Source organism: Cryobacterium glucosi (assembly GCF_004402235.1).
Taxonomy (GTDB): Bacteria; Actinomycetota; Actinomycetes; order Actinomycetales; family Microbacteriaceae; genus Cryobacterium; species Cryobacterium glucosi.
This window is the reverse complement of record NZ_SOFS01000005.1, coordinates 56,273-113,146: the sequence shown is the minus strand read 5'-3', so window position 1 is coordinate 113,146 and position 56,874 is coordinate 56,273. Positions and strand designations below refer to the sequence as shown.

Sequence of the window (56,874 nt, the reverse complement as noted above, 5' to 3'; positions counted from 1 at the left end):
CCGAACGCCGAGCGCGATCGCCAGTCGCAGGGCCTCCTGGGTGTTCCCGTTCACCTGGAACGCATGGTCGGCCACCGCGCGCAGGTCTTTGTCGCCCGCGTCCAGCGTCGACCTGGCCAGCCGAACCGGCTCGCTCGTGTTCGCAGCGTTCGACTCGCTCACCACGTGACACCGAACCCGGCCGAGGCCATACTTGTCCCCCATCTCACAACGTTCATCGTGCGGAACGGCTGGTCAGCTCCCCAGTCGCTCACTCGTATCGGCAGCACCATATCAGGAACCGAGGATACGTGATGGCTGGACACCTGATCAGGATGAGTGCACGTTGTGCGGGTGCAGGCGACCACGCACGAACGGCCCGTGCCGGAGCACGGGCCGTTCATCACAACAGTGGCTTACTTGGTGAGCGAGTCCACGTAGCCCTGATTGTCCGCGATCCACTTCGCAACGATGGGGCCGTAGTCCTGGCCGTCGTAGTCGACGAACATCGCGGTCTCGAGCGAGTACAGCTGATCGAGGTCCATCTTGTACCCGGACAGCCACTTGGTGGCCTGCGGGAAGTCAGTGCCGAAGTCCTTCTTGCCGTAGGCGTGGATGGTCTCCGTGGCCCCCAGGGTGCCTTCGGGGTCTTCGAGGTTCTTCAGGTCGAAGGAGCCATACGCCCAGTGCGGCTCCCAGAGGGTCACGGCGATGTTCTCGCCGGTCTTCGCGGCCGCCGTGAGCTCGGTGAGCATCGCGGCGGTCGACGAGGTCTGGTAGTCCATGTTCTCGAGTCCGTAGGTCGGAATCGTCTTGTTCGTGACGGCCTCGGTCAGGCCGGCCCCCGGTTCGATTCCCACGATCTTGTTGCCGAACAGGTCGGCGTTGGCGGCCAGTTCCGCGATCGAGTTGATCGGTGCATCCGCGTTCACGGCGATGGTGTTCTTCGCCTCGGTGTTCCAGGCCGCGAGTTCGGTGATCTTGTCACCGTATTGCTTGAGGTACGTGGCGTGGGTGTTCGGAAGCCAGACGTCGAGGTTCACGTCGTAGTCGCCGGTGGACAGACCCGCGTAGACCGCGGCGACGTCGGCGTACTCGAGTTCGACGTTGTAGCCCTGCTTGTCCAGAATGGCCTTCCAGAGCTCGGACGCCGCGACACCCTCGTCCCAACCGTTGAACACGGCGATCGTGAGGTCTTTGTTGTCGGAGTTGCCGTTGCCGACGGTCTGCGCGGGTGTTGCTGCACAGCCCGTGAAAGCGAGAAGCCCGACGGCTCCGAGGGCGATGATGCTGAGGGAACGGTTCTTCATGTGTCTTCCTGTCTTGTCACCTGCTGTGGGTGACCGGGGTTGACGGATGCGCCGGGCGGCCGAGGCGGCCGGGTGCGACACGGAGACAGGTGTCTCCGTGAGTATTGGGGGTGCCGGTCAGGACGAACTCGACCGGCTGGAATCGCGGAGTGCCGTGTGAGATACCCCCGCCAGGTGCAGGTCAGACTCCGGCGGGCTGCGGCGTCTTCACGTCTGCGACGGGCGCGCTGATCGGGCTCTCGGCCGCCACTGCGGCGGCCTGCCGACGGTGCTTGCGCCCGGCAAGGAGACGACCGATCGGTGTGATTCCCGTGCCGAGCGATGCGGTCATCCGGTCGAGGAAGATCGCCAGGATCACGACCGCCAGTCCGGCTTCGAATCCCAGCGACACGTCGATGCGGCTGAGACTCGCCAGGACCTGCTGGCCGAGACCGCCGGCGCCGACCATTCCCGCGATGACGACCATCGACAGGGAAAGCATGATGACCTGATTGATTCCGGCCATGACGGTCGGCATCGCCAACGGGAGCTGGATCTGGCGCAGGATTCTCGCCGGGGACGCACCGAATGCCTCGCCCGCCTCGACGACCTCGTGATCAACGCTGCGGATGCCGAGCTCGGTCAGGCGGACGCCCGGTGCCATCGCGAAAATGATCGTCGCCACGATACCGGGCACGACTCCCACCCGGAAGAGGATCAGCGCGGGAATCAGGTAGACGAACGCGGGCATGGTCTGCATGAAGTCGAGAATCGGCCGGATGATCTTGGAGGCCAGGGCGGACTTGGCGGCCAGGATCCCCAGGGGGATGCTCACCAGGATGGCGAGGACGCTCGCCACGAGGACCAGGGCGAGCGAGTCCATCGCGTTCTGCCACTGGTCGACACCCACGATGACGATGAGGCCGATGACGGCGCCCACGGCGAATTTCCAGCCACGGACCATCAGGCCCAGTGCAGCGGCCACGAGGATGATCACCCAGAACGGCGGTGAGGCAAGGACGAGGTCGACGAACTCGTAGGCGCCGTCGAAAATGGTGCGCACGAAATCGAAGAGAAAGCTGAAATTGTCGGTGACGAAGGCGATGAAGTCGTCGGCCCAGCTGCCGAGCGGGATGCGGAAGTCGTTCACAGCTGTGCTCCTTCCAGCGCGGTCTCGCGCAGGGTTTCGGTGATCACGCGGAGCGAGATGGTCGATGGCGGTTCGGTGACCGGCACCTCCCCCGTCGCGGTGGTGACGTTACCGAGAGCGGCAAGCAGGGTGACTCGCGGGATGACACCGAGCAGACGGTTTCGCGCATCGACGACGGCGATCGGCAAGTCGCTCTCCACCGCCAGCTCGACGAGGTCGACCAGGGCGGTATCCGCTGAAACGGCCGTTGCTTCCTTGATGATGGGGCGAAGGTCCGGGTGGCTGGCCTTGACCTGCTTGAGCACATCGCGGTCACGTACGACCCCGACGAAGCCGAGGTCACGCCCGACCACGAACGTGGCGGAGGTCTGCAGGTCGCGCATCGTACGCAGGGCGGCACGCGGGCCGGACGTCACGGTGACCATGGATCGCACCGGCTCCATCACGCTCCCGGCCGTGAGCACCCGGGCCCGGTCGACGTCCTGAACGAACTGGGCGACGTAGTCGTTGGCCGGGTCGGTGAGGATGTCTTCCGGGGTGCCGATCTGCACGATGCGACCGTCGCGCATGACCGCGATCCGGTCCCCCAGGAACATCGCCTCGTTGAGGTCGTGGGTGATGAAGATGATGGTCTTGCCGAGTTCGGCCTGCAGCTCGATGAGCTGTTCCTGCATCTCGCGGCGGATCAGCGGGTCGAGTGCCGAGAACGCCTCGTCCATCAGGAGAACGTCGGTATCGGCGGCGAGCGCCCGACCGAGGCCGACCCTCTGCTGCATCCCGCCGGACAACTCGGACGGCATGCTGTCGGCCCAGCCGTCCAGGCCCACCAGGCGGATGATGGTGCGGGCCTTCGCGAGGCGCTCCGCGCGAGGCATGCCCTGGACCTCGAGGCCGTACGCTACATTGTCGATCACGCTGCGGTGGGGTAGCAGGGCGAAGTGCTGGAAGACCATGGACACGCTCCGGCGACGCACATCGCGCAGCTTGGCGGCCGGGAGTCCAGTAATCCGGGTGTCACCGACGGTCACTGTCCCGGAGGTCGCCTCGAGCAGGCCGTTGAGCATGCGAATCAGGGTGGACTTGCCCGAACCGGACAGTCCCATCACCACGAAGATCTCGCCGCGCCGGACCTCGAAGGAGGCATCGATCACGGCGGCTGTTCCGAGGTGCGCGAGGTCTTCACGGCTCGCGCCGCCTTCGAGTTTCTTGACGATGTCATGCGGTCGGCGGCCGAATGCCTTATACAGGTGGTCCGCCTTGACGGCGATTTCGGGAGCTGGGGATGTCGAGGCTGTGTGCTCCGCCGAGGCGGCGAATTCCTGTGCGTGTTCGGCAACGATCTGGGTCACGGATTCTCCGGAGCGCGACGACGAAACCGGCTTCGCAGCCGGCACGTCGGGGGCTAGCTGTATCGGGCGGGTAGGCCGAGACCGGCCCTGACGCCGCTGAGCGGCGTGAGCTGGAGCGACCATGGGGCCACATCCGTCTGGCCTCACCATACGACCGCGGCTCTTCCAGTCTTGCTGGGGGCTGCGCGCTCGCGTCCTGATGAGGTTCGTAAGAACATTCACAGCCTAACACCATGAAGGTCTCAGGCCCGTGCCGAGGATCTGCGTGGACGCTGGCGACGCCACTTAATCAAGAAAGCCCGGTTCCCTTGATTTCGAGGGAACCGGGTAATTGTGGCCTCAACGGGATTCGAACCCGCATGACGATCTTGCCGTCGGCATCTCACGGCGGCGATCAGGAACTGTGCTGGACGGCGCGACCGGACGGGAAGCGGTCGCGATGCTGGCCCAGGCTCAGGACGAAAAGCTCTTCCGAAAAGCGGGCCCTCGGAGGGTAATTGCCCTCTCGCCTCAGCAGATGGCGACGAGGACCGTGTCGAGGGCGACTCCACCCGTTTCAGCCGGGGACTCGGGGTCGGTGGCCAGGTCGCGGCTGACGGTCTCGCAGCGCAGGATCCGCTTTGGTCCGACGATCGAAGATAGGAGCTCGGGCGTATAGAGAATGTCGGGATTGCCAGGGCCAGGGCCGCCTGCGTCGATGTTGCCTCGGTCGTGACCAAGGACAAGGAGGTGCCCGCCCGGAGCGAGCCAGCCAATCGCCCTGGCCAATACGATTCGAAACAGTTCCTCCGGCAGGTGCAGGTACATCACTGTTACCAGGTCAAAGCGTTCTTCGGTTTGCCAGGTCGTGGCATCTGCGACCAGCCAGTCCACATCGACGCCGGCCGCCCGCGCGTGCTCCCGGGCCTGGCCAATTGCCTCGGCGGAGAAGTCGAGCCCGGTAACGTTCCAGCCGCGGCTGGCCAGCCAGATCGCGTTACGCCCGTCACCTGAGGCCATGTCGAGGGCGAGCCCCGGGGTCCAGGGCGAAACAATGTCCTGCACGAGCTTTGCTGGTACGGCCGACCAGAGCCTGGCGTGGTCGCCGTCCCGTGCCTGCCGGTAACGACTATCCCACTCGTTCGCGTCCACTGTGAGGTCCCTTCGATCAATCCGGCATCCGGCGTGGCGATTGTCGCACGGTTCGCTGTCGGGAACCGAGCGAGCGTCAAGGGTTGGAGAAGCATCCACTAGTGCGGCCAGCCCGGAAACGGGATCCTCGTCCGAGCGGCCTGCTCGAAAGCCCTACCGGTCGTGAACGCTTGCGAAGAGGCCGCCTATTGGACGACGACCAGTTATGGGATGGGGCGAACGCTGGTGCGGCGATTCTCAACGGCACCTACCGCTTATGCGCTCGCGACACAGATAGAGTTGGCGCCCCTGAGCACCTAGGAGCCGATAGAACGGGCACCGCAGGCGTTCACGTGAGGATTGCGCTCGGGTCGGCTCAGACTACCTGGGTCAGTGCGCGGGTAGCCGTGTCGAGCGTGCGCGCGATGGCGTGAATGGCCTCTGGAACGACGCGGTAGTGCACACTCATCCCGTGTCGTTCCTTGGTGAGGATGCCGCTGGTTTCGAGTTTCTTGAGGTGGTGACTGACCGTTGGCTCAGAAAGCTTGACAACGGGGGCCAGGTCGCACGTACACGCTTCCTGGTCCGGCTGGGCCAGAAGGTAGGCCAGGAGCTGCAGGCGGGTGGGATCAGCCAGAGCCTTGAGGCGGACCGCGAGTGCCATCGCATCGTCCAAGGCCAGCGTGGCGCTAGAGCCCAGGGGATCGCAACAGATCGGCGAGGCGTCCTCCAGGAGGGGAAGGGTCTTGGGCATGGGTCCATCATCCCACCTTCTTGACATATATCAAAGAGGTGGCACACTAATGATTAGACGCACGTCGAATACGTATGCGTTCCTAGTCAAGGAGTCCTCGTGAACATCGCCGAACGGATACCGACCACGACCCGCGGCCGGGTCGGCGTCCTGATTGCGGGGATCGGCGTGTGGGCGCTGGCCTACTGGGCCAACGAGTGGCTCTGGAACGTCATCCTCTACGATGCGTTCGGCCTCGACCCGAAAAACCAGATCACCGAGACCATCCACTTCTTCCTCTACGACTCGCTGAAGATCCTGCTCCTGCTGGTCATCATCATCTTCGCCTCCACCGTGCTCCGCTCCTTCATGAGCGTGGAGCGCACGCGGGCCTTCCTCGGCGGCAAACGCGAGGGCGTCGGGAACCTCCTCGCGGCGGCCCTGGGCGTCATCACCCCGTTCTGCTCCTGCAGCGCCGTACCCGCCTTCATAGGCTTCGTCGCCGCGGGCGTGCCGATCGGCGTCACGATGAGCTTCCTGATCGCGAGCCCCCTCGTCAACGAGATCGCCATCGGCCTGCTCTTGACCCTTTTCGGGTGGCAGATCACCGCCCTCTACGTAGTCTCCGGTCTGACCATCGCAGTCGTGTCCGGTTACATCCTGGGTCGCCTGCACGTCGAACGCTGGGTCGAACCCTTCGTCTTCGAAGTAAAGCTCGGCGGCCAGACCATTGACCCCTCCCTCGGCCTGACCTTTGGGCAGCGGATGCAGATGGGTGTCGAAGAGGTCAGGAGCCTGATCGCGAAGATCTGGGTCTACCTCCTCGTCGGCATCGGTCTCGGCGCCCTGATCCACGGCTGGGCGCCGACCGACTTCTTCGCCACCTACGCCGGCCCTGGCAACCCCTTCGGCGTGCTGATCGCCGTTCTCATCGGCATCCCGCTCTACTCCAACGCCGCCGGGGTAATGCCCTTGGTCGCAGCCCTCTACGAGAAGGGCCTGCCGATGGGCACCCTGCTCGCGTTCATGATGGCCGTCGTCGCACTGTCCCTGCCAGAGATGATCCTGCTCCGCCGGGTGCTCAAGCCCCAGCTCCTCGCGATCTTCATCACGACCACCGGCCTCGGTATCGTCGCCGTCGGCTACCTCTTCAACGCCATCCTGGCTTGATCACCGCGCCCGAAAGGAATCCCCTCATGAACATCAAGATCCTCGGCCCCGGCTGCCGCAATTGCGTCAACCTCACCAAGGCTGCCACCACCGCCGTCGCCGAACTCGGCCTCGAGGCCAGCATCGAAAAAGTCGAGGACTACACCGCGATCCTCGGATATGGCGTGATGAGCACCCCTGCCCTCGTCATCAACGAGAAAGTCGTCGTCTCCGGCCGTGTACCGACCCTCGCCGAAGTGCGTACACTCCTGACTGCCGCGAGCCACTGACCGGACTCCATCGGCACATGATCCGCGCTAGTCGATGCCGAGGAACCGTCTCCGCCCGAGGAGGTATTCCACGACGACACCACCCGCAACCGCAAGCGTCATGGGGATCAGCAGTGCCGGTCCCTGCCCGGTGAATTCGAGCACCAGGACCAGAGCTGTCAGGGGTGCGCGCATGGCAGCGGCGAGGAATGCGGCCGCGCCGACCAGGGCGAAGGCCGCCACCGGAGTACCGGGCCACAACGTGCCCCAGAGCCCTCCGGTCACGATGCCGAACGCGGCACCGATCGCGAGCGAGGGCGTCAGAGTTCCTCCGGCGGCACCGCTGCCGATCGTGGCGATCGTGGCTCCTACCTTGGCAACGAGGAGCACCGCCACCAGCCCGATCGGCACGACGGCGTCGAACGCGGTCTGGCCGAGTGAACGTCCGTTGCCGAGAATTTCTGGAAGCAGGAGCGACAGTAGTCCAATGGCCGAGAACACCAGCGGCATGACGACCAGAATCAGCCAGCCCTGCGGACGCCGTTTCTCGGCCCCGGCGGCCAGTCGCACGAAACCGACCGCAGCGAACCCGATCACGGGTCCGGCAAGAAGAGACCAGACCAGGAGCGATGGGGTCTGAGTGAACTGCGGCACGGAATACAGCGGGGTCGTGGGCACAACGATTTGCGCGACCAGTGTCGCGATCGCGGACGTGGCGAGGGCCGGCAGGACCGTGGCCAGAGTCAGCTCGGCGAGCAGGATCTCGACGGTGAAGAGCGCACCCCCGAGCGGCACGTTATAGACCGCGGCGAGCCCTGCCCCGGCGCCGCACGCGACCAGAACACGACGTTCGCGGGCAGTGACGCCTGCCTTCTCGCTGAGCCAGCCCGCCGCCAGTGCGCCCAGCTCGCGGGGGGCCATCTCGCGGCCGATCGACGCGCCCAACCCGACGATCACGATCTGCAAGGCCGAGTTCACCAGGGTCGCGAGCACGGGCATCCGCTCGCCGGCAACGCTTCGGTCCACCGGGACGATGGGTCGCCCCCAGCGACGCACGGCCCACCAGCCGACGGCACCGATCACGCCCGCAACGCACAAGGCGATCACGCGTGTCTGCGGTGCGGACCTGGCCAGCCCGTCGAGATAGGTGCCTTCGGAGTAGCCGTAGGCGAGGTGTTGAATCGCTCGAAGGAGGACGCTCACCGCGAGCCCGCCCAAACCTGCCCCGACACCGACGAGCGCCGTGACCACGACGATTCGGGCGACCCACGACGGAGTAACCGAATTCGGGACGGGCCTCACGTTTCGATCGTAGCGTTCGGGGATCGCTCCATTGGGTGCACCGCTCCCTCACGGGTCGCCCCTCTATGAGAACCTTCCCAGCATCCGCCTATGCGGCCGCACTGGTGCGGGGCACCCAGCGGACCCGAATAAGCTTTGGGCGGTTCGAGACATCGGACCCCTCCGGAACCTCTGGGAGACCTTCGTCCGCCAGCTGCGCCGAGACCGACGATCGAAAGGTGAACACGGTGCTTCACACCAGCATTCCGAGCCCATCCATCAGTTATTTCGATCTGGGACCCCTGCGTGTTCACTTCTATGCGCTCTGCATCCTGACCGGCATCGTCATCGCCGTCTGGTTGTCCTCGGCGCGGTTGACGGCTCGTGGCGGCAAGCCGGGCATGGTGATGGACATCGCCATGTGGACGGTCCCGATCGGAATCGTCGGCGGTCGCCTGTACCACGTCGTCACTCATCCGACCGATTATTTCTTCCCCGGCGCGGATCTCTGGAAAGTGCTGTTCGTCTGGGAAGGCGGACTCGCGATCTTCGGTTCGATCCTCTTCGGCAGCATCGGAGCCTATATCGGCTGCCGTCGGGCCGGCATCAGATTCTTCTCGTTCGCTGACGCCCTCGCCCCCGGCCTGCTCCTCGCGCAGGCGTTCGGCCGCTTCGGGAACTACTTCAACCACGAGCTCTATGGTGGCCCGACGACCCTCCCCTGGGGACTCGAGATCGAGTCGACGAACGCGGCCTTCCCCACGGGGCTGCCGGCCGGGACGCTCTTCCAGCCGCTCTTCCTCTACGAAATGATCTGGAACGCGATCGGTGTCGTGCTGATCATCTTCGTGCTCGAGCGCCGGTTCAACCTCCGCTGGGGCAAGACCCTCGGCTTCTACCTGCTCTGGTACGGCGCCGGACGGGCGTTCCTCGAGTCGCTCCGCCTGGACCCGACCGAGTATTTCCTCTTCGACCTCAAGATCAACGTGGACATCGCGCTCCTCGCCGCCATCGCCGGGATCGTCCTCATCATCGTCCAAACCCGGCGCCACCCCGGACCGGAACTGTCGATCTACCGGAATCCGGAGGAGCCCCCGGCCGACGGCCTGACCGCGACGGATGCCCCGTCCGGCTCACACGCGGATGTAAGCCCAGCCCTCGAACTGCCGAGCGGTCAGATGGGCGACAGCCGCAGGGACGACTGACACACTCGGAAGCAAATCAGCGGCGTCCAGCCCGACGGACCGCATGCTGTTCTGGCAGGACAGCACCCGCACGGGCGTTGCAGCGAGCTCGGTCAGGGCGTTTTCCAGGTCCGATCGCGCGCGCAGGAACAACACGACCGACCCCTGGACCACGATCTCGATCGTGAGCGTCGGGAGTTGGGCGCTGGCATTGAGCGCGGATCGGATGCCGGCCTGGATCAGTGTCGCATCGGCGCCGCTGACGTGCAGGAGGAGCCCGGCACCGGTCACTGCTTGACCGCGCCCGCCACCGTCAGGCTCCGTGTCGTAGGCTGTCCCGACCTCCGTCACGGACGGCCGCCGACTCTCGGGAACAACGGGCGGCACGTCGTGCATACTTCGCCGTCTTCGGTGCCGTCGATGCCGCCTGACGTACCTGACCGACGCTGGCTACGCGTTGCCTTGTATTCGCTATTCAGCCGTGCCAGCAATGCCCACACCAACAACGCGATCGCCGCGACGCCGACGACAGGACGAATGCCCGGCTCGAGCAGAGGCACTGCAGTGCGCAGATCGGTCGACAGATAGAGCGAGATCAGGCCGAGCGCCGGCCAGCGAAGATCACACAGGGTGGCATCCGCACCGATCGGTGCATCGACGTAGCTGGCCACGACCAGACCGATCAGGCAAGCACCCCCTACCGTGACCGCATCCGCCCACCAGGGACCGGGGAACACCAGGGACCCGCCAACGATCGCGACGGTTCCGGATGCGAGCGTCAGTCCGGTCAGGGCCATCGCGGCGACGGTAACGATGATCAGCCGACGACGTGTAGGCCAGGACCGCAGTTCACGAATCATGCCCGGAATTCTCATCTGGTCAATGCCTCCCGGCTCGGTACAACGATGGGACTCGGCGCAGCAGACGCCAAAGTGCATGAGCTCTCCCGAGTGAGGCGGGCATGCAACGCCCAGCCCAGCAGAAGGATGGATGCCCCGGCCAGGTACGGCTGCACCGGCTCGAAGAACTGCAGCGCTCCGCTTGCACCGAGGGCGAGGAGAACGATCTTGTTGCATACGGGGCAACCGACCGCGAAGAAGGTGATCATCCATCCGGCCATACCGAGTCGTCCCTCTGCGCGACGGGGCGCTGCACCCTCCGGGTACGCGACGTATGTGGCGGACACGAGCCCGGCGAGTATCGCGCTCGCGGCGAGCACCGGCCAGGACCAGGACGTCGGGGCGACTGCGCGTGCGAAGAACGGCGTGTCGATCAAGTCGGTCGGAATCGCGATGACCAGGTAGGTGCCGACCGCAGCAGCGAGCGCGATCCACCAGCGGCGGGCCGGCCATCGCGGGAGGGATGCGCCCGCATTCAGGATGGAATCCACCAGCCGTCTCGCCATCCCTCGCGCTGAGTCGACGCCGACAGTTCGTCCGTTCTGCATAGCTGGCCTCATCACACATAGGAAGGGATATCCGCGAAAGCGTATATACCCATAGGGGTATTTTTATACGGTACGGGGTATTCTTTTGAGGGTCAACCTCACCCGAGCACATGGACACCTCGCGCCAGCACAGGAGCACCGAATGGCATCATCCCCAGAATCTGCGCCAAACCTGCAGATCCCTTCAGCGTCTCGCCGCGACGAACCGGTCGCCGCCTCCCCCGCACCGACCACATCCGACGACCTACGCAAGACCGTCAACAGGCTCAAACGCGCCCAAGGGCAGTTGGCCGCCGTCATTGCCGCTGTTGAGTCAGGCGCGGATTGCCGAACGGTTGTCACGCAGCTCGCAGCGGTATCCAGCGCGATCGACCGTGCTGGGTTCACGATCATCTCAACGGCGATGAAAGAATGCCTCAGCGAAACAAACGCCGACTCGGCAAGGACGCCGCTCCGGGTGGAAGAACTCGAGAAGCTCTTCCTGGCGTTGTCCTAGGCACGTGCGGCTGACGTACGTTCAGCCGATCAGTGCCGTGATCGCTACATAGGCCGCGACACCGAGAACCAGGACAGCGAACCCCCGCTTGAGGACAGTGTCGGACAGGCCTCGTCCGAGCCGGCCCGCTACCAGGGATGAGCCCATGGCAGACGCGGCGAACGCGCCAGTGACCGCCCAGTCGATCTGGACCTCGTCGAGGTGCGCTGCAAATCCGGCGACGGAATTAATGACGATGATGACCAGCGAGGTGCCCACCGTCACGCCCATCGGCAGGCCGAGGACCAGCGTGAGTGCCGGCACGATGAGGAAACCCCCGCCGACGCCGAGCAGTCCGGTGAGAAATCCGACCACGGCACCGGCGGCAAGAGCCCTGGGCAGGCAACTGCGCCAGTTGACACGTCCACCGGGAAGAGCACAGGGGCCACCGGCCGACCGGGTTGGGAGGAACATTCTCACACCGGCGACCACCATGATCACCGAGAAGGCGCCGAGAAGCACACGCTGGTCGAGCATCCGGTTGACCGTCGTGCCCAGGTAGGCGGTGGCCACTCCGGCCACGCCGATGATGAAGGCGAGGCGCCAATGCACGCCGCGGCGAAGCCGTGGGAGCACGGCAACGGCGGAGGCTGCTCCGACTACGATCAGGGAGCTCGGAATGGCCTCGGCGAGGGGCAGGCCTACACCGTAGACAAGGGCGGGGACCGCGAGTATCGACCCGCCCCCGCCGACCAGGCCTAGCAGCGCCCCGACGATCACGCCCAGGACGAGGGCAGTGACGATCACGGGAGCTGGGGCATAACCAGTGGGATGTGCTGTGCGCCGGAGATCATCCCGTCAACCAGTTCATCGCTTTCTCGAACGTCGATGATCCGGACCTCGCCATGTCGGGTGAATACCTGCTGGGGAGCGAGTTCCATTGAGGGCGCCTTTCTAGTGAGGTGTCGGTGCGGTATCTCGACCACAAAACCGCGGAGAGCAGGACGAGCGTGAAGCCGCCGACCAGGATTGGGCCCACGGCGTCGGGGCCGATGGTCGCAATGAGGTCAAGAGTTCCCCAGCCGATGCCGAGATCGGTGAAGAGGGATAACAGGCCCATTCCCCCAACGAAGAATGCGACGAATACGGATACCCCGGTCACGATGAGGTTGTAATACACCTTCCGAAGCGGGTCCGTGGACGCCCACTGGTAGACACGATTCATCAGGATTCCGTCGGCGCTGTCGAACAACGCCATTCCGGCCATGAAAATGACGGGGAGAGCCAATGCCGCGTACCACGGCAGGTCGGTCTGAGCACCCCGGCGACGACGAGCAGGCTGATTGGCGCAGCCGTATCCAACCCCAACCCGAAAAGCACTCCGATTGGGAACATCTTCCAGGGAGTATCGACGAGCCTGGAAGGCTTCGCCTCTCGGCCGAGTGTCCTGCCGTTCGGAGCACGGTCACGGTGCTAGACCGCCTTCTCAGCCATCGGCATACCGGCCGATTCGACATCGGCGAAGGAGGCGTCCACGTGCACGACGTCCCGGCCCGCACGCTGAAGCAGACTCGCGGCAACGCCGGCACGGTAACCCGACCCGCAGTGCACCCAGATGGTGCCCGCTGGGATCTCGTCCATCCGGGAAAGGATCTCGTGCAGTGGCACGTTGACCGCGCCGATCAGGTGCCCGTCGGCGAACTCGTCGGTGCGTCGCGCGTCCAGAAGCACGTCGCCTGCGGCGTGGTCGCGCGCGAGTTCCGCCCAGCCGACGCGGGGGTAAGAAGCAACCGGGGCATCCGGGGCGAGCGCGCGCGGCTCGGTGCCGATGGCTGCATCCGGGGAATCGATGCCGATCCGCGACAGGTCACGGATTGCGTCTTCGACGTCGGCGTGTGTGCCGACGAGAGTGAGTTTCTCGTCCCAGGGCAGAACCCAACCGAGATAGGTCGTGAAGTTGGAACCATTGCCATACTCGAAGCTCACGGCCCCCTGCAGGTGGCCACTGGAGAACGCGACGCGATTACGCAGGTCGACGACCCATTCACCGTCGGCGAGCCTGCGGGTGAGCTCTGCGGCATCCAGAGACTCGGGCACCTCGAGGTCAGCCGGACCGGGACCCTGCATATTGGCCGGTGCCATGTGCGCGTAATACGACGGGTACGCGGTGAGGTTGGCGATCAACGTAGCGACGAAGTGCTCCTCATCGGCGTCGGTCAGGGCGTGGTTGGTCGTGATCTGCTCGCCGATGGTGGATGAGCCGGCTCCGGTGGCGGGGCCGCTGGAGCAGAACGAGCCGAACCCGTGTGTCGGGAAGAGCGCCGCGTCGTGCTGGGCTTCGTGCACGAGCTTGCGCACGGACGCGTACTGGTCATGGGTGAGTCCGACGGTGTCGATGGCGGCAACCAGGTCGGTACGTCCGACGGAACCGTACAACAGGCTTCCACCGGAGAAGACGGCTTCAGTAGTGCCATCGCTGACGATGTAGGAAACGTGGGTGTGCGTATGTCCCGGGGTGGCGACGACGGTGACCCTGAAGGCGCCGATCTGGACAATCTGGCCGTCCGTGACCGGTTCTCGTTCAAACGAAACGGGGTCGGCCGCGTTGACCAGGTACTCGGCGCCGTGCGCCTGGGCAAGATCGTACCCACCGGTCACGTAGTCATTGTGCAGATGGGTCTCGGCAACGTGGGTGATCGTGACCCCCGCTTCGAGGGCAGCGGCCTCCACTCGGTCGGTGTCGCGTTGCGGGTCGATGACAAGCGCCACGACGCCGTCATGCACCAGGTAGCTGCGATCCCCCAGTTGCGGGGTTTCGATGACGATGACGTCCATGGTCCGTGGTCCTCCAAGTCTCGATGCGGGTCGGTTCTATCGCATCACAATACCCCCGGGGGTATTTTTTCGCAAGAGAGGGAACGTCCGGGCGCAGACATGTCGAGCGCACGGCTCTCTTGCGGGAAATACCCTAGGGGGTATATTGTCGGACCATGGCTACCACTGACATCACCGAAATGACTTTCGACGAGACCATCACCGACAACAGCATCGTGCTGGTGGACTTCTGGGCCGGCTGGTGCGGCCCGTGCCGCATGTTCGCGCCAACCTTCGCGGCCGCGTCGGAGAAGCACCCCGAGATCATCTTCGCGAAGGTCGACACGGAGGCAGAACAGGGCCTGGCTGCCGCGGCCGGCATCCGCTCCATTCCCACCCTGATGGCATTCCGGGACAAGATCCTCGTGTTCTCCCAGCCCGGAGCGCTCAACGCCTCATCCCTCGGCGAGGTGATCGCCGGAGTGCAGGCTTTGGACATGGATGCCGTGCGCGCGAGCATCTCCGCGCGGCGAACGACGGCCTGACCTGCCAACGGCGCATGGTTCGACCTCGCCGGCCCTAGCCCGTGGCGGGCAGCCGGATAGTGATCCTGGTTCCCTCACCCGGTGCGGACGTCGCCTGGATGGTCCCGCCGTGGCTGCTGACGATTTCGCGCGCGACAGCGAGCCCGATGCCCGAACCGGCGACCTGTTCCGCCGCACGGCCCCGCCACAAGCGGTCGAAGATGTGTGGGAGTTCTTCCGGCGGGATGCCCGGCCCGGTATCGGCGACCGAGAGCACCGCCTGACCGTGGTCGACGGAGATCGTGACGGTCACGCTGTCACCCGGCCGGCAATATCGGGCTGCATTGGCGAGGAGATTGCCGATGGCCTGGTGCAGGCGGTCGGCATCCGCCCGCACGAATGCGGGTCCCCCGGGCTCGAGTGTCAGGGTGAGCTCGGCAGCGCGCAGTTGGGGTTCCCGGAGGGCGCATTCGTTCCGGGCGACCTGCGCCAGGTCGACGGATGCGAGGTGCAGGGAGAGTCCAGCGGTTTCCACCGCCGACAATTCGGCCAGATCGGCCACCACCCGGCCCAGGCGCAGCGACTGGTCGTGCAGGCCGGCGAGGCCCTCCGGCGTGGGCTGCACGAGTCCGTCGCGCAACTCCTCCAGTCCGGCCTGCAACGCCGCCAGCGGGGTTCTCAGTTCGTGGGCCACATCGGCCGTGAGGTTGCGCCGGTCGCGATCGGACCGAACCACGGCATCCGCCATGCCGTTGAAGGCGACGGCCAGCTCGCCGAGCTCCCCCGGGCCGGGACCCGTGGCACGGGAGTTCCGATCGCCGGCCGTGAACGACCGGGCGGCCCCCGTGATCGCCTGGATGGGCCTAACGAGGAGCCGCGTGACCAGGAAGCTCGCGCCGAGTGCCATGACAAGTGCCACGATGGCGGCCACGGCGATCCAGGGCCAGGCCACGTCGACCACCTGCGTCGCAACCATGGCGCCGAAGTTCATTCGAACGGTGCCGACCTGGCTACCCTCGCTCACGATCTGCGCCGACACCACCGTCTGGCCCATCCCGGAGCCCTGCCCCATTCCCTGGCCCATACCCTGGCCCATTCCCTGATTGTTGGCATTTCCGCCGTTGTCAGCACTGGATTGAAGGGTGGTACCGTTCACGTCGAGAATGGCGAGTCGGGCCGATGCCGCCTCGCCGATCGCGAAGGCGCGGCCCAGATCGGCCTGTTCCCAACCACCACCAGAACGGTAGGCGTCGGCAGCCGCCGCCGCGGCTGCCGCAACAACCCGTTCACGGTCGGCCTGCTGCGAAACCTGCACTCCGCGATCCACACCCACCAGGGCCGCGCCGGTGAGCACGGCCACCGACGAGACCGCGACCAGGATAAACGCGAGCAGGTACCGACGTCCGAGTGGGCCGAGCCCTAGACCACGGGTCGTCATGACGCATCGTCCCGCCGGAGAGCAAGCCGGTAACCGACGCCGAGAACCGTCTCCAAAACTTCCGCTCCCGAGGCCCCGAGCTTGCGCCGGAGGTTCTTGATGTGGGAGTCGATGGTGCGCTCGTAGCCGGCATACTCGTAGCCGCGCACCCGGTTGACCAGCTCGTAACGCGAGTAAGCCCGCCCGGGCGCGGCCGCGACCGCTGCCAGGAGCCCCCATTCGGTAGGGGTCAGATCGAGGAGGGCTCCGTCCAGCCACGCTTTGTGCGAGGCCTCATCGATGCGGAGCCGCCCGTTGCCGTAGGCGACAGGGCCGGCCTCCCCGGGCAGTCCGCTGTATCGGTGGAGCACGGCCTGCACCCGAAGCACCACCTCGGCGGGACTGAACGGCTTGGTCACGTAGTCATCGGCGCCCAGCTCGAGGCCGTGAATCCGGTCGTCCGTGCTACTGCGGGCCGTCAGCACGATCACGGGAAGGTTCTGCATTCCGTGGGCCTCGCGGAGGATCTCGGTGCCATCGATGTCGGGAAGGCCGAGGTCGAGGAGTACGAGGTCTGCCGAGTCGAGCAGACGCAGCGCCTCCGCTCCCGACGCGGTCGTCAGCACCGAGAATCCAGCCCGTTCCAGATACCGACGGAGCACGTCCCGGATGTCACGTTCGTCCTCGACGACCAGCACTGTTGGCATGACTTCAACCTATCCGCCGCCCCCGTTCGCGGTGCCGGCGCCTTCAGTTCTCCACGCGATCTCCACACACCCGGCAGACCCCCTGCACCGCGGGGAGGGAGTTTGTAGGTAGCAACAACCCACAATCTGAAGGAGCACATCATGCGCAAGGGAATCATCATCACCACGGCGATCGCCAGCGGAGTCGTCATCACCGCCCTCATCGCCACACCGAGCATCGCCGCCATGAACCGCGGCGGGGATCCGCAGGGTACCGGACCAACAGCATCCAGCAGCCAGCCATACGCCCAGACTGAGCACATGAACCGCATGGGCGACGGCATGGGCTCCGCCTCCGAGATGGGCGCAGGCATGGGCGCAGGAAACCGTGCCGGCATGCAGGGCGACGCCAGCAAGGGTGTGGGCATGGCCGCCGGCCTCGCCGACGTGGCAAGCGGCACGATGACCGATGAGCAGAAGGCCAGCCTCACTGCGATGGCGGCCGAGGAGAAGGTCGCCCATGACCTGTATGTCGCCTTCGCCGAGAAGTACGACGCGGCGGTCTTCAGCCGGATCGCCCGGTCTGAGACGATGCACCTGGATGCCGTTCGCACTCTTCTGGAGCGCTACAGCATCACCGACCCGACCATCGGCCTCGAGGTCGGTATGTTCCCGACCGACGCCAGCCAGAAGCTCTACGACACCCTGCTTGCCCAGGGCTCGGCGAGCCTGGACGCGGCCAGGGAAACGGCCCGCACGGTCGAGACGACCGACATCGCCGACCTGACGGCGGCTTCGGCCGGAGTCACCGCTCCCGACGTTCTGGCCGTTTACGAGCACCTGCTCACCGCCTCGCAGCACCACCTGTCCGCCTTCGGTGGCTGACACGAACAGACGGTGGAGGGACGTCCACAGACCGTGGGCACCCCTCTTCCCTTCCTGCGATGAACCGACAGCGCGAAAGCAATACCCCATCAGGTATAAGCGATACCCCCTTAGGTATAGGAGTATGGTTCAGAACAACAGCATCGAGGCTGGGATTGAGAGGTCTGACATGGCACGAGTCGTCATTCTGGGAGCCGGGGTTTCCGGCCACACCGCTGCGCTGTTCCTCAAGCGGAGACTGGGCAGGAAGCACGAGGTGGTCGTGGTGTCACCGAACTCGAACTGGAACTGGATCCCCTCGAACATCTGGGTCGGCGTCGGCAAGATGCGCCCCGACAAGGTGGTGTTCCCGCTCGCGCCGATCTACCGGCGGAAGAGAATCGTCTTCCGCCAGGCCCGGGCCGTCGCACTGCGACCGGACGGGGATGCCGACAGTCCCCGCGGAGCCGTGGATGTGGTGTACACGGACCCGAAGCGGGCCGGCCAGACCGAACGCATCCGTTACGACTACCTCATCAATGCGACGGGCCCCCGCCTGAACTTCGAGGCGACCCCGGGCCTCGGCCCGGACGCCGGTCACACCGTGTCGGTCTGCACGCCCAGCCACGCCGTCGAGGCGGCCAAACGCCTGGCTGCGGTCATCGAAACGTTGAAGACCGGTCGCCGGCAAGTCCTGGTGATCGGAGTGGGCCACGGGACCTGCACCTGCGAGGGCGCGGCGTTCGAGTATGCCTTCAATGTCGAACATGAGCTCCGCGCGGCAGGGGTCCGGGAACGCGCAGAGGTCATCTACCTGACCAACGAGCATGAGCTGGGCGATTTCGGCGTCGGCGGAATGACCTTCAGCCAGGGCGACCGCAGGATCACGAGCGAGGCCTGGATGGAGTCGCTCTTCCGCGAACGGGCGATGAAGGCGATCACCCAGGCCGCGGTCACCGAGATCGAACCCGGCCTCATCCACTACCGGCAGATCGACGGTACGGAGAACACCCAGCCGTTCGATTTCGCCATGCTTCTCCCACCGTTCCGTGGCGTGGGCCTTGAGGCCTTCGACAGGGATGGATCCGACATCACGGGTTCGATCTTCGCTCCCAGCGGGTTCATGCGGGTAGACGCGAACTACGAAGCCAAACCATTCGACCAGTGGACGGCGCAAGACTGGCCCAAGACATACCAGAACCCGCTGCACCGCAACGTGTTCGGCATCGGGATCGCGTTTGCCCCGCCGCACGCGATTTCCCGCCCCTATGCGACCCCCGACGGCGTACTGGTCGCACCCGCCCCGCCACGAACAGGCATGCCCTCAGGCTCCATGGGCAAGGCCGTGGCAATGACCATTTCCGACATGGTCCTGAACGGCTCCCCCGAGCCGACCCACACGGCGTCGATGGGCGATATGGCGGCCGCCTGCATCGCCTCGACGGGAACGGGAATGCTCACCGGCACCGCGGCGGCCATGTCGATGTCGCCCATCGTGCCGGACTACTCCCGGCACCCGAACACGGCCGGCCGAGATCCAAAGGAGACAACCGGAGACATCGGGCTCGCCGCCCACTGGGTAAAACGGATGCTGCACACCCTGTTCATCTACAAGGCCAAGGCCTACCCGCTTTGGTACCTCATCCCCGAATAACCTGCTTGACCGACCAAGGGAGATCAGCGTGGACGACGCACAGGCACGAATCGATGCAGCGCCGCTGCCCGGGACGGGCGAATTGCGACGACGAAGCAACCCCGTCCTGCAGTTCATCCGCTTCCTCGGCCTGAACTGGACGATGTACCGACTCGCCAAACATCACGACTGACTGTCACCAGATGCGCGGGTCGCGTCGGCGGGGCAACCGCGCCTTCCGTGCGGTAGCCAGGGATACTCGGCGAGCAGGCGCTCTACCGCGTCGACCCCGCCGGCAAGGTAGTCCGCCCACGCCCAACCGGTGCGACCCGGCGCACCGGACTGGGTGGCCCATCGATCGCGGATGTCGCGAAGCGCCTCGTGGGTATCCTCGTCGGGAGAATCCGAAAGGAGACGGATTGCCCGACGCACCTCGGCAAGGGCCGCAGCCATTCCTTCGAAATACTTCAGGCTCTGCAAGCGGTCAGCGCCGCGCGAAAGAGTGCAGAGCGACTGGCCACCGGAGACGGCAACCAGTCGCTGATGTGTCTCGCTCTGAAGCCTGAGTGCGGAGGCGATGAGTGCCTCCCTGCTCGTCAACACTCGTTCGAAACCCCTCGCGAAGACGGGACAGTGCTGGTTAGTTGCAGGTGCAGCGTTGGGCGGGCGGAACATCGGCCATCACGCTGGCCACATGCTCGCCGCATCCAGCCCAGGTGATCTTGTTGCAACGGTCGCAGCGGACGGGACTACACATGGGTTTCTCCTTCATTGATGAAACGGAAGTACCAGGATACCCCGGGGGGTATCAGATTGCATCAATGATCTGTCAGATGACGAACGGTCCCTAAGATTCCTGATCCTTGTCTAGCGCTTTCCATCGCCGCCGTCGGCACCGGACGATGGAATGCCAAGCACTTTCAGCTGTTCTCGATATTGATCGGCGCTCAGATCGCCGGCTGCGAAGCGCTCGTCCAGAATCTGGCGAGCCTTGCTCGGCTGCACGGCCCCTTCATCGCGCGACGTTGCCGCCCGCTGATCGTGGTGCTGTACCGAACCGCCAAAGGATCGGACCGCCCAAATGGCCAACAGCACGATGCCGACGACGACCAACAACCCGAAGGGCCATCCCCACGCCATGTAAGACCCGTTTCCCCACATCATATTTTTCTCCCTTGCTCTGTTCTGTTTCGATAGCTCAAGAATTCGCGTGTTCGTCGAGTCAGGACACGATCAGCTCCTGGTGCATCCCCGCGGCATAGTGGCCTGGCAGGTTGCAGACGATCTCGTATCGTCCCGGCGCCAGGTTGAGCGTCACCCAGCCGGCGCTCCCGGGAGCGATTCCGGAGCCTTCACCGGCGTTGCACGTTGCGGAGGCCTCGCCGAGACTCGCGGTCTCGTCGACTTTGTTTTCGCTGGAGGTCGGCCTGCTGCCCGCGACCTGCGAATCCGTCAGCGGAAGGATGACCAGTTCGTGGCGGATGCTGCCCTCATTAGTGGCCAGGAAGGAAACGACTCCTGAGCCGACACGGGATCGATCGATGCTGAGACTCATGGTCCCGCGTGGCATCGTTCGATTCCCCGTACTCTTACCCGTCATCCCGTTGTCAGCGCCCATCCTCGAGTTGTTGCCCATCATGGGTCCGCCCATGCTCCGCAGCGACACATTCACAATGGATCCCGCTAGTGGCGGCTGCACGCACGACGATCCGGCCGAGTTACCAAAGACTGGCGCGCTCCCGTTCGTGGCGGTGACGACACCGACGGACAGCCCAGTCAGACCGACGATTGTCGCGACAGCTCCAGCGATCGCCGTTACGACGAGTGCGTTCATGCGCATTTTGCTTCTCCTCTGACGATTTCGTTGAGGGTGTCCACTCTGCGCGCCCCGTATGCAGGACCGTTGGCGAGCGTGTGGAGACTGTATGGAGGATTGACTCGGGGGCTTACTTGCTGGAAGGCGAGCGTTGGGATGTTGTCCGGCTATCCGGCCTCATGGTTGGAGCCAAGTCCTGGTGATGGGATGGTTCATCCTCAGGGATTCCCTGCAGGCCGCGGCAGGCGTAGGCGCTTGAGCATCAGCGCGTTGAAGGCGACGATCACGCTGGAGCCGGACATCGAGATCGCCGCGATCTCGGGGCTGAGCCGGATTCCGAATGCGGGGAAGAAGACGCCAGCCGCGATCGGCAGGGCGATGGCGTTGTATCCGATCGCCCAGCCGAGGTTCTGCCGCATCTTCCGAACGGTTCCCTTCCCGATCCGCAGCGCGACGGGGACGTCCAACGGATCGGACCGCATCAACACGACATCCGCCGTCTCAATGGCGACGTCGGTGCCGGCACCGATCGCGATCCCCAGGTCGGCCTGCGCCAGCGCCGGGGCGTCATTGACTCCGTCGCCAACCATGGCAACGCGTTTGCCGGCGGCCTGAAGTTCGGTGATCTTCGCGGACTTGTCTTCGGGCAACACCTCGGCAATCACGGTATCGATCCCGAGCTGGGAGGCGATGCGTGCGGCGGTGGCTTCGTTGTCTCCGGTGAGCATGACGACCTGGGTCCCGGCGTCATGCAGGGCGGCGACGGCTGCCGCAGCGGTCGGGCCCACGGCATCCGCCAGCGCAACGACGCCGGTCGCCTTGCCGTCCACGGCCAGCAGGACCGCGGTGCGTCCTGTTGACGCCAGCGCATCTCGTTGGTCCTTGACTGGTTCGATATCAACGCCTTGCGCGGTCATCAGCTTGCGGTTGCCGACAAGCACGCGGCGCCCGCTCACGGTCGCCCCGGCCCCGTGACCGGGTACGTTCTCGAAGTCGATGGCGTCGCTCACGGTCACACCCCGTCCCGCAGCGTAGCTGACCACCGCAGCGGCGAGCGGATGCTCCGACTCGCGCTCCACGGCGGCAACGAGTGCCAGCAGTTCGTCTTCGTCGATTCCGATCGCGACGAAGTCGGTCACTTCCGGCTTGCCCTGGGTGAGGGTGCCGGTCTTGTCCATCACCACGGTGTCGATCCGTGCGGCCGTTTCCAGCGCGGTCGCAGTCTTGAACAAGACGCCGCGCCTGGCGCCAAGTCCGGTCCCGACCATGATCGCCGTCGGGGTCGCCAGCCCGAGCGCGTCCGGGCACGTGATGACGACCACGGTGATCGCGAACAGCATGGCCGTGGGACCGGTTGCGCCCGAGATCAGCCAGACAAGGAGGGTGGCGATTCCGCCGATCAGGGCGACCAGCACGAGCCAGAACGCCGCCCGGTCGGCCAGGCGCTGGCCGGGAGCCTTGGAATTCTGGGCCTCCTGCACGAGCGCGACGATCTGGGCGAGTGCGGTGTCCGCGCCCACCTTCGTCGCCCGGACCCGGAGGGTGCCCGTGGTGTTCACGGTGGCGCCGATCACCGTGGAGCCGGCCGTCTTGGCCACGGGAAGACTCTCCCCGGTGACCATGGATTCATCGATATCGGAATCACCGGACTCGACAACGCCGTCGGTGGGGACCTTGGATCCCGGGCGCACGAGCATCAGGTCGCCCGGAACAATGTCCGCGGTGGGAATTTCAACGGGTTCGCCCTCGCGGATCACGAAGGCCTGCGCGGGGGCCAGCTCGAGCAGGGTGCGGACGGCGTCATTGGCGCCGCCCCGTGCCCGCATTTCGACCCAGTGCCCCAGCAGTACAAAACTGGCCAGGACAGTGGCGGCCTCGTAGAAGACGTCGCCGCCGCCGGTCAGGGTGACCACGACGCTGTAGAGCCAGCCCGATCCGACGCCGACGGCCACAAGCACCATCATGTCGAGCGTTCTCGCCCGCAGCGCCCGGTAGGCGCCGTCCAAGAAGATCCATGCGGAGTAGAAGATCACCGGAAGTGAAAGGATCAGCGCTGCTATGTCGTCACGGAGCCCGAACGGTGCCTGAAAAGTGAACCCAATGACCTCCCGGCCGATCGGCGATAAAAGCGTGATCGGAACGGACAGGATCGCGGCCACCAGGAACCGGTTGCGCATATCCCGGATCATGCTGCTCATCGTCATGGTGCCATGGCCGCCGCCGTGCCCCATGCCGTCTTGCCTCGTCGTGGTCGTGGCTGCCGCATGCGCATGCATGATCCTGGTCTCGGCCGATGGGCTCATATGAACGATTCTCTCGAGGAAATTGCTGGTGCTCGACACCGTGTCTCTCGGTGCCTACATCATCAGCCTATACCCCCCATAGGTATGAGACCTTTGGTGACCTCTGGCTGTCTCTTCGTGGAATCAGGTGGGTCCTCTCAGACCGCGCGGAGCATCCGTTGACTACAGTGTGAGCATTGCCGCCTCCGGACGGCACGGGAAGGAAGGGAACGCCATGGTGGAAGCTCAGCCGTGCAGGCGCGCGTTCACAGCCGCCGCGCAACTGCGCCTTTCGCTCCTCGGAATCCTCTCGCTTGCGGCCATCGTTTTCGGATTGGTAGCGATGCATGCAGGGATGGCGGCAGAATCCGAAGCCTCACCGCATTCCCACGCTATGTCTGACGCACATTCGAACATGTCAGTCCTCAGCGCAGGGGGGTCGGACTTCGAACTGCCGTCCGCCTCGATTTCCATGGCATCTGCATCTGGAAGGTCGCACCTGCCGTCGACTTGTCTCGGCATGTGTGCCACCGATTGCCTCATGACAGGGTCCGCGTGTGCCGCCGGACTCATCGCGCACTCCCCCAATCCTGCAGCCCAGCACGCAATTGCCCTCGTTGCCGACCGCTCCTCCGTGCGCGCAGCACCCACTTTCCCGCTTCGCCTCCCTCCACAACGACCGCCCTCGCTGACGGCCCTGTCGATTAGCCGCGTCTGATCAACAACCGGCTGTGAGCCTCCACCTGGTGCGGCGGACTCTCCCCATTCCAGCAATTTCCGTGTCTCGCTGCATCCGCGAGCACGCTCGCTGTCTCCGGATCTTCTTCCGCAGACGACAATCACGACCCTTGTTTGACAGATTGGACTCCCCTTGATTTCCCTACGCATTCCCCTCCTGACCGCCACCGCGCTAGCCGCAGCCATCGCCCTGTCCGCCTGTTCGGCCGGTGCCACCACGGCCGGCGGCGCCAGTGCATCCGCATCCTCCGCCCCCGCCGCATCGACAGCGGTGTTCAACGATGCCGACGTCTCGTTCGCCATGCCGATGGTCGACCACCACCAGCAGGCGATCACCATGGCCCAGACCATGCTCGACAAGACCGGGGTCGATCCACGCGTCACCGCTCTCGCCGAGCAGATCAAGGCGGCCCAAGGGCCGGAGATCACGATGATGAGCTCCTGGGTCACAGCCTGGGGTGCGACCGCCACCAACATGCCCGGAATGGACATGAGTTCAGGTTCCATGACCGATGGGGACATGGCCGCGCTCGACGCTGCGACCGGCCCGGCCGCGGACAAGCTGTTCCTCCAGCAGATGATCCAGCACCACCAGGGCGCGATTGACATGGCCAACGTCGAGCTCAAGGACGGGCAGAACCCGGAAGCACAGGCATTGGCCACGAAGATCATTGCCGACCAGACGGCGCAGATCAGACAAATGCAGGACATCCTGGCCACCATGTAGCCGACCCCCTGACAAGCCGCGGAGCGTTCATGGCACTCCGCGGCCCCTGGCCGCCTAATCAACTTAGGTGACTACGATTGACGTGAACTCCCATTTCCGGTCGGTTCGCGAGGGACACCAATTTTCGAAAGGGCTCGACGATGGCAAAGTTCGGTGATCTGGAAAACGCGATCATGAACGAGGTCTGGCAGGCCGAGGACCCGCTCCTGGTGCGGGAAATCCTCGACAGGCTCGATCGCGGGCTCGCCTACAACACCGTGCAGACGGTCACCGAGATCCTCAATCGCAAGGGCTGGCTCAGCAAGGAACGGGACGGCCGCGCATTCCGCTATGGTCCCGCGGCCACCCGGGACGATTATGTGTCCGGACTCATCCGCGAGGCGCTGTCCTTCGCCGACGATCGGGCGGCAGCACTCGTGGGCTTCGTCGACGAAATGCCCGACGACGAAGCAGCCGAACTCCGCCGTTTGCTTTCCGCCGCGCAGGACAACGAGCCGGAGTCATGACTGTCGCAATCATCCTGACCGTGTACGCGATAGCGCTCTCCCTTGCCGCCCCCCGGCTCCTGTTGCGCGCGAACTGGGTCGATCGCGCGCCTCGGCTCGCTATCGCGTCCTGGCAGGCCCTGACGGTCGCGGTCGTGGGCTCGCTGGCCCTCGCCGGCCTGTCCTTCGCGATTCCCATCGCCGGCCTGGGCGGACAGGGCATCATCGACGACCTCCAGGCTTGTGCAATGGCGCTGCAACAGCAGTATTCGACGCCGGCCGGTGCCGCCGTCGGTATTGGTGGGGCGCTGCTGGCCGGCGCCGTCATCACTCGCTGCTTCTGGGGCCTGGCATCAACGGGCGCCCGGATGTCACGGGAGCGCAATGCACATCGTCGAGTTCTGGACATGGTTGGTCGCCCGGATTTCGATCGCGATATCGTCATCCTCGATTCCACGGAAGCGGCGGTTTACTGCATGCCGGGAATCCACCGGCGCACTGTAGCCACCACGGCCGCGCTTCACGCTTTGACGGACGAGGAGCTCATCGCGGTTTTGGCCCATGAGCGCGCACACCTCACTGAACGGCATGACCTCGCCCTGGCATTCTCCGTGGCACTGTCGCAGGCCTTTCACGGGCTCCCGCCTTTCCGGCTGGCTGCGCGGGAGACGGCTCGCCTGGTTGAACTTCGTGCCGACGATGTCGCTGCCGCACGAACTCACCGGCTCACGGTCGCGGCGGCGCTCCTGGCCGTCGTAGCCGTGCCGCCGCATGCAGTGCCGGCCGTCGCACTCGGAGCCACTGGAACCGGGGCTGCGGCCCGCGTCCGCCGACTCCTCCCTCCACGCCAGTCTGTGGGTCGCGTCCCCGCGTGCGTTGCAGCGGCCGCGATCGCGCTGCTGCTGGTCGCGCCCGGACTCGCCCTCGGCTGGCCGGCCGTGACGAGCGCGGACCACGCGTTGTGCCCCGCCGAGCCGGAAACCAGCCTGTCGGCGTCCCTTTCTTCTTCCGGCAGCGCGCCTGCGCCTGCGCCCGCCGCGCATGCCCCGTGTGCCGTCGACAGCATGGACGAGGGTCGCTTCTCCAGCTGACTTTCAGCTTCGGCACGCCAGCTAGACAACTGCATCACCATCACCTAATCTCCTTAGGAGGATAGGTGAATGTCCGCGCAGGACGCGGCCCGAGTGAAGGCGACGAATATATGGAAAATCTACTGTTCGGCGGCACTCTGCTCGCCGCCTTCCTGGGCGGCCTGGTTGCCCTGCTCGCGCCCTGTTGCGTGTCGGTGATGTTGCCCGCCTACTTGGCGTCGGGCATGCGTCGGCGTTCCGGCATCGTGGGAGCGACCTTGGTCTTCGCTGCCGGGGTCGCGACCATCATCGTGCCGATCGGTTTGGGAGCAACGGCCCTGATCGGCCTGATCTCCGGCCAGCACGCGATCGTCTTCACGATCGCCGCCACGGCAATGCTGATCGGAGGAATCGCAATGCTGTTCGGCTGGAAGCTGCAGCTTCCGATGCTCGCCCGCCGCGTTCCCGCCGGTCACGGCCTCGCCTCGGTCTACGGACTCGGAGTGTTCTCCGGCGCGGCCAGCTCGTGCTGCGCTCCGGTACTGATCGGCGTAGCGGTCCTCTCCGGCGCAACGGCTTCGTTCCCCGCGGCACTGGCCGTTGGCCTCACCTATGTGGCCGGAATGGTCGCCCCCCTCGCCGTCCTGGCGCTGGTCTGGGACCGCAGGGACTGGGGCTCAAGCAAGTGGCTTCAGGGACGCCAGATCACCCTGCACCTGGGCCGGTACCGCCGCAGCCTCGCCGTCGGCAGCTTCGCCTCCGCCGTCCTACTCATCGTGATGGCCATCCTCACCTATTTCCAGGCCGCGGTCGGACCCGGCATGACCTCAGGCGGCTGGCTCGCCCAGTTCGGCGCCGACCTCCAACACAGTGTCTCCGTCGCGACCAAGGCGCTCGCCTGGCTTCCCGGCTGGGCCGTGGCGATCGCGCTGGTTGCCTCCGGCGGCTATTTCGTGTGGCGCGCCACCCGCCACACCGAGCCAAAGCCCCCGGAACCAACCTTGGCAACACCCGACGGGCCGGCTCAGTCCGCCGACTCTGAATCCAGCTGCTGCAGCGATGCAGCCCTCGAAACCCCCGCACGCACAGGACAGGACACCACCAAATGAGTTCCGCCCCCAAAAACACGCAACAGTCCCCCAGCATCCGGTCCCGCCGCCCCGGCTGGTTCGGCTGGATCACCGGGCTGCTGATCGCCGGCATCGTCCTCGCCGGGCTATACGGCGTCTTCGCCAGCGCCAACGCCCCGAAGACGGCAGCCGCCGGTACGACGACGCAGTCGTCGTACGACGTCGGAACCCCCGGCATCGGTCAGGTCGCACCAGGCTTCACGCTCGCCGACAACTCCGGCGGACAGGTGTCCCTGGCCGACTACTCCGGCAAAAGTGTACTGCTCTTCTTTCAGGAAGGCCTGGCCTGCGAACCATGCTGGACGCAGATCACCAGCCTGGAAACGGACGCCGCGAAGCTCCAGGCCGCGGGAATCGACGCCGTCGTGTCCATCACAACCGACCCGGCCCAGCAGATCGCTCGGAAAACCACCGACATGGGCCTGAAAACTCCGGTCCTGTCCGACCCCGACCTGGTCACTTCGAAAAAGTACCACGCCAACGAATTCGGCATGATGGGCACCAGCACCGATGGCCACAGCTTCATCCTCGTGGGTCCCGACGGCACCATCACATGGCGCGCCGACTACGGCGGGGCTCCGAAGTACACCATGTTCGTGCCCGTCGACCAGCTTCTCCTCGACCTGAAGACCGATACGACGTCATGATCACCCTGACCCTGCTCACTCAAGGCGACTGCCCCTCCTGTATCGCGGGAAAGAGAGTACTTGCCGAATTGTCCGCCGAATTCGCCCTCCAGATCGACGAGGTCGACGTGAACAGCGACACCGGCCGCGCGATCGCCCGTGAGCAGCGCCTGGCCTTCACCCCCGGGCTTGTCGCCGACGGCCGGCTGATCGCGCACGGGCGTCTGTCGACCCGCGCCCTCCGGCGGAAATTCACCACCATGGTCAAAACCACCCAATCAACCCAACCAGAAGGATCCTGACATGCAGCAATTCCTGTACATCCTCCCCGCCCTGATCTGCCCCGTCGGCATGGGCCTGATGATGTGGTTCATGATGCGCGGACGCGGCCGCGGCAAAACAGCCGACGGTCCCGAAGAACAGGAACTCGCCCGCCTGCGCGCCGAAGTCGCCGCCCTCCGTCCACACGCCACGGCATTCGATGAACGGCGCGGCACCGACGTCCGTTGACGGCGTGCAGACCTTTCCGAACCAGACATCCGAGCACGTCACCGGGACCGTGAAATACGACGCGCTGCCACCGGTGGGCGGAGACCACTCCGTCACTCTCCTGAACTGTGGCGTGTATTCCGAGAACGTCCCCAATGAGAATGCGGTGCACTCTCTCGAGCACGGCGCCGTCTGGGTCGCCTACGACGCTTCAACGGTGACGGGTGATCAACTCGCAGCGCTGCGCAAGGTGATCCCCTCCACATACGCGATCCTCTCTCCGTTCTCCGGTCTCCCGTCGTCGATCGTCGCATCGGCATGGGGCGCGCAGCTCGACATCAGCGACCCTTCCGACCCCCGGCTCGCGGCATTCATTGCCCAGTACCGCGGGGCCACAACCGCTCCGGAACCGGGTTCGCCCTGCACCGTCGGCCTTGACGGTCCCGGCAAAGTGTCCTGACCCAACGCGATCCGGATCCCGCTCGATTGTCTTCCGAGCGACACGCATCGGGTTCGGCTCGCCAACCAGGAGCACAGCATCGCCTGGACCCCTTCAGGCGATATGCGTCCGGCCCCTCACCGCGCGCGAGCCACCGAGGCAAACTCGGGCCGGAGGCCTCAGATCACAAGGGTCTGGTCAACGAGACCTTGGGCCACTCTCGACAACAGCAAGCGGTTGGTTCGGGCGTACGTCCGCAGCAGGATGAACGCTTCCTCCATGGAGATGCCGCGAGAGTGCGCAAGCACGCCTTTGGCCTGTTCGATCACCACTCGGGACGTCAGTGCGTTGGTGAGCTGTTCGCGAACGGACATGCTTTCCCGAAGCGTGCGTTCCTGCAGGATTCCAATCGTGGCCACGTCGGCTAGCGCCTGTGCGGCTCGAACGTCTCGGGGCGGCAAGGCTCCGGGAACGCTGGACAGCAGGTTGAGTGCACCGATCGTGGTCTCGCGCAACCGCAGTGGGATGGCGAAGACGGCAGCGAATCCCTGTTCCCGGGCGCTGTCCCGAAAACGTTGCCACTCGGGAGGGCTGTCCTCAACGTCCGGCAGCGATACGACAGAGCCTGTCGTGAAGGATTCCACGCAGGGGCCCGCACGGGCACTCAATTGCATGACTTCGACGAGCCTGCTCGCCTCACTGGTCGAGGCGATCACCTCCAACTCGCCGTCGGCATCCGCCAGGAGGATGCCCGCCGCCGAGATGTCGAAGAGATCCGCGCAACTCTCGACCAGCGTCTGCAGAAGATCGACCACGTCATAGTCGGCCACGAGGGTGTCGGCGAGGGTCGCGAACGTGTCGATCAAGCGATCCTCGCGGGTGCTGTCAATCATGAGACCCTTCGATCTGCTTTTCGTTCACGGCAAAGCTCAATCGACGGTCGATGATCTCGGCTGAAATGTCGAGCATGGATCGTCCGGCGGCGAACGCATGTCCCTGGATCACGAGGAAGGCATCCGTGGCGGGAATGCCCAGCTGCGCCAGGACCATGCCCGTGGCCTGATGGATCTCCCGACGAGAGAATGCCCGCCGGGTGGCCGTGTCCGCCTCACCCACGAGGTCACTTTCGGACAGCCGGAGAGCTCGAGAGAGAACCATCCGGCTCACCACGGTTGCGAGGATCTCGATGTGCCGGATGTCTTGCTCACCGAGGCGAAACGGGTGGTTCGTGTACAGGTCGATCGCCCCGATGCGCAGCGGGCCCAGCATCAATGGAAAAGCAAAGAGCGCACCGAAATCTTCGGCGATGATTGCTTCCGAAAAGGCCGGCCACACGTGGTTGGGCCGTTCACGGATGTCCGGCTCCAGGACTGGCGCCGCAGTCTCCAGCGCGTCCCAGCACGGGCCCTCACCAAGATCGAATTGCAGCTCGTCGAGCCGGAACGATTGCGCGTCGCTCGCGGAAATTGTTTCAGCGGCGAGAATGTGGCCGAACGTGGAGATGGACAGCCCGTCGACAGGCAACAGAGCCAGAAGGGGCTCATACAGGCGCGATTCGTCACCCGTCAGAGCGTTCAACGAGTCCTCCGTCGCGGCTAGTCGGTCAGGCATCGACATCGCACCCGCGATTCTTACTACCTGCTTGGTTCACACGCCTCCGTTGCATATCCGCAACGTACTCCACCGACTTCGGAATAACATCAATCGGCACAAACAGATTCGCATCGTCACGATCCCGACCCCCGTTGGCTACACCAGGGAGACGTGCCGTTCGCGGTCTGGCACCTACTTCGTCATCATCAGAGATCGTCCAGGTCCGGGTCACTCCATTCGCAGTCCGGGACTGCGATCGTTTCCAGGTACCCGTTCTGGCTCGGGGCGGAAGCCAGCACTTCGAGATTCGAGAGGTGAGTGACGGTCTCCGACGCATCGGGTTCAGGCCACGGTGATTCTTCTGGAATGACCAGGAACGGGCTTGCCGGTGCGAGGAGCAACGTTGCAGTCACGATCGTGCCGTTGATGAGAACAACGGGAATGCGCGCGACCGCGGAGCAGCTCTTGACATTGAGGACGACCAAAAGGGCAACGAGTGCGTCACCGATTCGATCTGCCGTCAAGAACGAGGCGCCACCGAACATAATTCGTCTCATGCTCCCACGCTGAACTCGTTTGCGGCCGGGCACAAGGCCTTGCACGCCCGTGCTGGGCTTGGGGCACCTGACAGTGTCGCAACGGCCCTCGATCAGATGGCCTGCAAATCGGATATTGCCAGAATATTGCCAAACCCGAAAACGACCCTTCCGGGGCGCTTAAACAAGAAAGCCCGGTTCCCTCTATTTTCAAGGGAACCGGGCAATTGTGACCCCAGCGGGATTCGAACCCGCGTTACCGCCGTGAGAGGGCGATGTCCTAGGCCGCTAAACGATGGGGCCGTTTTTGCAACTTACCGAGTATGCCACACGGATCGGGTCCGCTCCAAACCGAGCAGACGACACGGCACGTCGTCGGCTTGCATCACCCGGCCATCTGGGTATTAGCTCGGTCCAGACACCCGACAGAACGGACCGAAATGAAACTGACCAAGCTCGAGCACGCGGCCCTGATCGTCGAGGTAGCGGGACGCAAGCTCTACATCGATCCGGGTTCCTACACGACGGCAGTGACCGACACGGCACGGGCGGATGCCGTCGTCATCACACACGAGCACCCGGACCACTGGACCCCCGAACAGCTCGACCGCATCATCGCCTTCAGCCCCGATGTGCGGATCTTCGGACCGGCGGGGGTCGTCGCAGCGGCATCGGGATACCCCGTCGAAGTCGTCCACGACGGCGACACCGTGACGGTCGGCGAGTTCACCCTTCGCTTCTTCGGGCGCACCCACGCCGTCATCCACTCCTCGATCCCCGTGATCGACAACGTGGGCGTGCTCGTCAACGACCGGTTGTACTACGCCGGCGATTCCTTCACGGTCCCGGCAGGAGTGGATGTCGACACGCTCGCCGTTCCGGCCGGCGCGCCCTGGTTGAAGATCAGTGAAGTGATCGACTACGTGCTCGCCGTGAAGCCGCGCCGCACCTTCCCGACCCACGAAATGCTGCTGTCGCGCGCAGGCAAGGACCTCTCCAATCTGCGTATCACCGCGGCGACCGAACAGGTCGGTGGGGAGTTCTCCGCCCTCGAACCGAACGAGACGCTCGACCTCTGAACCGCACCGGCCGACATCCGCTGGCGTGACACCCGGAATGCACGTCGTACGCTGGGATGACTGGGAGATGAATGTCGGCTGGTTCCCAGTCGTCTCCCAGCGAGCGCCGTGAATGTGCAGCTACTGTAAATTTATTGTCTGCGCACTGTTTTCGCCAGCATCCGCTGGCCATGACGGCTTCCGCGGGTCGAGCGAAGCGCTCCAGCCACCCAACGAAGGAAAGCCCGCATGAGTGTTCCCGTCCTGTCCGCGCAGGTCATAGGCAAGTCCTATGGCAGTGGAGCCAACCGCTTTGATGCGCTCAAGGGCGTTTCCCTCGACATCCAGGCGGGCGAGTCCGTCGCCATCGTCGGCAAGAGCGGCTCGGGCAAGTCGACGCTCATGCACCTTCTCGCGCTCCTCGACGATCCAGACTCCGGCGTTCTCCTCGTCGAAGGCACAGATGCCAAGAAGCTCAAGGCGAAGGAACTCAACCGGCTCCGCAACCAGGACTTCGGTTTCGTGTTCCAGCAGTTCTTCCTCACCGCGAATGCGACTGTGCTGGAAAACGTCGTCCTTCCCCTCACGATCGCCGGCGTCGGGGCCAAGGAGCGCAAGTCCCGCGGCATGGCCGCACTGGAACAGCTCGAACTGGCCGACAAGGCCAAGAACAAGGCGAAGAACCTTTCCGGTGGCCAGAAGCAGCGCGCGGTCATCGCGCGCGCGCTCGTGAACAACCCCAAGGTCATCTTCGCCGACGAGCCCACCGGAAACCTCGACTCCGCCACTGGAGCCGTCGTGGAAGACATCCTCTTCAAGCTCAACAAGGAGAACGGCATCACGCTCATCATCGTGACCCACGACACAGAGCTCGCAGCCCGCTGCGACCGCCAGATCTTCATCCGCGATGGCCTCGAAGAGACCGCCGACTCCCCCACGGGAACCCACAAGAGAGGCGGGGCCCACTCGTGAAGTTCCTCGATATCGTCCGCTCCGCCATCCAGAACAGCTTCCGCAACAAGCTCCGCACCGGTCTCACCGTCGTCGCCATCTTCATCGGCGCCTTCACGCTGACGATCACGAGCGGCATCGGCACCGGCGTGACCGCCTACATCAACGGACAGGTTTCGGCGATCGGCGCCGCCGACGTGCTCACCATCACCAAGGCAGCGGATGCGACGGCCACGGCCAGCGACGGACCGGCTGCCTACGACCCGAGCAAGTCCACGACCGTGAGCCTCGGCAACGGGTCGCGCCCCGGCTCGACCATCCAGGCGCTGACCACGGCGGACCTCGCGAAGATCAAGGCGACCGCAGGCATCCTGAGCGTCGACCCCGCCGTGCGGGTTTCGCCGGACTACGTCGAATATGCCGGAAACGGAAAGTTCGAGCTCACGGTCAGCCAGACCGGGACCATCACGACGGCAGACCTCGCCGCGGGGGCTCAGCTCGACAACAGCAGTTCGAGCGACCAGCTCCTCCTGCCGACGACCTACCTCGACAACCTCGGCTACGCGGACGCCAAGGCGGCCGTCGGCACAACAGTCAGCATCGGCATCACCGACTACACCGGAACCCAGCAGACCGTCACGGCCACCGTCGTCGGCGTGCAGAACGAGACGCTCCTCGGCAGCGGGGCCGGGCTCAACCGGAGCCTCGTCGCCCACCTGCACACCGTCGCAACCACCGGTGAGCCCGCTGGAGTGTCCGCCGGCTATGCGACCGCGGTCGCGCACTTCGACGTCTCGGCGACGAAAGCACAGATCACCGCGATCAAGGATGACCTCAGCGCGCAGGGCTACTCCTCGCAGACAGTTGCCGACACGATCGGCGCCTTCGAGACTGTGATCAACGTCATCATCGGCGTGCTCAACGCTTTCGCAGTGATCGCCCTGATCGCCGCCGGATTCGGCATCGTCAACACTCTCCTGATGAGCGTGCAGGAACGTACCCGCGAAATCGGGCTGATGAAGGCCATGGGCATGAACGGCGGCCGCGTCTATGCCCTGTTCAGCATGGAGGCGGTCTTCATCGGCTTCCTCGGCAGCGCACTCGGCGTCATCGCGGCGATCGGTGTGGGTTCGCTCATCAGCAACCTCCTCGCGAACGGGATATTCTCGGCCCTGCCCGGTCTCCAGGTCGTGCAGTTCGCTCCGGCCTCGATCGCCATCATCGTCGGGGTGGTGATGCTGATCGCGTTCCTCGCCGGCACCCTGCCTGCGAGGGCCGCCGCACGTCAGAACCCCATCGACGCGCTGCGGTATGAGTAGCTCCGCGGCATCCACGCAGAGCACCCCCACCGGCCCGGGGCCCGACGAGGGGCTGCGCGCCCGCAAGCGCGCCGCCACCCAGGCCGCGCTCGAAGCAGCCGCGATCAGCCAGGCCAGTGAACACGGGTACCACCACGTCACCGTCGACATGATCTGCGAAGCAGCCCAGGTCTCCCAGCGCACCTTCTTCAACTACTTCGCGACGAAGGAGGCCGCCTTCCTCGGAGCGTCCCCTCCCATTCCGTCCGAGGGCGCGGTGAAGAGATTCATCACGGGCAACGGTGGATCCGTGCTCGCCGAACTCGTCCTGATGATCGAGTCCGCGATTGTCGCGAGCGAGCCGGACCGCGACGTTCTCCGGGCCAGGCGCACGCTCATCGAGAACACCCCCGAATTGTTCTCAAGCGAGATCATCCGTCTTGCCGAACTCGAAGACCGGCTCGCGGGCATCGTCCTCCAGCGTTTCGAGGCCCGCGGACGCACGGAGGCGACCACGCCGGACATTCTCGACGAGGCGCACATGGTCGTCGGTCTGGCGGTCAGCATCCTCCGCTTCGCGATGCGCAAGGCATCGGAATCCGACTACTCCGCCGATCCCCGTGCCATCCTGCGCCATGCCATCGGGCTTGTCGAGCGCATCACCGGGGTCAATCCGTTCACAACGGATGCCCGTGAACCTCGGAGAGACTAGCTCACGGTAAGAGCTCCCTGTGTATCCACACACTGCGGTTGCAAAACGTGAGGAATTGTCTACTTTGGTTCAGTAGAGACCTCACGCCGCGCTCCTGGGTGCGAACGGAATCTCGCAACTGAATCAACGCACACCTTCGACGAGTCAGCCCGTGGTAACGCTGACCAGCACAATCGAGCACAAGGAACCCGATCCCTATGCCACCAGAAACGACAGTGTCCGCTGACCCCGGCTACGCGTTCGACTGGGGCGCCATCGGGAATGCGGTTGTGCACGACGCGGCAGTCGTGGCTTCCTATTTTCCCCTGGCGATTGCCGGAACCATCGTCTGGGGACTCTGGCTCTACCGCTTCATTCTGTCGCATCGGGCCCCGCCGATCGTCACCGACTTCCGGACGTCGACCTCCGTGATCGTGCCCTCATTCCACGAGGATCCGGACATCCTGTTGAGCTGTCTCGATACGTGGCGGGCCCAGAATCCCGACGAGATCCTGATCGTGCTCGACGTCGCGGACGTCGACACCTACGAACGCATCGTCCGGATCGGCGATCCACGTGTCCGGCCGATCCTCTTCCACCACGTCGGCAAGAGGTCAGCACTCGGGGCCGGGATCAGGGAGGCGAGGCACACCCTGCTCGTCCTGACCGACTCGGACACCTGGTGGGAGCCTGACCTGCTCCGGAACGTGCAAATGCCCTTTGAAGACCCCTTGGTCGGGGCGGTCGGCACCCGGCAGAACGTCTACCAGAGCGGCACGAGCGTCTGGCGACGGATCGCAGACTGGCTGGTCGACCTGCGCTACCTCGACTACGTCCCCGCCATGGGACGGGCAGGGGCTGTGCCCTGCGTGTCCGGACGGACCGCGGTGTACCGCCGTGCCGCGGTCCTGCCCGTGCTCGACCATCTCGAGAACGAATTCTTCCTGGGCCGACGCTGCATCTCCGGCGATGATGGCCGGCTGACGTGGCTCGTGCTCGCCTCGGGCTACAAGACCGTGCACCAGGCATCCGCGCGCGCTCTCTCGATGTTCCCGACCGGCTTCCGTGCGTTCGTGAAGCAACGCGTGCGCTGGAGTCGCAACTCCTACCGGTGCTACCTCACGGCCATGGCCAGGGGCTGGCTCTGGCGGGTACCGTTCATCACCAAGGTGACCGTCCTGCAGATCCTCCTCACCCCGCTCACGATGGGTATCACCCTGTTCTACCTGGTCTTCAGTCGCCTCGAGTTGAGCGTCGCCGGGTTCGCGGCAGCCATCGGCTGGCTGCTTCTCGGCCGCGGCATCCGTGGGATCTCACACCTGCGCCGCCACCCGAAGGACCTGTTGCTCCTGCCGCTGCTCGCCCTCGCCGTCATCCTCGTCGCCCTCCCGATCAAGACGTATGCCCTCGTCACCATGAACAAGCAGGGCTGGCTCACCCGCCACAACGACACCATCGGCGGTGACGGCCAGGACGCGCGCACCCTTACCCAGGCGGCGGTGGCCCCGTGACCCGGACCAGGGTTGCGCCGGTCCGGGTTCCCCGCACCCAGACACCGAGGGTGACGGTGATCGCGAGCAGGCACCGCCAGTCGGGGCGTCCTCCCGGCGCACGTTTCGTGCTGCTGGGCATGCTTGCCGGCATCCTCGCCGGGGTACTCGCGGCAGCGCTCATCCTCGTCGCAACGGGAGTGTTCCGCTCCCCCACGAGCGCCTTCGGGCGGGCCGAGATCGCGCGCAACGGAAATGTCCAGGGCGTGCTCTATCCCGGAGACCCGACCCGCGAGACGAGCCTCGTGAACGCGGAGAAGGCCCGGCTCAGTTATGTCCGCAGCGTCTCGGCATCCGCCCAGTGGCGGGTCGCCGGGATCCAGGGCCCCTACCGACTCACCACGGGCAGTTCCGTGACTCTCGTCCTGCCGGCCCGTGCACAGCCCTACCTCGTGTCCGACCTGCTCACCCTCGCCCCGACGACCTTTGTGCGGCAACCGGACGGCGGTTATCTGCTCTCCGAGAACATCGTCGTCCTGACCGGCGCGACCCTGTCTCTGACCGCGACGGATGGGCTCACCCTGCGGCTCCGCAGCGACCCGAGCACGTTCGTGTCCGTGATCGGACTCGGCGGCTCCGTCCTCATCAACGGCACGGCGACGGCCCCCGTGGCGATCGAGAGCTGGAACACCCGGACCGGGGCGGTCGACACCGACACGTCCGACGGTCGCGCCTATCTCCGGATGATCGACGGCACGGTCTCGGTCGGGCACGCGCGCATCGCGAACCTCGGGTTCTGGAGCGGGGAGACGGGCGGGCTCGCGCTCTCAGGGACGGATGCCTCCGGTACGGACACGTCAGGAGCCGACGGCTCGGTCACGGCGGATGCTTCCGGCACGGCCGATACCTCCGCCCCGGCCGGCGCAGGCCCGCTCGCAGGCGCCCCTCTCGCCGGCGCCCCCGTGCTCCCTCCCGAACTCCTGCGTGCTCCCGCCGGATCCGTCGCCTCGAGCGGGCCCTCCGCAGCGACCCTGTCCGCCGGGTTCCAGGACGTCACGATCGACGGCAACGCCTTCGGTCTTTTCATCACGCACGCCGCCGGCGTCACCATCACCGACACCCGGATCATGAACAGCCTCGTCGACGGCCTCGTCTTCCATCGGTTCGTTACCGACACGACGGTAACCCGGACGAGCTCCGTCAACAGCGGCGTCGACGGATTCACGGTGGCCAGATCGAGCTCGGGGATCATGTTCGACCAGATCACCGCAACGGACAACGGGCGTAACGGAGTGTCGATCGACGGCCGCTCGCTGGCCGACGGTCCGAGTGCCATCGGAACCGGTGTGGAATCCTTCGGTTCGAGTACAGTGACCCGCAGCACGGTCGAAGACAACCGGAGGTACGGGATCGAACTCAGCGGAGGTCAGGCGCTCGGGGTGTACTCGAGTCTCATCGCACGCAACGATATGGGCATCGTGCTCGACGACGGGGCATCGGGTGTCGTCGTGGCCGGAAATACCCTGAAGGACCAGGCCCGCCAGTCGATCGCGATCCGGGACCGGGTCACCGACACGAGTGTGCGCAACAACGCGATCAGCGGCAGCCAGACCGGCGTGTACGTTCGAAACGCCGGTGCCAGTGTCACCGACAACACCATCCGAGCCGTCTCCAACCACGCCGTGAGCCTCGTCGGGGACGCCAGGTCGGTGAGGGTAGTGAGCAACGCGCTCTCGGGCTCCGGCGCCGTTCCGGTGTGGGACGAGACCTCGTCGGGGGCCGTCGTCGCAGGCAACAACCTCGCCGGCTGGCAGCGCGCGACGACGGCAATCACCGTTGCGCGGTTCGTGTTCCAGCCACTCACCGTGGTCTGGCTGTTGCTCGCGCTGTTGCTTCTCGTGACGGCACTCACCCGCAGCGGTCCCCAGTTCGGTGCGATCCGGCATCCGTACGCCGAGCGTGTACCGCTCACGTCGCTCTCACGCGGCATCGTTTCGCGCGAGTCCGTCGGCGGCGCCCCCTGATGCCCGATAGCGACGACCGGGCGGATGCCCCGGCGCGCCGCCGCACGCCGTCGCGCCTCCAGTGGGTGCTCACCGTCGGCATCCTCGGCCTTGCGATCATCGGCGTCGCCGTCATGGCCATCGTCGCCATCACCGGCCAGACCCAGAACATCACCCAACCCACCTCACCCCCGTCGACGGCACCGGCTCCTCCGGTACCAGAGACCGTGGCCGGCTGCCCGCCGTTCACGGTCACGGTGACGACCGCGCGCGAGCTTCAGGCGGCCCTCGACGCTGTGAATCCCGGGACCGTGATCGGTCTGGCCCCCGGCGTCTACCAGGGCACCTTCACGCTCCGCAGTGGAGGCACCGCCGATGCGCCGGTTGCGCTCTGCGGCACGGCAGGGAGCATCCTCGACGGTGGCGGCGTGCAGGGCGGATACGTGCTTCACCTCGATCGGGTCGCCTACGTGCACCTGGTCGGGTTCGCCGTACGCAACGGCCAGAAAGGCGTGATGGCGGACCAGACCCGGAACTCGCTCATCCAGGGCCTCCAGGTATCCCAGATCGGCGACGAGGCGGTGCACCTCCGCAACAACAGCACAGACAACCGCGTCGCCGACAACCAGATCAGCGACACCGGCCTCCGCCGGCCGAAGTTCGGTGAGGGCATCTATGTCGGAACGGCCGAGAGCAACTGGTGCGACGTGAGCGGGTGCGAGCCGGACCGGAGCGACCGGAACACGATCATCGGCAACAAAATCTCGGCGACGACCGCGGAAAGCGTCGACATCAAGGAGGGCACAAGCAACGGAATCCTCCAGCAGAACAGCTTCGACGGTTCGGGAATCACCAGCGCCGATTCCTGGGTCGATGTCAAGGGCAACGGCTGGATCATCGATGGCAACACCGGCGTCAACTCGCCGATGGATGGGTTCCAGACGCATGAGATCCTCGACGGCTGGGGTGTGGGCAACACCTTCCGTAACAACGAGGCCACGGTGAACGGCCCCGGCTACGGCTACGCGCTCAAGCCGGCCAACAACAACGTAGTCGAGTGCAGCAACACGTCCGCCGACGCCGGCGAAGGTTCCTCGAACGTCCGGTGCGCCGACGGTTGACCCCCGGGAAAACCAAATGTTCATTTGAGTTTTCCTCAGGAACGTGTATCGTCGTGTGAACTAAACGTTCCAAGTTTCCGGCAGCATTCTTGCCGTAATCTGCAGGCTGCTGTTGATCCCCGCCCCGCCTCTGCCATCGTGCACGCGACCGGTTCGGCTCCTGTCTTATTACAGGGTGCTGCCGATGTCACTTGCCTTTTTCTGTCGACGCTTTCGTACCGTCGACGACGTTCCGTAGTGCCCTGTCCACTCCGACGGGGAGTTGTCGATCTCGTGGTCCACCCGAGGTTCGACCGGTTAGGCAGTCTTCCTGTTCCACACCACAGGAAGCTGCTGATTTCGTGCTCCACTCATTCACCCACCCGTCCCGCTCATTCCCACTCTCCCCCGACACCCGGCGACTTTCGCCGCGCCGCATCGCCGCAGCCGCCCTCCTGACCGGCGCCGTCGCGGTGGCGGGGGTCGTGCTCACCCCCGGACCGGCCCACGCCGCCACGGTCACGAACGTGTCGACATCCGCTCAGTTGAAGACCGCACTCGGCAACGCGAAGCCCGGCGACACCATCCACCTCACGGACGGCACCTACACCGGCAAATTCGAGGCCTCCTCCGTCGGAACAGGTGCGGCGCCGATCACCCTCACCGGCTCACGAGCCGCCGTGCTCACCACCGGGTCGACCGGTTCCGGTTACGCCCTGCACGTCACGGGAGGGCACTGGAACCTCACGGGGTTCCGGGTCGACAAGGCCGCCAAGGGCATCGTTCTGGACGATTCGGACTACACGGTCATTTCCAGCGTCGACGTCGGACACATCGGCCAGGAGGGTGTGCACGTGCGCCACAGCAGCACGAACGTCGTGCTGCGCAACTCCTACGTGCACGACACCGGACTCACCTCGGCGAGCTATGGCGAAGGCGTCTATGTCGGCAGCGCGAACAGCAACTGGAGCTCGGTCATGGGCTCCTCGTCCAGCCCGGACAAGTCCGACAACGTGCTGATCCAGGACAACCGGATCGAGGACAACCCCGCGGAGGCGATCGACATCAAGGAAGGCACGACCGGCGGACGCATCACCGGCAACACCTTCCGCCATTCCGGCTACTCCGGCGACAACTCGGCCGATTCCTGGGTCGACGTGAAGGGTAACGGCTATTCGGTCTCGGGCAACTCCGGATCCTCGACCCTCGAGGACGCGTTCCAGGTGCACTCCGTGCTCTCCGGCTGGGGCGGCGGGAACGATTTCGCCGGCAACACGGTCACCGGCGGCGTCCCCGGCTACGAGGTCAACAACGCCTCGAAGACCGCGGGCAACGTGGTGCATTGCAAGACCTCCGGTGCCGGAAGCGGCCTCACCAACAAGGGTTGCAAGTAAGCCTCGCGCCTCCGCACGGAGTTGCGGAGAAAACACATTCCCACCCCCACCGAGGCGTTTTCTCCGCAACTGACCGACCGCCCAGTGGCACCTCGCATTGACCGCGCGACGCAATGGCCGCATGATGGCCACACAGGGCGAGCCGTCCTGCCGAGAGAGCGGACGAATCCCATGAGTGACACCGGTGCGTTTCAAATTGTTGTGGGCGTGGATGGATCAGAGCCGTCAGTGAAGGCGCTCGAGTGGGCGATCGTCGAGGCGAAGCTGCGGAGCGCAGAGCTCACCATCGTCACGACGTGGTCGTATCCGATCATGGCGGGAACCCCGGGAGATATCGTTCCAGAAGACTCCTTCAAAGAGGTCTGTGAGCGCATTCAGGCCGAGGCTCTCACGGCCGCGACCGATGCCGGCCTCACCGCGACAGGCCGCATCGTGCGCGGTAGTGCGGTCACCGTGCTCCTGGAGGCCGCCGAATCCGCCAGTCTCCTCGTCGTCGGCTCGCGGGGCCGCGGCGGCTTCACGGGCCTGCTGATGGGGTCGGTCTCCAACCAGCTCGTGCATCACGCCGCGTGCCCCGTGCTCGTCGTCCGGTCGAAGCGCGCCCCGCTGTCCCAGGGGTGACACCAGCGCCCGGGGCCCTGTGACTATCTACTCGGCCGGCAGAGCAGCACGATCAGGATGATCACACCGACGATCGGGAGCAACAGGAACCAGAGCCATTTCCAGGAGAAGCCCGCATCCCGCAGGCGCCGGACCGCGACTGCGAGGAACGGCAGCACGATGACCACGATCCAGAGCGTGGAGAACAACCCGAACGCCGACGTGGGATTGATCGTCGAATCCAGGGTGCTGAGCGCGAAGTCGACGATCGTCACGAAGAGCACCCACCACCAGTACTCTGAGCGGCGGGCGACTCCGGTGAACTGGCCGTATTGGCTGAACACGGACGAGATCGCTTGGCCGAAGGTCATTGGGGTTCCTGACTCAGAAGATGGATGCCGGTGCTACCGGACGTCCTTTCATCCTCCCAGATTCCGGCTAGCGGGTCTTGAGGTGGCGCATCTTGACGATGCTCACGGCGCCGGCGCCCGCAACGCCGTGCAGGCGAACGTGGACGTGATCACACGCGCTAGGTAGTCCTGAAGGCCGCCATGGCGTTGTCGAGGAACTCACCGAATGGCCGCTGCTGATCCGACTCAAGCCACGCCACGCGTGCCGCCTGAACGATGGCCGCAGGTCGAGGGTCGCTCGCAGTCACGCTCCCGGCGAGCCGGGTGACCACTCGCCCGACGAGCAGCTCCTGCACCCGCTGCATCTTTTCGAGGTAGCGAGCGTTCAGCTGGGCGCTCCCCCGCACGATGCGCTCCATCGCATGGTTCGTCACCGGTTCGTCCACGGGCTTAGACCGCCCCGCGCCGGGTGTTCTTCGGCGAGATGGCCACGCAGGCCGTGCCCCACCTGCTCAACCAGCGTCTCGCCGAGCTGGCCGAGTGGAACCCCGTGTCGCCCTCGCCGAAGGCAAATAACACCGTGGCGACCGTGCGGGCACCCTCATCAACCGAGCGATGCCCGCAGGTGAATCGCCGAGGACGGAGTCAGGAGCGGGTTGCGACCTCATCCCGCGAAAGCTCGATTCCGGCGAATGTGGGGTCGTCGTCGAAGGACTTGATGCGAGCCACCTGGTAGATGATCAACGCATAGACCGCCTTGGCGAGAATATCGGCGACGGAATAGCCGACCTGCTTGTAGACCCAGGCATCCGATCCGGAGATGTTGAGCAGCGGCAGCAGGTACGCGATCGGGTAGACGCCCCAACTGAGCAGGAGCAGGAACCGCAGCTGGCTCAGGATCTTGCGGACACCGGTCGGCTGCTGGTCGAGGGACTTGCTCAGTTGGACGAAGAGCACGAAGAGGATGTAGGCGAACGGGATGGTTGACAGCAGACCGAACAGTCCGCGAAGGCCATTGTCGCCGCTAATCTCCCCCGGATAACCGAGGATGATCATGAGCGCCGCGGCGGGAACGAGCCTCCGCAGGAGCGCCGACTGGACGGACCGCACGAGGGCGAGTACGGCGACGAGCTCGACGAGGAGCAACGGAACGGTGAGGAGCCAGTCGACGTAGCGGTAGCCCTCGTTGAAGCCGGCGCCGACGGCCTGAGAGTAGTCGCCCGTACCGCCGACGGCATCGGTCACGAACGCCGCCTTGAACGAGTCGAAGATGCGGAAGTAGTGGTAGGCGGCGATGCCGCAGACCACGATGGCCACCGTGATGGCCTGGCGGTACCGCGGCAGGATACGAGGCAGGGCGATCACGAGGAAGACAGCGGTGAAGAGCTGCGCCGCGATGACGAGCGACAGGAAGTTGTAGACGGTCTCGTACTGTCCGTGCGAGAGGATATCTGGAATCATGGCGTACTCCGTAGAAGTTCAGCGTTCCCGAGATAACTTAGTGTTTCAATTACATAGTAAGTAAGCTAAATCGTCAACATCTTTTTGGCCCGATTTCGCTAGGATCAGGTACACCAGTCGTGACGACACAAGGCTCGCTCCAGCGCAGGCCGGAGGAAACATGGACCACTCGGAACGGCCCCCGCACACGCTCAGTGGCTTTCCGGCCGCAGCTACCGAATTCGTGAGCGCCCTCGACGGCAACCGCCACCGCATCGCCGAGCGCGCCGGCGTCTCCGGAACCGAACTCCGTGCGCTCTTCCGGATCGCACGGATGGGGTCCATCACTCCGAAAGACCTCGCAACCCACCTCGGAATGACGACGGGAGCCGTGACAGCGATCTCCCGCCGCCTGGTCGACATCGACCTGCTTCATCGAATCGACCACCCCGGCGATCGCCGCAGTCTCTACCTGGAGCTGACTCCCCACGGACACGACGTCATGGGCGAGATCCACCGCGACTTCACCGACATGCTGTCGGCCTCCACCACGACACTGGACGCCGCGCAGCTCGAAGCGTTCACCGCTGCGCTCGCATCGGTAGCCGCTGAGGTGCGGATCAGATCGGCACAGCTCTGAGGCCTGGCCGGAACCTACACTGTCGGCGGATGCGTCATGTCGGTGAACGACAGAGCCGAGTCCCAGGCGAGACGACTGGAGGCCTCTCCCCGACCTGTGCGCACCCGATAAGCCGCCCACCGCGCGTAGCGCCCATCGGCCCGCCGCGCCAGCACCGGCACGGCACGCAGGTGCACGCCCTCCCTCGGCAGTTCTTCCCCCGGGAACGTCAGGGGCGTTGGACGTAGGGTGATTCCCCTCGGCAGGACGGGAACTCCGTCGCGCAGCAGTGCGGCTTTGCGCAGCGATACCTGACCGGGCGTCAACGCCACGGGTGCCAGCGGGATCCAGTGCGCGGGCACGACGGATTGCAACCTGTACGCCCGCTCCCCCTGGGTGAGGCCCTCCGGCCACGGATCGGGGACGGGCGGACGCTCGCTCGCGCGCCGCCGCGGATCCCCGCTTCGCCCCTGTACCGAGTTCTCGATGGCCCAGGCCATGTTGGCCATCTCGTCGCGCAAGAACAGCACGTCTTCGAGGGCCTCGCCCACGAGTGTGCCGACGGCCACGGGAGGCAGCACGATGCCGGGGAGCATCCGTCCGGCCGCCGAGGCAACGCCGAACATGGTGAACGCGGGATCGGCGAGCTCCGGAACCGTCACCACGTCGCCGAAGTCGTCGGTCAGGGTGACGGTTCCGACCCTGTTGACCGCGCCGAGCAGGCCGTCGACAGGCACGGCCAGCCAGTCATCACCCGAGGACAATGCGAATTCGGCAAGGCAGAGCCGTGCGAGGTCATTCGTCTGCGCCTCGATGGCGCCCACGTCGACCGCGCCGTCCTCGAGCTGCCAGTAGCGGTCGGCCGGCATGCCGGGGAACCGCAGCGGAGTGGCGAGCATAGTCGCCTCGCTGCCGACGGGGGTGCCGGCCGGTGCCTCGTCCGGCAGCCCGGCGCTGGCGCCCTCGACCCATTCGAGGTCGCTCCAGCGTACGGATGCCGAGCCGAATTGGGTGCCCCGGGCGAACACGGCGTCAGCCTCGTCACCGAAGCGCAGCGCGAATCGGTACTCCAGGCGTTCGGTCGACCAGGCGCCCCCGGAATCCGGCTCGCCGCCGAGCCAGGCCAGCCACTCGGCGATCGCCGAACGTGCGGCCGCGGCATCCGTCGCCTCGTCGATCCAGCCGGGATCCCCGGCGCGCAGCTCGGTGGCGAGTGTTCCCCCGTCGGGAACGGCGCCGCCGAGTACGACGAAGAGGCGGGCGGCCTGCGGGTCGTCGAGTCCGAGTGGATCGTTCGGGTCGTCGTCGAGGGCGAGTGGATGGCGACCCGTGAGCGTGCGTGCGAGCGCTTCTTCGCCGACGTCCGCAAGGAGGTCCACGAGCTGGGCTCCTGCCTCGGCGCGCTGTCGCAGGCCGTCGCCGAACGCGAGCTCCGGCACGTCCTGGATGAGCTCCTCGAGAAGCGCCCCCTCGCGCCACGGCCGCCAGTCGGCGTCTGCCAGATCGATCGCGGCGCCCGGCAGGGGGGCCCAGGCCGTGATCGGCAGCGCGCTCGACGCCACGTGCACCGACACGACGGATCCGGCATCCTCGCCGCTGAGTTCGCCGAACTGCCACTGCCGACCGAGCATCCACGCGGCATCGCCGATGCGCGCCTCGGCACCCGGGGCAGGGTCGCCGGTGACCGAGTCCGGCTCGAGCCGCACCATGGCCGGCGGGTCGGCAACCTGCAGCAGCTTCAGGATCCCCGCCAGGTTCTGGTCGGTCACCGCGCTGACCATCATGTCGATGGGAATCTTGACGGCCATCACTTCACCTCCGACAGGAACGGGATGCCGACCCCGGACCATTTCACCTTGGCCAGCTCCGTGAACTGGAGCCCTGTGCGGATCTGCAGCCAGGGGCTCGCCACGTAGATGGCGGGCAGGATGGCCGCGTCCCCCGGCGTGTGCTCATAGGTCACCAGCCGGGCCTTGGCCAGTTCCACGGCTTCCAGAACCGTCGCCACGACGGAATCGGTCGTCCACCTGGTGCCGTCTGGCGACACCGCGGAGAGCAGCACCTGCGGCGCCCTGGCCGATGCCTGGTTGGCGTGTACGGCGAGCCCGGTGGTGGCCCTGGCCGCGCGCAGCGGGTTGTCCGGCGCAGCTGGATCGAATGCTTTGGGGTCTGGTTGAAACGGCAGTGTCTCGGCCCAGCCGTCGATCGCGAGTCCGGCAAATGGGCCGGCGAAGTCGTCATGGCCGCCGACGAGTTCGACGACGAGGTGGCTCGCGGATGCCGCCGGCCAGGGGACGTCGTCGGGGAGAGACCCGGCCAGCCAGCGCTCCGTGCCCGCAGCCGGATCTCCGGTGGCGTCGTCGTGCTCGGTGAGCTGCACGATGCGGAGCGGGATCGGGATGCCGAGGGCCCCTCCGAGCAGTTGCGCCTCGGCGAGGCGGCCGACGCCGGCCTGGACCGTCGCGTGATCACGCAGGAAGGCGTTGATGTGTGCATGGGCCGGCTGTTTCTTCATGGCCGGCGTGACGATGGCGGTGTGGAATGAGTCGGTACCGGCGGGCTCCGTCAGCAGGGGCAGGAGCAGGAAACCGTCGCCGAGGATCCCCTCGGCCACGGCGCGGCAGGCGTCGACGATCTCGCCGGTGGTCGCTGGGACGTCGCGCGCCGGGTCGCGCAGGGCCACGAGCGTCGCCCGTGCCTGACCCAGGCGTGCGAACGCCGCCTGCCACGCGCCGACGGCCCAGGCGACGTTCGCGGGAATCGCAGTATCCGGAATCAGGGGGACGCCGAAGGCCGCGAGCCCGCGCACGGCGTCGATCACGTCGGCCACGGCATCCTCTTCGACCGCGAGGCCGTCGGAGTCGATGGCGGCGATGACCGCCTGGCCGGAGGCGAGCACAGCAGCGAGGGCGTCGAGCACAACGCCCACACGCGCGAGCAGCTCGTCGGTGTCGATCCGGCGTTCCGGGGCAACGCCGGTGCGCACGAGGGAGTCGGGGCCGAGCGGCGTTCCACCGGCAGCGAGCGAGCGAAGGCTGCCGGCGAGAGTGGCGGCGCGCAGCAGCCCGTCGGCCAGCGGCGAGTCGCCCAGAGCGGGTATGGCCGCACGCAGCTCCCGGTCGAGTGATGCCGCGTCGTCCGCGAAGACCAGGTCCAGGGCGGCCCAGCCTGCCTCGGCGAGGGTGTGACTGTTGGGGGCTTCGGTCACCGTGATGCCGGCAGGATCACCGAGGCGACGCGCCGCCCACGCTTCCAGCCTCGGTTCGGCGAGCGCGCGCGGGCGGGTGCTCGACCAGCCGGTCGCGCCGGCCGGGATGGCCGCGAACACGCCGTGGGTGAGGATGCGACCGGTCTGGCGCACGCCCAGGATACCGAGGTCTGGATCGACGGCGGCGCCGCTGGCCATGGCATCCATCGCGGCAGAGGCGCGCGACGGGTTGCCCGAAGAGTACTGCAGGACGCTCTCACTCAGAAGGGCATCCGAGACGGCGTCGAGTGTGGCCGCAGCTCCGCGCATGGCTGCGACCAGAAGGTCCCACTCAGCGTTCGACACGGGGTCCCAATTCTCGACGAAGGCGTTGTCTGGCTTCCGGCTGAGGCGGGCGCGCAACGGCGGGTTGACCACGGTGAGCGTATCGAGCGGGAACAGCCGCAGGAGTTCTGCGCCGTCGACGACATCGGCGGCGGCGACGCGCGCTGCCGCGACCTCCTGGGCCTCGTCGTTGCCGAGCTGATCGGTGGCCGCAGGCGCGATCTGCCGCAGGCTCAACTGGAACCGGGCCGCCGAGGTCCCGGCGAGGCCGCGTTCGATCTGGTACCCGAGCAGGGCGCCGATCGACTGCCCGGCCGCGACCCCTTCGAGCACGCGCCGGAGCTCGACGCCGCGCCGACTCGACAGGTCGATGGCGAACGGTTGTTTCCCCGGCAGTGCGCCGATGTTGGAGCGGTGAGCGCTCGCGAGGACGCCGGCGGCGACGGCGTGCGAGCTGCTGGGCGCGTGGATCCAGCCATCCGGATCGCTTCGGTTCGTTCCAAGACGGATCTGCTCGACGTAGCCGAACGCGCCGATGGTCATTCCGACGGGGGCGGTGGCCGCCAGGGTGGCCCGGCGTGCCGTCGCGATGCCCGTCGCCCACGCGTCGACTCGATGGGACGCCAGATCGAGCGCAGAGGCGACGGCGATGCGACGCTCGTCGAGCGGCGCCGCCGCGAGCGCGATCATGGCGGCGCGAACCTCGCCGCCCACGCCGAAGGCGTAGAGCAGTTCGGTAATGGCGCTGCTGCCGAGCCACCTCGCCTGCGCCGTGTCGCCGAGGTCGAGCGCCACCTGCGCCAGGGAGGTGCGGGCCTCGGCCACTGGTTCGATGGCGGCGATGCTCACACGCTCGGTCGGCTGGCCGTCGAAGTGCTGCACGGCAGCGACCCGCTCGGCGGCGGCGAAGAAACGCTCAGGGGCCGTATCGTCGACGGCGGCGTCGGCGGATGCCGCCACCGTGATGATCCTCCTGATCTCGGGGTCGAGCTCCACGAAGTCGATCAGCGGGCCGACGAACTCCTGGGGCGCGGCGCGGAACCTCAGTCGCTTGGCGCCGTCCCATGCGATGTCGAGCAGGGCCTGCAGCACGCTGTCGACCTTCGGTGTTGTCCCGGCCAGGATCTCGGCCACGACGTCGGGATCGCGCTCCGAAACGAGGGGCAGACCGATGGTGCGGGAGTCGTCGTGCGGCGCCGGAGTCTGCAGGATCTTGGCGGCATCGACGGAGAACTGCGCCAGCACGGCCGTGCGCAGGTGAGCCTCGGCCTGCAGTTGGGCGGGATCCGCTCCGGTCGCGGCGGCGAAGGACGCGAGCTGAGGGCCGTCGACCGCCGGTCGGGCGCGCACGCCGGTGGCCACAGGGCTGGTGCCGAGCATGTCGAGCAGGTCCTGGTCATCGAGTTGGCCTCCGGGACGCACATGGGGAACGACGGGTGATCGGCTCACCCAACGGGCGAGCGTGCGCCGGATAAGAGGTACGAGCTGCGCCGTGGTCTCGCCGGAGCGCGGCTGCCAGGCGTCGAGATCCGTGACCGGCAGCACGCCGTATGGCTGGGCGCCGATGCGCAGCGCGGGGGCCGCCCCCGCTCCGCGCACGTAGTCGCGGTGCAGGCGCCTGGCCGACTCGATGCTTCCCGGGGTGACCGCGGGGATGGCGAGGTCGTCAAGGCGCTCGAGCACAGGCTCCCAGGTCGCGAACCAGAGTGCGGTATTGGCGGCGGCCTGAGCCTCGTCCAGGGTCGAGACCGGTCCGGCGGGGATGAGATGCTCGACGGATGCGGCGTCGAGACCGAGAGCTGCCGCGAGCAGGATGGCGTCCCGCGACGGCGTGCGCGATTCCACTGGCGGGGCGCCGGCGCTCGCGGCCGGACGATAGGGCGAGCGTTCGGCATCCGCATTGTTGGTGGCGGTTCCGGCGGCCAACAGGGAGACACCGTCGCTGAACCGGTGACTGGTGAGGAGGTCGACGAAGTCGGCGGCGTTGGCCTCCTCAGAGACCGAGTTGCGCGTTCCGACCACCACGACGCGGTCGATGAGCGTGGTGCCGCCGGGCAGCTGCACCTCCACCCCCAGGCCCGCCTTCTTGGCCGCCTCGAAGTCAACTGTCCACTCCGAGCCGACCGGCACGGTGAGGCCAGCTACCTGGCTCAGCTCGTCGTCGCCGAACGCGATCGGCGAGAGCGGCACGTCGGTCGCAACCGGCGAACCGGTCACCGTGATCGGTGCTGCTCCGTTCGGAAACACCCGCACCACGAACTGGTCGGGAAGGCAGCGGGCCACGGTGCCGTGGGCCACCTCCTCCGGTGATGCAGGGAAGATCGGGGCGCCCTGTCCTCGGGTGGCGAGGTTGGTGGGCGTCGTGACTTCGGCTACCCACCCGGCACGGCGTTCTCCCACGGCCGCGGTGAGTGCGGGCCAGGCGACCGCATCGGCGACGTCGGTCCAGACGGCCGACCAGTATGCCGCTCCGGCGGCGACCTCGGCATCCGTCACCGAGCGCAGCAGGCTGTCGATGTGCGCCTCGTCGGGCGAGATGCGCACCCGAAGCGTCGAAGTGCCCGGGGTCAGCTTGCTCTCGATGCGGACGGGTAGCAGCACCAGCGGAACCTCGGGAGACGCATCACACGGGTCGAGGCGGTCCCGCAACCCGCCGATGATCTCGCGCAGGTCGTCGTCGAGCGCGAGGATCTCGCCGCGCCGAACGTGGTCGGCCGGCCGCCGGATGAGCGTTCGGCGCTTCTCGGCAAGGGTGGCGATGCGCTCGCGAACTCTGGCCAGGACGGCTGGGGTCTCGACGGGCATGGTCTACGCCTCTCTCACGATGAGGTCCGTCGCCTGGAATGCGACCCGCACCGGACGGTGCAGGTGCTTCTCGGCATAGGCGGCGGAATGCGGTGCTGTGTCGGTGAGGTGCTTCTGGTCGGCCGGCAGCTGGGCGTCGGCCGGCCGCTGGAATCGGGTGGCGCTGGGATGCTCGGCGATGGTGATCCACCACTGCTCCCCGTCGAGCTCGTCGACGGAGAGGTCGACGCCCACGAGCGCGATGTCGGGATCGAGCACCTCGGAGAAGAGCACGGGGGCGGTCTGCTGCGGAGAGCCGACCTTCTCAAAAACCGGATCGCGCACAGTGCCCTGGTTCTTCACCGCCTGGATGATGAGATCAGGGAAACGCCGCACAAGCTCGCTCTTGACCACGATCACGGCACGGCCGTCGCCACCGCCGAGGGAGATCTGCGCCGCGAGAGGCGTCGCCGGGAACAGGTGGATGGGTGTCGCCAGCTCGTCGGCTGTCGGGTTCCAGAAACGGTGGAAGTAGGTGCCGCGCTGGTCGGTCGGGTAGCCCCGCCAGAGCAGCTCCCGGCCCATTTCGTCGCTCAGGCCGACGAAGAACGCCGCCATGAACTCACTGTTGGTGGAGAGTACAGTGACGAAGTCGCTTGCCGGCAGAAGGCCGAGCCCGGGGACGAGCCACTCACGGTCGTACTCCTCGAGTGCGCGGTACATCGGCCGGTCGAAACGCGGCGCCGCCATGATCGGTGCGATACGCGGCTGGGCGAACCAGCGATCCGCGAGGCCAACGCTGAGGTGAAGTCTCCCGGCGAGGGAGGAGCGCACGGTGTGCCGGGGATCGATCTCCCCGATGATGGCGGCGGATGCGACGGCCAGGGCGTCGCGGTGCGGCACGGCATCGATCGTGAGCAGGGCCCCGGGATCGATGAGCGACGTCATCTCGGCGCGCAGCACGTCGAGCGGAAGCTCGTTGATGCGATCAAGGGCGGGGGTGAGCTTCACCTCGGCCAGGTCTGCGAACTGGGCCAGTCCGGCATCGAGTTCGGCCACGTCCCTCATGTCGCCGAGTTTCTTGAGGTGCTGCGCGTCGATGACCCTGAGGCCGCGTCCGCCGATGAGCACGTGGCCTTCGACCGGGACGCGACGGAATTCGCCGCCGCCGAGGGGAACCCGCACCGCGCCACCGCCCTGCCGGAGGCGGCCCACCGCGCCGCCGATGGGTGATCTCCTGATGATCGGCGCGCGCGGGTTCAACGGTGCGACGATTGGGCCGACCTCGAACGGGTGCAGGTCGACAGGGTGTACGTCAACGGGGTGTACGTCAACGGGGTGTACGTCAACGGGGTGCACGTCGACCGGGTGCACGTCGACCGGGTGCAGGTCGACAGGGTGTACGTCAACGGGGTGTACGTCAACGGGGTGCACGTCGACAGGGTGCACGTCGACGATGCCGAGGTCGACCAGCACCCGGTCGTTCAGCTTCACGGCCGTACCTTTCAGGCGTTCGCGCAGCGGGCTGGCGATCGTCGCCTTCGAGAGCGAGAGCTCGGCGGCGAGCGGGCCGATGCGCTGGGCACGGATGGACTCGATCGCGGGAACGGATGTCGAGCGCAGCAGCCGCTCGCTCCACCTTGTGGCGAGGTCCGCGCGCAGGTCGAAGCCGGTGTCGACGGCCTTCCAGCGGCTCGGCTCGGTGAGGTAGGTGGCGAAGCCGCCCGTACCCTCGACGCGTGCGTTCGCCTCCTTCAACAGTCCGCCGATGGTGTCGATCGGAGCGCCGATCGCCGCACTGACGAGCTGCAGGTCGAGGTGGGCGACGACATCGGCCGTGAGCCGCCCGATGCCCTCGGGGTTCGCGTATACCCGGGTGAAGTCCCGGAGCCCCGCGTCCGTTCCCACGACGTTGCCCGCGCGTTCGCGGGAGGCGGCATCCGTTCTCCTGATCATCGGTCCGGCCGGGCGGGTGACCCGCCGAAAGGCGCTCGTCGTCGCTGCGACCGGGGTCGAGCTCAGGACCACATCGGCGAACAGCGTGCTGCCCGCAGCGACCGAGATCCGGGTGGCGAGAGGAGCGGCGACCTGCAGCAGGTGCCCGGCCTGCAGCTCACTGATCCTGCCGTGGAGCCTGGTGGCGAGCAGTTCTGCCAGCTGTGCCAGGCGGATGGCGCGATTCGCCGCCTCCACCTCCCCGAGCTGGGCCCACGCCGACTGCATCAGACGCTCCTGGTCCCTCTGTACCACCCGGGTTCCAAGCCCGCCCACGATGCGCTTCACCGGAGCGAGGTTCAGCTCGGCGAACCAGTCGGAGCCCTCGATGACGGCACTCCCTCGATGCAGCTTGGCGTAGATGCGCGGGCCGATGATGGGCAGGTCGGGCACGCCATCCGTCTGCTCCTGCGTGCCCTCGATGGCGGCAGGCAGATCGAGTTCGGCGCGCAGGCCGTCGACCATTTCGGCGGGCCAGACCGCCGTCTCCGCGATCTGCTGCTCAGGAGTTGACGGCGCGCTCGGCGAGAACAGGGCACAACGCAGCACCTGCTTGCGCCCGACCTCGTCGGCACCGAGGGCCCGCAGTGGCTTGCCCGGCTGCGACGTGTCGATGAACTTGCGCCCGACCTCGTAGGGTGCGGCGATCCCCTGCAGCTTGATCGCGAGCGAGCGGAAGTCGCCGTCGGGACCGGTGCGGAACTCCCAGCTGTCGTAGACCGGGAGTCGCACCGGGTCTGGTGAGGAACTGGTCCAGGCCGGGTCGAGGGTGCCGCCCGCGAGGCCGAGACCTCCGCGCACGCCCACGTCGGTCGTCGGCACGAGGGCCGCGATGTAGTCGGTGTCCTGTTTCAGGATGCGCGGTGAGATGACCCGGGACAGGTTGACGGGAGCGTGCGCTGGTGAGAACCGGGCGGAGAGGTCCTGCCCTGTCGTCGTGGCCGGTACCTGGGCATGCGCCCACAGGTCGGCGCGAGTGAGCGTCGGCAATTGCGCGAGCGCCACCTGGAACACGGGGAGCAGTGTCCTGGACGCCGGCTCGCGCATGACCGTCGAACGCTCGAGCACGACGAGAGTAAGCCAGGGACGCATGACCGGAGCCTGCTGTGCGGCGCTGAACGCCCACGGCAGCTCGGGGCGATCGAATTCGATGTGGGCCAGCACGGTCTCCTCGGCTGTGCGAACGCCCGGGGCGGGGAAGCGCCGCACGATCTGCGCCGGGTCGATGCCGCGCACGTCGCCCGGACCGTACAGGGTCACCGAGAGGTCTGCGGATGCCGATCCCCCGGCGCTGTCGGTCAGGGGAACCTTCACCTCGGAGCTGGAACGCACCTTGCCGGGGGGCGGAGCGCTCGCCGCTGCGGAGAGGCCGCCGACGACCGTCGACGCGAACTCGAGCGACTCGATCGCAACGGCGCTCTCATCGAAGTCGTCCTCAGGAGCGATCGCCAGGGCGAAGGCGTCGCGCACCACATGAGTGGCCGTGCGGTCGAGCGGCGCGACGACGCTCGCTGCGATGGCATCCAGGTCGGCCATCAGGTCACCCCTTCACGATCATGCGCGTCGCAGTTGCGGCGCTCTCGGTGTTGATTGCCGCTGTCACGAGCGCGGCCTGCGTGGCGCTCAGTTCTCCGAGGCCGGCGAGCAGCGCCGCACCGGTGGCGGCATCCGCGATCCTCGACGAGCCCTTGTCGGAGACCGTGACACCGGCGTTCGGCGGAGCCGGCTGCGTGTACGGATTGCCGACCTCGCGCACAGCCCTGCCCACGTTGGTCTTCGTGGCGTAGGAGTTCGCGATGGTGGCGAACGTCCCCGTGAACTCGATCATCGCCGATGGCTCGTCGGGATTGCGCACGTAGGTCTGGTACGCCACGGTCGCCGACGTCGGGGTTCCGACCTTCGGGGTGGTCGCCGCGGCGATGCGGCATCCGCCGGTCATGTCCTCGAAGCCCGAGCGGGCGAGCAGGGACTCGCCCTCGAGCGCGAAGAACTGCCCGGGGGCGAATGCCGTCCTGAGCTCGCTGACGGCGCCGACGAGCCCGGAGTCTGGGGTCGCCGTCGGAGTGCCGATGGTCACCATGTCGGCCTTCACCGATGCCGAGCCGATGCGCGCGATCTTGACGCCCAACGGCACCTGGGTCTGCGACACCTCGACTCCGGCCAGCGGATGCCCGATTCGGCCCTCGACGTCGTCGACCTCGGCCAGGGTGACGAGTTGCGCGGCGTGGTCGGGCAACTGTACTTTCCAGGCGTCGGGCTCGTTCATCGCCGCTGCGGCGATCTGGAGGGCATCGACCGTGGCGATGAGCGGCGGCGGCTTCTCACCCCACTCGACGGGACCGAGATCCTCATCGAAGGTGGGGAGGAACCAGACGTCGACCTTGATGTGCCCAGCCAGGCGGAACGGTTTGGTCCCCTCGAGCGAGCCGCGGAAGACGATGGAGCAGAGCGTGAAGCCGAGCAGCTCAACCTCGACGCCCACCTCGATGGTGATCTTGAAGGCGAAGCGCGGCGCCCAGATGAAGATCATGTCGAGCGTGAGCCAGGCCTTCGCCACGATGACGGAGAAGTCGGCGTTGAGGCGCCCATCGACGCCGAGCATGACCGAGCCCGCCGTGATGGCGAAATACGCCTTGATGACAAAACTGATCGCCTTGGACGGCGAAAGGTCGATGGTGACCCTGTCCATGTCACCGAGCTTCGGCTTGCCGCCCGTCAGCTTCTCGTACTCGGGGTGAAAGCCGCCGACCGAGAACTCGAACGCTCCGTTGCCCGACCACTGAATGTAGAGGCCGAGGTCACCCGAGATCTTGATGCCGGCCACGGTGGAGTCGCGCATGCTCGCGAACAGCAGCAGGTAGTCGGGGGTGATCGCCACGAAGACGTCGGCGCGGATGTCGGTGATCGGCGCCTCCTTTGTCGGCACTCGCACCCGCAGGGAGCCGAGAATGACGATCATCGGATCGGGAAGCGCGAGCACCACGCCGAGCTTCATCTCCACGAACTTCGCCTGCGAACCCCAGCCGAGTTCGACGATCGGGCCGAAGACGAAGCCGCCGTCCTTCGGCGGGAACACGTGCGCCACCTTCTCGAGCAGCTTGGGCGCCTCGGCGACGGGGTTGTCGGGGAACAACATCTTGTCGAGGATGTGCTCCTTCATCCCGGAGCGGAGCTCTTCGAGGTCGAGACCGCGGTTGAGCGCCAGGATGCCACCGATGCCGTTCAGAGTGAATCCCATGCTGAGGTCGATCGCCACGGGGAAACGCACGCCGATGACGAGCACGATGGAGAACGGGTCCGGCGAGAGGATGACTATGGCCGACAGGCCGAACTTGAGGATCTGAAGCTGGACGACCCCGCCGAACTCGACCCGCTTCACGTCCTGCCCGCCGACCTTGTAGGTGCGCTCGACGCGTTGGATGAACCCGCCACCCGTGACGGGGCCTGCCTTCACTCGCAAGCCGATCGCATCCGGCCAGCGAGGCGAGACGGGGAGGTTGAAGACGGCCTGCTGCTCGGCCTCACCCTCGGGTGTCACCACGAAACCGGAGCCGACGATCTGCAGCCCGATGACATCCCCCAGCTTCGCGGCGATCGACGTGGTGAGTTCGAATCCGGTGACCTCCCGAGCCGGGTTGCGCACGAGCCCGAACGCCACCTCGCGCAGTTCGACCCCCGGGAACGAGAAACGCGTGGGCAGAACCGCCTTCTCATTACCGCGGCCGTCACCGATGTAGAACCCCTGTCCGGTGTCGAGCGAGACCGTCGTGAGGGTCGTGGCCTTCGGGTCTTCGGAGCCCGGCATGACCTTCGCCAGCAGGGGGTCGCTCGTGAGGCCGGGCTGCAGGATCGTGCGGAAGCGCAGACCGAGGATCGCCACATCGCCGATGAACCACTTGCCGTCGCGCTCCAGCAGGCTGGTCTTCTCCTCGGCCGTCGGGTTCGCGATCTCGCGGTCGCTGAACTGCAGGAACGCCTCGAACGTGACCTGGTCGAGCGTCATCGCGCCCAGCTTCACCTGGCCGGAGCGGAGGAATGTGGCAGCCAGGAGGAACTTTCCGTCGGTGCGGTCGAGGGCGAGGTTGTCGCCGAGCTTCTTCACCAGGTCATCGACGCCGAGCACGTTCTTCCCGAAGCTGTTCAGAAGCTTGCCGGAACCGGCGCCGAGATTCTTGAACGGTTGCGCCCACGGGTTCCAGAGATCCATCAGGCCGGAACGGATGGTCTCGTCGACGGTGCCGTCCGCCTTCTTGGCCAGCTCCTTGGCGACGATGTTGAACGCCTC

55 protein-coding genes and 1 tRNA gene (2 of these 56 only partly in view) are annotated in these 56,874 nt (G+C 66.1%); 27 read left to right on the top strand and 29 right to left on the bottom strand.

The genetic code is table 11. The features are described 5' to 3' along the window. From E3O46_RS00915 to E3O46_RS00890, 6 genes are all read right to left on the bottom strand, one after another. Positions 1-162 carry the 5' portion of an acyl-CoA dehydrogenase family protein gene (locus tag E3O46_RS00915; protein WP_134560931.1) on the bottom strand. 933 nt of this gene lie to the left of the window's left edge, so only the first 162 of its 1,095 coding nucleotides appear in the window; the start codon lies at positions 160-162; its stop codon lies off the left edge, out of view. Positions 163-395: 233 nt separating this feature from the next. Beyond that, positions 396-1,289 (bottom strand): glycine betaine ABC transporter substrate-binding protein, encoded by an 894-nt coding sequence (locus E3O46_RS00910; RefSeq protein WP_134447492.1) that lies wholly within the window; start codon positions 1,287-1,289, stop codon positions 396-398. 181 nt (positions 1,290-1,470) lie between these two features. Further along, entirely contained in the window at positions 1,471-2,418 is a 948-nt protein-coding gene (locus tag E3O46_RS00905; RefSeq protein WP_134560930.1) for an ABC transporter permease, read from the bottom strand. Further along, complete coding sequence (locus E3O46_RS00900) at positions 2,415-3,686, bottom strand: quaternary amine ABC transporter ATP-binding protein (RefSeq protein WP_134448049.1); 1,272 nt, start codon at positions 3,684-3,686, stop codon at positions 2,415-2,417. The genes E3O46_RS00905 and E3O46_RS00900 overlap by 4 nt, the downstream gene beginning before the upstream one ends. 591 nt (positions 3,687-4,277) lie before the next feature. Beyond that, entirely contained in the window at positions 4,278-4,898 is a 621-nt protein-coding gene (locus E3O46_RS00895; RefSeq protein WP_166791000.1) for a class I SAM-dependent methyltransferase, read from the bottom strand. Positions 4,899-5,253: 355 nt separating this feature from the next. Beyond that, positions 5,254-5,631: an ArsR/SmtB family transcription factor gene (locus tag E3O46_RS00890; protein ID WP_134560927.1), complete on the bottom strand. Its 378-nt coding sequence runs from the start codon at positions 5,629-5,631 to the stop codon at positions 5,254-5,256. A 99-nt stretch (positions 5,632-5,730) separates the two neighbouring features. Between E3O46_RS00890 and E3O46_RS00885 the strand changes: the two genes are divergently transcribed. Both E3O46_RS00885 and E3O46_RS00880 read left to right on the top strand, forming a co-directional pair. After that, complete coding sequence (locus E3O46_RS00885; RefSeq protein ID WP_134560926.1) at positions 5,731-6,780, top strand: permease; 1,050 nt, start codon at positions 5,731-5,733, stop codon at positions 6,778-6,780. A 26-nt stretch (positions 6,781-6,806) separates the two neighbouring features. Next, positions 6,807-7,049 carry a thioredoxin family protein gene (locus E3O46_RS00880; RefSeq protein ID WP_134447483.1) on the top strand — a complete coding sequence of 81 codons (243 nt, stop codon included), beginning with the start codon at positions 6,807-6,809 and terminating at the stop codon, positions 7,047-7,049. Between the two features lie 27 nt (positions 7,050-7,076). Here E3O46_RS00880 and E3O46_RS00875 read toward each other — a convergent pair whose 3' ends face one another. Further along, on the bottom strand, positions 7,077-8,330 hold the full coding sequence (locus E3O46_RS00875; protein ID WP_166787306.1) for a chloride channel protein: 1,254 nt from the start codon (positions 8,328-8,330) through the stop codon (positions 7,077-7,079). A 227-nt stretch (positions 8,331-8,557) separates the two neighbouring features. Between E3O46_RS00875 and lgt the strand changes: the two genes are divergently transcribed. Then, positions 8,558-9,514: a prolipoprotein diacylglyceryl transferase gene (lgt, locus tag E3O46_RS00870; protein WP_241987307.1), complete on the top strand. Its 957-nt coding sequence runs from the start codon at positions 8,558-8,560 to the stop codon at positions 9,512-9,514. Here the strand turns inward: lgt and E3O46_RS00865 are convergent. Genes E3O46_RS00865 through E3O46_RS00855 form a run of 3 tightly spaced genes read right to left on the bottom strand, consistent with a single transcriptional unit; the run spans position 9,443 to position 10,883 of the window. Further along, the gene (locus E3O46_RS00865) at positions 9,443-9,844 is read right to left on the bottom strand and encodes a DsrE family protein (protein WP_166788258.1); all 402 of its coding nucleotides are present in this window, start codon (positions 9,842-9,844) and stop codon (positions 9,443-9,445) included. The two genes, lgt and E3O46_RS00865, sit on opposite strands and share 72 nt — an antisense overlap. Then, entirely contained in the window at positions 9,841-10,353 is a 513-nt protein-coding gene (locus E3O46_RS00860; RefSeq protein WP_134560924.1) for a hypothetical protein, read from the bottom strand. Before E3O46_RS00860 ends, E3O46_RS00865 begins: the two co-directional genes overlap by 4 nt. 11 nt (positions 10,354-10,364) lie before the next feature. Then, positions 10,365-10,883 carry a hypothetical protein gene (locus E3O46_RS00855; RefSeq protein WP_174775109.1) on the bottom strand — a complete coding sequence of 173 codons (519 nt, stop codon included), beginning with the start codon at positions 10,881-10,883 and terminating at the stop codon, positions 10,365-10,367. A gap of 199 nt (positions 10,884-11,082) precedes the next feature. Here E3O46_RS00855 and E3O46_RS00850 point away from each other — a divergent pair, with 199 nt between their 5' ends. Further along, positions 11,083-11,436 carry a metal-sensitive transcriptional regulator gene (locus tag E3O46_RS00850; RefSeq protein ID WP_134447475.1) on the top strand — a complete coding sequence of 118 codons (354 nt, stop codon included), beginning with the start codon at positions 11,083-11,085 and terminating at the stop codon, positions 11,434-11,436. 21 nt (positions 11,437-11,457) lie between these two features. Here E3O46_RS00850 and E3O46_RS00845 read toward each other — a convergent pair whose 3' ends face one another. From E3O46_RS00845 to E3O46_RS00835, 3 genes are all read right to left on the bottom strand, one after another. After that, on the bottom strand, positions 11,458-12,222 hold the full coding sequence (locus E3O46_RS00845) for a sulfite exporter TauE/SafE family protein (protein ID WP_134447473.1): 765 nt from the start codon (positions 12,220-12,222) through the stop codon (positions 11,458-11,460). A 43-nt stretch (positions 12,223-12,265) separates the two neighbouring features. Next, a complete protein-coding gene (locus E3O46_RS18145) occupies positions 12,266-12,721 on the bottom strand; it encodes a HoxN/HupN/NixA family nickel/cobalt transporter (protein ID WP_277612945.1) in 456 nt (151 codons plus the stop codon). Between the two features lie 167 nt (positions 12,722-12,888). After that, positions 12,889-14,250 (bottom strand): MBL fold metallo-hydrolase, encoded by a 1,362-nt coding sequence (locus tag E3O46_RS00835; protein ID WP_134560923.1) that lies wholly within the window; start codon positions 14,248-14,250, stop codon positions 12,889-12,891. Positions 14,251-14,405: 155 nt separating this feature from the next. Between E3O46_RS00835 and E3O46_RS00830 the strand changes: the two genes are divergently transcribed. Continuing rightward, the gene (locus E3O46_RS00830; RefSeq protein ID WP_134447467.1) at positions 14,406-14,774 is read left to right on the top strand and encodes a thioredoxin family protein; all 369 of its coding nucleotides are present in this window, start codon (positions 14,406-14,408) and stop codon (positions 14,772-14,774) included. A 34-nt stretch (positions 14,775-14,808) separates the two neighbouring features. Here E3O46_RS00830 and E3O46_RS00825 read toward each other — a convergent pair whose 3' ends face one another. Both E3O46_RS00825 and E3O46_RS00820 read right to left on the bottom strand, forming a co-directional pair. Continuing rightward, positions 14,809-16,191, bottom strand: a complete 1,383-nt coding sequence (locus tag E3O46_RS00825) for a sensor histidine kinase (RefSeq protein ID WP_134560922.1) — start codon at positions 16,189-16,191, stop codon at positions 14,809-14,811. Further along, positions 16,188-16,877: a response regulator transcription factor gene (locus E3O46_RS00820; protein WP_134447463.1), complete on the bottom strand. Its 690-nt coding sequence runs from the start codon at positions 16,875-16,877 to the stop codon at positions 16,188-16,190. The genes E3O46_RS00825 and E3O46_RS00820 overlap by 4 nt, the downstream gene beginning before the upstream one ends. 141 nt (positions 16,878-17,018) lie before the next feature. Here E3O46_RS00820 and E3O46_RS00815 point away from each other — a divergent pair, with 141 nt between their 5' ends. The 3 genes from E3O46_RS00815 to E3O46_RS18140 all read left to right on the top strand — a co-directional run bounded on the left by E3O46_RS00815 (position 17,019) and on the right by E3O46_RS18140 (position 19,546). Then, a complete protein-coding gene (locus E3O46_RS00815; protein ID WP_134447461.1) occupies positions 17,019-17,741 on the top strand; it encodes a ferritin-like domain-containing protein in 723 nt (240 codons plus the stop codon). 169 nt (positions 17,742-17,910) lie between these two features. Continuing rightward, the gene (locus E3O46_RS00810; RefSeq protein WP_134560921.1) at positions 17,911-19,374 is read left to right on the top strand and encodes an NAD(P)/FAD-dependent oxidoreductase; all 1,464 of its coding nucleotides are present in this window, start codon (positions 17,911-17,913) and stop codon (positions 19,372-19,374) included. Positions 19,375-19,402: 28 nt separating this feature from the next. Then, complete coding sequence (locus tag E3O46_RS18140) at positions 19,403-19,546, top strand: hypothetical protein (protein WP_166787303.1); 144 nt, start codon at positions 19,403-19,405, stop codon at positions 19,544-19,546. A 674-nt stretch (positions 19,547-20,220) separates the two neighbouring features. Here E3O46_RS18140 and E3O46_RS00805 read toward each other — a convergent pair. From E3O46_RS00805 to E3O46_RS00795, 3 genes are all read right to left on the bottom strand, one after another. Further along, a complete protein-coding gene (locus E3O46_RS00805; protein WP_134447456.1) occupies positions 20,221-20,517 on the bottom strand; it encodes an SHOCT domain-containing protein in 297 nt (98 codons plus the stop codon). Between the two features lie 58 nt (positions 20,518-20,575). Next, positions 20,576-20,908 carry a sulfocyanin-like copper-binding protein gene (locus E3O46_RS18610; protein ID WP_241975538.1) on the bottom strand — a complete coding sequence of 111 codons (333 nt, stop codon included), beginning with the start codon at positions 20,906-20,908 and terminating at the stop codon, positions 20,576-20,578. Positions 20,909-21,387: 479 nt separating this feature from the next. After that, complete coding sequence (locus E3O46_RS00795; RefSeq protein WP_134560920.1) at positions 21,388-23,472, bottom strand: heavy metal translocating P-type ATPase; 2,085 nt, start codon at positions 23,470-23,472, stop codon at positions 21,388-21,390. A gap of 214 nt (positions 23,473-23,686) precedes the next feature. Between E3O46_RS00795 and E3O46_RS18945 the strand changes: the two genes are divergently transcribed. From E3O46_RS18945 to E3O46_RS00755, 9 genes are all read left to right on the top strand, one after another. Further along, a complete protein-coding gene (locus E3O46_RS18945; RefSeq protein ID WP_420897714.1) occupies positions 23,687-24,169 on the top strand; it encodes a DUF6153 family protein in 483 nt (160 codons plus the stop codon). A gap of 153 nt (positions 24,170-24,322) precedes the next feature. Then, on the top strand, positions 24,323-24,916 hold the full coding sequence (locus E3O46_RS00790) for a DUF305 domain-containing protein (RefSeq protein ID WP_338145012.1): 594 nt from the start codon (positions 24,323-24,325) through the stop codon (positions 24,914-24,916). 140 nt (positions 24,917-25,056) lie between these two features. Next, complete coding sequence (locus tag E3O46_RS00785; protein ID WP_134560919.1) at positions 25,057-25,422, top strand: BlaI/MecI/CopY family transcriptional regulator; 366 nt, start codon at positions 25,057-25,059, stop codon at positions 25,420-25,422. Then, complete coding sequence (locus E3O46_RS00780) at positions 25,419-26,492, top strand: M56 family metallopeptidase (protein ID WP_134560790.1); 1,074 nt, start codon at positions 25,419-25,421, stop codon at positions 26,490-26,492. The genes E3O46_RS00785 and E3O46_RS00780 overlap by 4 nt, the downstream gene beginning before the upstream one ends. Positions 26,493-26,602: 110 nt before the next feature. Continuing rightward, positions 26,603-27,580 carry a cytochrome c biogenesis CcdA family protein gene (locus E3O46_RS00775; RefSeq protein WP_134560918.1) on the top strand — a complete coding sequence of 326 codons (978 nt, stop codon included), beginning with the start codon at positions 26,603-26,605 and terminating at the stop codon, positions 27,578-27,580. Next, the gene (locus E3O46_RS00770) at positions 27,577-28,248 is read left to right on the top strand and encodes a peroxiredoxin family protein (RefSeq protein ID WP_134447446.1); all 672 of its coding nucleotides are present in this window, start codon (positions 27,577-27,579) and stop codon (positions 28,246-28,248) included. Before E3O46_RS00775 ends, E3O46_RS00770 begins: the two co-directional genes overlap by 4 nt. After that, on the top strand, positions 28,245-28,529 hold the full coding sequence (locus E3O46_RS00765) for a thioredoxin domain-containing protein (protein ID WP_134560793.1): 285 nt from the start codon (positions 28,245-28,247) through the stop codon (positions 28,527-28,529). The genes E3O46_RS00770 and E3O46_RS00765 overlap by 4 nt, the downstream gene beginning before the upstream one ends. 1 nt (position 28,530) lies before the next feature. Next, complete coding sequence (locus E3O46_RS00760; protein ID WP_134560794.1) at positions 28,531-28,737, top strand: hypothetical protein; 207 nt, start codon at positions 28,531-28,533, stop codon at positions 28,735-28,737. Positions 28,738-28,741: 4 nt separating this feature from the next. Continuing rightward, complete coding sequence (locus E3O46_RS00755) at positions 28,742-29,176, top strand: DUF3105 domain-containing protein (protein WP_166790718.1); 435 nt, start codon at positions 28,742-28,744, stop codon at positions 29,174-29,176. Between the two features lie 158 nt (positions 29,177-29,334). Here the strand turns inward: E3O46_RS00755 and E3O46_RS00750 are convergent, their stop codons facing one another. From E3O46_RS00750 to E3O46_RS00735, 4 genes are all read right to left on the bottom strand, one after another. Further along, positions 29,335-30,048 carry a GAF and ANTAR domain-containing protein gene (locus tag E3O46_RS00750; RefSeq protein ID WP_134447439.1) on the bottom strand — a complete coding sequence of 238 codons (714 nt, stop codon included), beginning with the start codon at positions 30,046-30,048 and terminating at the stop codon, positions 29,335-29,337. Next, positions 30,041-30,772, bottom strand: coding sequence for a GAF and ANTAR domain-containing protein (locus E3O46_RS00745; protein ID WP_134447437.1), 732 nt, complete (start codon positions 30,770-30,772; stop codon positions 30,041-30,043). Before E3O46_RS00745 ends, E3O46_RS00750 begins: the two co-directional genes overlap by 8 nt. A gap of 182 nt (positions 30,773-30,954) precedes the next feature. Then, positions 30,955-31,293 (bottom strand): hypothetical protein, encoded by a 339-nt coding sequence (locus tag E3O46_RS00740; RefSeq protein ID WP_134559357.1) that lies wholly within the window; start codon positions 31,291-31,293, stop codon positions 30,955-30,957. A gap of 221 nt (positions 31,294-31,514) precedes the next feature. Further along, positions 31,515-31,587 (bottom strand) — tRNA-Glu (locus E3O46_RS00735). Positions 31,588-31,724: 137 nt separating this feature from the next. Here E3O46_RS00735 and E3O46_RS00730 point away from each other — a divergent pair. From E3O46_RS00730 to E3O46_RS00690, 9 genes are all read left to right on the top strand, one after another. Next, entirely contained in the window at positions 31,725-32,363 is a 639-nt protein-coding gene (locus E3O46_RS00730; RefSeq protein ID WP_134560917.1) for an MBL fold metallo-hydrolase, read from the top strand. A gap of 228 nt (positions 32,364-32,591) precedes the next feature. After that, positions 32,592-33,314, top strand: coding sequence for an ABC transporter ATP-binding protein (locus tag E3O46_RS00725; RefSeq protein WP_134447432.1), 723 nt, complete (start codon positions 32,592-32,594; stop codon positions 33,312-33,314). Beyond that, complete coding sequence (locus E3O46_RS00720) at positions 33,311-34,612, top strand: ABC transporter permease (RefSeq protein WP_134447431.1); 1,302 nt, start codon at positions 33,311-33,313, stop codon at positions 34,610-34,612. The genes E3O46_RS00725 and E3O46_RS00720 overlap by 4 nt, the downstream gene beginning before the upstream one ends. Next, entirely contained in the window at positions 34,605-35,303 is a 699-nt protein-coding gene (locus tag E3O46_RS00715) for a TetR/AcrR family transcriptional regulator (protein WP_134447429.1), read from the top strand. The genes E3O46_RS00720 and E3O46_RS00715 overlap by 8 nt, the downstream gene beginning before the upstream one ends. Before the next feature lie 197 nt (positions 35,304-35,500). Continuing rightward, complete coding sequence (locus E3O46_RS00710; RefSeq protein WP_134447427.1) at positions 35,501-36,793, top strand: glycosyltransferase; 1,293 nt, start codon at positions 35,501-35,503, stop codon at positions 36,791-36,793. Then, entirely contained in the window at positions 36,790-38,796 is a 2,007-nt protein-coding gene (locus E3O46_RS00705) for a right-handed parallel beta-helix repeat-containing protein (RefSeq protein ID WP_134560916.1), read from the top strand. The genes E3O46_RS00710 and E3O46_RS00705 overlap by 4 nt, the downstream gene beginning before the upstream one ends. After that, entirely contained in the window at positions 38,796-39,896 is a 1,101-nt protein-coding gene (locus E3O46_RS00700; RefSeq protein ID WP_134560915.1) for a right-handed parallel beta-helix repeat-containing protein, read from the top strand. Before E3O46_RS00705 ends, E3O46_RS00700 begins: the two co-directional genes overlap by 1 nt. Before the next feature lie 341 nt (positions 39,897-40,237). Then, positions 40,238-41,269, top strand: coding sequence for a right-handed parallel beta-helix repeat-containing protein (locus E3O46_RS00695; RefSeq protein ID WP_166790660.1), 1,032 nt, complete (start codon positions 40,238-40,240; stop codon positions 41,267-41,269). Between the two features lie 207 nt (positions 41,270-41,476). After that, on the top strand, positions 41,477-41,890 hold the full coding sequence (locus E3O46_RS00690; RefSeq protein ID WP_241975375.1) for a universal stress protein: 414 nt from the start codon (positions 41,477-41,479) through the stop codon (positions 41,888-41,890). A gap of 23 nt (positions 41,891-41,913) precedes the next feature. On the opposite strand, the gene E3O46_RS00685 is transcribed toward E3O46_RS00690, so the two are convergent. The 3 genes from E3O46_RS00685 to E3O46_RS00675 form a co-directional block, all read right to left on the bottom strand. Then, positions 41,914-42,240, bottom strand: coding sequence for a DUF805 domain-containing protein (locus tag E3O46_RS00685; RefSeq protein ID WP_134559367.1), 327 nt, complete (start codon positions 42,238-42,240; stop codon positions 41,914-41,916). Between the two features lie 158 nt (positions 42,241-42,398). After that, the gene (locus E3O46_RS00680; protein WP_134560913.1) at positions 42,399-42,653 is read right to left on the bottom strand and encodes a hypothetical protein; all 255 of its coding nucleotides are present in this window, start codon (positions 42,651-42,653) and stop codon (positions 42,399-42,401) included. A gap of 211 nt (positions 42,654-42,864) precedes the next feature. Further along, a complete protein-coding gene (locus E3O46_RS00675; RefSeq protein ID WP_134447413.1) occupies positions 42,865-43,680 on the bottom strand; it encodes a bacteriorhodopsin in 816 nt (271 codons plus the stop codon). A 160-nt stretch (positions 43,681-43,840) separates the two neighbouring features. On the opposite strand from E3O46_RS00675, the gene E3O46_RS00670 reads away from it, so the two are divergent. Then, positions 43,841-44,299: a MarR family winged helix-turn-helix transcriptional regulator gene (locus E3O46_RS00670; protein ID WP_134447412.1), complete on the top strand. Its 459-nt coding sequence runs from the start codon at positions 43,841-43,843 to the stop codon at positions 44,297-44,299. Between the two features lie 14 nt (positions 44,300-44,313). Here E3O46_RS00670 and E3O46_RS00665 read toward each other — a convergent pair whose 3' ends face one another. The 4 genes in view from E3O46_RS00665 to E3O46_RS00650 are tightly spaced (at most 4 nt apart) and all read right to left on the bottom strand, a layout consistent with a single transcriptional unit that may run on beyond the window. Beyond that, positions 44,314-46,086: a hypothetical protein gene (locus E3O46_RS00665; protein ID WP_134447410.1), complete on the bottom strand. Its 1,773-nt coding sequence runs from the start codon at positions 46,084-46,086 to the stop codon at positions 44,314-44,316. Beyond that, the gene (locus tag E3O46_RS00660; RefSeq protein ID WP_134560912.1) at positions 46,086-50,615 is read right to left on the bottom strand and encodes a hypothetical protein; all 4,530 of its coding nucleotides are present in this window, start codon (positions 50,613-50,615) and stop codon (positions 46,086-46,088) included. Before E3O46_RS00660 ends, E3O46_RS00665 begins: the two co-directional genes overlap by 1 nt. A 3-nt stretch (positions 50,616-50,618) precedes the next feature. After that, positions 50,619-54,125: a hypothetical protein gene (locus E3O46_RS00655; RefSeq protein WP_134560911.1), complete on the bottom strand. Its 3,507-nt coding sequence runs from the start codon at positions 54,123-54,125 to the stop codon at positions 50,619-50,621. A gap of 4 nt (positions 54,126-54,129) precedes the next feature. Beyond that, a protein-coding gene (locus E3O46_RS00650) for a DUF6603 domain-containing protein (RefSeq protein ID WP_134447405.1) crosses the window boundary here: on the bottom strand, positions 54,130-56,874 show its 3' portion. It continues 345 nt past the right edge of the window; only the last 2,745 of its 3,090 coding nucleotides appear in the window; its start codon lies off the right edge, out of view; it ends in the stop codon at positions 54,130-54,132.

What these genes read in the sequence shown, in the direction of transcription:
- E3O46_RS00910 (WP_134447492.1), bottom strand. Translation starts at nt 1,289, where the DNA reads ATGAAGAACCGTTCCCTCAGCATCATCGCCCTCGGAGCCGTCGGGCTT.
- E3O46_RS00890 (WP_134560927.1), bottom strand. Translation starts at nt 5,631, where the DNA reads ATGCCCAAGACCCTTCCCCTCCTGGAGGACGCCTCGCCGATCTGTTGC.
- E3O46_RS00880 (WP_134447483.1), top strand. Translation starts at nt 6,807, where the DNA reads ATGAACATCAAGATCCTCGGCCCCGGCTGCCGCAATTGCGTCAACCTC.
- E3O46_RS00860 (WP_134560924.1), bottom strand. Translation starts at nt 10,353, where the DNA reads ATGATTCGTGAACTGCGGTCCTGGCCTACACGTCGTCGGCTGATCATC.
- E3O46_RS00850 (WP_134447475.1), top strand. Translation starts at nt 11,083, where the DNA reads ATGGCATCATCCCCAGAATCTGCGCCAAACCTGCAGATCCCTTCAGCG.
- E3O46_RS00835 (WP_134560923.1), bottom strand. Translation starts at nt 14,250, where the DNA reads ATGGACGTCATCGTCATCGAAACCCCGCAACTGGGGGATCGCAGCTAC.
- E3O46_RS00830 (WP_134447467.1), top strand. Translation starts at nt 14,406, where the DNA reads ATGGCTACCACTGACATCACCGAAATGACTTTCGACGAGACCATCACC.
- E3O46_RS00825 (WP_134560922.1), bottom strand. Translation starts at nt 16,191, where the DNA reads ATGACGACCCGTGGTCTAGGGCTCGGCCCACTCGGACGTCGGTACCTG.
- E3O46_RS00820 (WP_134447463.1), bottom strand. Translation starts at nt 16,877, where the DNA reads ATGCCAACAGTGCTGGTCGTCGAGGACGAACGTGACATCCGGGACGTG.
- E3O46_RS00815 (WP_134447461.1), top strand. Translation starts at nt 17,019, where the DNA reads ATGCGCAAGGGAATCATCATCACCACGGCGATCGCCAGCGGAGTCGTC.
- E3O46_RS00810 (WP_134560921.1), top strand. Translation starts at nt 17,911, where the DNA reads ATGGCACGAGTCGTCATTCTGGGAGCCGGGGTTTCCGGCCACACCGCT.
- E3O46_RS00805 (WP_134447456.1), bottom strand. Translation starts at nt 20,517, where the DNA reads ATGATGTGGGGAAACGGGTCTTACATGGCGTGGGGATGGCCCTTCGGG.
- E3O46_RS18610 (WP_241975538.1), bottom strand. Translation starts at nt 20,908, where the DNA reads ATGAGTCTCAGCATCGATCGATCCCGTGTCGGCTCAGGAGTCGTTTCC.
- E3O46_RS00795 (WP_134560920.1), bottom strand. Translation starts at nt 23,472, where the DNA reads ATGAGCCCATCGGCCGAGACCAGGATCATGCATGCGCATGCGGCAGCC.
- E3O46_RS18945 (WP_420897714.1), top strand. Translation starts at nt 23,687, where the DNA reads ATGGTGGAAGCTCAGCCGTGCAGGCGCGCGTTCACAGCCGCCGCGCAA.
- E3O46_RS00785 (WP_134560919.1), top strand. Translation starts at nt 25,057, where the DNA reads ATGGCAAAGTTCGGTGATCTGGAAAACGCGATCATGAACGAGGTCTGG.
- E3O46_RS00780 (WP_134560790.1), top strand. Translation starts at nt 25,419, where the DNA reads ATGACTGTCGCAATCATCCTGACCGTGTACGCGATAGCGCTCTCCCTT.
- E3O46_RS00775 (WP_134560918.1), top strand. Translation starts at nt 26,603, where the DNA reads ATGGAAAATCTACTGTTCGGCGGCACTCTGCTCGCCGCCTTCCTGGGC.
- E3O46_RS00770 (WP_134447446.1), top strand. Translation starts at nt 27,577, where the DNA reads ATGAGTTCCGCCCCCAAAAACACGCAACAGTCCCCCAGCATCCGGTCC.
- E3O46_RS00765 (WP_134560793.1), top strand. Translation starts at nt 28,245, where the DNA reads ATGATCACCCTGACCCTGCTCACTCAAGGCGACTGCCCCTCCTGTATC.
- E3O46_RS00760 (WP_134560794.1), top strand. Translation starts at nt 28,531, where the DNA reads ATGCAGCAATTCCTGTACATCCTCCCCGCCCTGATCTGCCCCGTCGGC.
- E3O46_RS00750 (WP_134447439.1), bottom strand. Translation starts at nt 30,048, where the DNA reads ATGATTGACAGCACCCGCGAGGATCGCTTGATCGACACGTTCGCGACC.
- E3O46_RS00745 (WP_134447437.1), bottom strand. Translation starts at nt 30,772, where the DNA reads ATGTCGATGCCTGACCGACTAGCCGCGACGGAGGACTCGTTGAACGCT.
- E3O46_RS00740 (WP_134559357.1), bottom strand. Translation starts at nt 31,293, where the DNA reads ATGTTCGGTGGCGCCTCGTTCTTGACGGCAGATCGAATCGGTGACGCA.
- E3O46_RS00730 (WP_134560917.1), top strand. Translation starts at nt 31,725, where the DNA reads ATGAAACTGACCAAGCTCGAGCACGCGGCCCTGATCGTCGAGGTAGCG.
- E3O46_RS00725 (WP_134447432.1), top strand. Translation starts at nt 32,592, where the DNA reads ATGAGTGTTCCCGTCCTGTCCGCGCAGGTCATAGGCAAGTCCTATGGC.
- E3O46_RS00715 (WP_134447429.1), top strand. Translation starts at nt 34,605, where the DNA reads ATGAGTAGCTCCGCGGCATCCACGCAGAGCACCCCCACCGGCCCGGGG.
- E3O46_RS00710 (WP_134447427.1), top strand. Translation starts at nt 35,501, where the DNA reads ATGCCACCAGAAACGACAGTGTCCGCTGACCCCGGCTACGCGTTCGAC.
- E3O46_RS00700 (WP_134560915.1), top strand. Translation starts at nt 38,796, where the DNA reads ATGCCCGATAGCGACGACCGGGCGGATGCCCCGGCGCGCCGCCGCACG.
- E3O46_RS00685 (WP_134559367.1), bottom strand. Translation starts at nt 42,240, where the DNA reads ATGACCTTCGGCCAAGCGATCTCGTCCGTGTTCAGCCAATACGGCCAG.
- E3O46_RS00675 (WP_134447413.1), bottom strand. Translation starts at nt 43,680, where the DNA reads ATGATTCCAGATATCCTCTCGCACGGACAGTACGAGACCGTCTACAAC.
- E3O46_RS00670 (WP_134447412.1), top strand. Translation starts at nt 43,841, where the DNA reads ATGGACCACTCGGAACGGCCCCCGCACACGCTCAGTGGCTTTCCGGCC.
- E3O46_RS00665 (WP_134447410.1), bottom strand. Translation starts at nt 46,086, where the DNA reads ATGGCCGTCAAGATTCCCATCGACATGATGGTCAGCGCGGTGACCGAC.
- E3O46_RS00660 (WP_134560912.1), bottom strand. Translation starts at nt 50,615, where the DNA reads ATGCCCGTCGAGACCCCAGCCGTCCTGGCCAGAGTTCGCGAGCGCATC.
- E3O46_RS00655 (WP_134560911.1), bottom strand. Translation starts at nt 54,125, where the DNA reads ATGGCCGACCTGGATGCCATCGCAGCGAGCGTCGTCGCGCCGCTCGAC.